The organism is Tenacibaculum litopenaei, from assembly GCF_964514025.1.
GTDB lineage: Bacteria > Bacteroidota > Bacteroidia > Flavobacteriales > Flavobacteriaceae > Polaribacter > Polaribacter litopenaei.
Window position 1 is genome coordinate 1 of record NZ_CAZEQT010000004.1, and the last position, 57,671, is coordinate 57,671.

Below are 57,671 nucleotides of genomic sequence, written 5' to 3' on the forward strand. Positions count from 1 at the left end.
GCTTTACCAAATGCGGGAACTAACGGAACACTTACCATCTGTGCAGGAAGCACGGTAACATCGGCGCAGTTATTTGCAGCCTTAGGAGGAAGTCCAGCTACAGGAGGTACTTGGTCACCAGCATTAGGCGGCGCAAATACCTATACGTATACCGTAGCAGCAACCGCACCATGTACCACAGCAGCAACAGCTCAGGTAGTGGTAAGCGAACAAGCTTTACCAAATGCAGGAACTAACGGAACACTTACCATCTGTGCAGGAAGCACGGTAACATCGGCGCAGTTATTTGCATCCTTAGGTGGAAGCCCAGCTACAGGCGGTACTTGGTCACCAGCTTTAGGTGGAGCGAATACCTATACTTATACGGTAGCAGCAACCGCACCATGTACCGTAGCAGCAACGGCTCAGGTAGTGGTGACTGATAAATCATGTATAGCACCGGTAGCAGTTGATGATACGGAGGTGGGTATTGTAGGTACCCCTGTATCAATTAATGTTACAACTAACGATTTTGATCCAGATGGTACTATTGCTGTTAATTCTGTAAATCTTGTAACAGCCGGCGCAATAGATACAAATGGAGATGGCTTTAATGATACTTTAGTTGTTCCTGGTGAAGGAACATGGACAGTATCGACAACGGGTATTTTGACTTTTACTCCTGAAGCAGGATTTACGGGAAGCCCAACAGCTATTAACTACACTATTGAAGATAATGAAGGTAATGTATCAAATGTAGCAACTGTAACCGTAAATATGCAAGTAGATACGGATGGAGATGGTATTGTAGACAGTATAGATGTAGATGACGATAATGATGGGATTCCAGATATAGCAGAAGGAACTGGAGATACAGACGGTGATGGTGTTCCTGATTATTTAGATTTAGATAGTGACAACGACGGTATACTGGATGTAGATGAAGGTGGAAATGGAGCATTAGACACGAATGGCGATGGAGTAATTGATGCTAATGACACTGGATATACAGATACAAATGGTGATGGTCAGGCCGATGGTTCGGTAGATACTAATGAAGAGCCAGATACTGACGGTGATGGTGTTCCTGATTACAAAGATCTCGATAGTGATAATGATGGAATTAATGATGTTATTGAAGATGAAAATATTGATGCTAACAATGACGGAATAGCAGATGGTGTTGATAGTGATGGAGATGGAATTGTTGATAGTGTTGATGCAGACGATACTAATTTTGGAGAAGGAGCAAATGGTGAGCCAGACAATACAGATAGCGATGGTGATGGTGTTCCTGATTATCAAGATTTAGATAGTGATGATGACGGTATTAATGATGTTGTTGAAGGAGGTAATTCGGATGCTGATGGTAATGGTCATGTAGATGGTCCGGATACCGATGGAGATGGTATTTTGGATGTTGTTGATGAAGATGCTTCCAATTTCGGTGATACAGGGAACTCTGATTCAAATGATACAGATCCTACTGATGCTACGAGTGGAGGTTCAGGGCCTGTTGGAGATTCAGGAACTGATGCTGATGGTGATGGTATTGCTGATAGTGAAGATGGATTGAATGGATTTGGTGATGCTGGAACGGATACAGATGGAGATGGCATTGTTGATAGTGTAGATGTAGATGACGACAATGATGGTATACCAGATACTGATGAAGGAACAGGAGATACTGATGGTGATGGAATTCCTGATTACTTAGATTTAGATAGTGATAATGATGGAATACTCGATGTTGATGAAGGAGGTAATGGAGCATTAGATACGAATGGTGATGGTGTGATTGACGCTAATGATACCGGGTATACAGACACAAATGGTGATGGTCAGGCAGATGGTTCGGTAGACGCTAATGAAGAACCAGATACTGACGGTGACGGTGTACCTGATTACAAAGATTTAGATAGTGATAACGACGGTATTAATGACGTTATTGAAGACGAAAATACTGACGCTAATAACGACGGTGTTGCCGATGGTGTTGATAGCGATGGAGATGGAATTGTTGACAGTGTTGATGCTGATGATTCTAATTTTGGTGAGGGAGCAAATGGCGAGCCGGATAATACGGATAGTGATGGAGATGGCGTTCCTGATTATCAAGATTTAGATAGTGATGATGACGGTGTTAATGACGTTGTTGAAGGAGGTAATTCGGATGTAGATGGAAATGGACATGTTGACGGTCCAGATTCTGATGGGGACGGAATTTTAGATGAAGTAGATGAAGATGCTGCTAATTTTGGAGATTCAGGAAATTCTGATTCGAATGATTCCGATCCAACAGATCCGACTAGTGGAGGAACTGGTACCGTTGGAGATTCTGGTTCTGATGCGGATGGCGATGGAATTGCAGACAGTGAAGATGAATTAGATGGATTTGGTGATGCTGTCGATTTGGATACTTGTGTTATCGTATACAACGAATTTAGCCCGAATGGCGATGGTGTGAACGATACTTTGCAGATTGATTGTATAGAGCATTTCCCTGAAAATTCTATTGAAATATTTAATAGATGGGGGAACACCGTGTACAAAGGTCGAGGGTACAACAATAAAGATGTTGTTTTTGCTGGATTATCTGAAGGTAGAGCGAGTATTAATGTGGATAGTAAATTACCAGTTGGAACATATTTTTATATCTTAGACCTAGGAAATGGAACCCCAGTTAAGAAGGGATGGATTTATTTAAATAGATAAACCGCATAAAAAACCAAATATGAAATTGTTATCTCCTTGGATATTGATTTTGTGCATAGGTGTCAGTACGTTGGCCTATGCACAACAAGATCCTCAATTTACCCAATATATGTATAATACGATGATTGTGAATCCGGCCTATGCGGGCTCGAGAGGACACGGAGTATTTACGGCATTGGCACGAACTCAGTGGGTGGGCTTTGAAGGTGCACCAGAAACACAAACCCTTAGTTATGATACTCCCTTAGGAGTTTCTGGATTAGGATTAGGGATCAATGTAATGAATGATAAGATTGGTCCATCACACGAAATTTATTTCGATGCAAATATGTCATATGCCATAGAAACTGGCTATGACGGTAACTTAGCATTTGGATTGCGATTGGGAGGAAGAGTGCTCAATATTGATTGGTCCAAAGGACGTTTAGTCGATGATGAAACCTTGTTTGACAATAATATCAACGGCCGATTTTTACCCACAGTAGGGGCGGGAATTTATTATTACACTCCAGAATGGTATCTGGGAATATCAGTTCCTAATTTTTTGAGATCAGAACACTACGATCAAAATTTAGAAGCTAAAACCTTAACAGCGGTGGAGCGCATGCACTTTTTTATGATTGCGGGCTATGTGTTTCAGTTAGGGGAAGATGTTAAATTAAAGCCAGCAGCCCTTGTAAAAGCAGTATCTGGAGCTCCCGTTTCAATTGATTTGTCAGCTAATGTATTGTTTAGCGACAGATATAGAGCTGGATTGGGTTGGAGATGGGGCGATTCTATTAGTGCCTTGCTTGGTATTCAGGTGTCGAATGCTCTTATGATTGGATATGCTTATGATTTAACCACATCCAATTACAATGTAATTAATTCAGGTACTCATGAAGTTTTTGTTCGTTATGAACTCGTTCAGGAGTATAAATATAGATCACCAAGATTTTTCTAAAGTTATTTTAATGAAATTAAAAAAACACTTTTTATTGTTTTTAGGTATCGTATCTGGTGTCGCTAGTGCCCAAAGTAGGAGAGTGGCGGATAGGTATTTTGAAGAGTTTTCATACGTCAATGCAGCAGAGTTATACGAGGCTATAGTTACTGAAAAAAAAGATAGTTCATATCATGTTTTAAGTAGGCTAGCAGATTCTTATTACAACAACTCTAACATAGAAAATGCGGTGCAGTGGTACGCGTTAATGGCAGAAAAGTATCCAGAGCAGTTAAGTGATCAGAATCTTTTTAGGTATGCGCAAAGTTTACGAGGAGTAGGTAAGTATAAAAAGTCGGATTCCCTTTTCCTTGCATTGGCTTCCAAAGAAGGAGCTTTACAGAGAGATTTAGTAGTTAAGGATGAAGATTATTTACTCGATTTGACGAATACCGAAGACAAGAGAATTGGTGTACGCAATTTAGCACTGAATACCCCGTATTCTGACTATGGAGGTTTTATTCTTAATGGAAAGGTGTATTTTGCCTCGGCATCACCGCAGTCAGATAAAAAACAGCGTTTGTACAAGTGGAATAAACAGCCATTTTTAAATATATACAGTGCCGATGAGCGTATTGAGGCCCTCGAAAATGAACGAGATACAGTTTTGGAAATGTATAATAAAATCAAGTTTGAACATCCTATTAGTACGGAGTACCACGAAGGGAAACCCGTTTTTACTAAAGATGGTAAAACGATTTATTTTACGAGAAACAACTTCGATGGTAAACGTGTAAGTAAGGATAAAAAATATACGGTGAACCTTAAAATTTACAGTGCTCAGATGATGAATGGTTTGTGGATTAATGTAAAGGAATTGCCTTTTAATAGTGATGAGTATTCCGTTGGGCATCCTGCATTAAGCCCCGATGAGAAGTTTCTGTATTTTGTTTCCAATATGCCAGGAGGCTACGGAGGGTCCGATTTGTATAGAGTCGCTATAGATGAACAGGGTAATTTTAGTACTCCTGTTAATTTAGGGCCTACTATCAATACTCCTGATGGTGAAAAGTTTCCTTTTGTCGGAGCTGATAATACCCTTTACTTTTCATCGAATGGTCACGTTGGATTAGGACTGATGGATGTTTTTCAGTCTAAAATTGTCAAAGATACTTTGTATTCAAAAGTGATGAACCTAGGAGCGCCATTTAATAGTAAGAAAGATGATTTTGCATTCTATATAGATGATAAAGGAAAAAAGGGCTTTTTCTCATCAAACAGACCCAGAGGAAAAGGAGATGATGATATTTATAGTTTTTACATTTATGAAGATGTGTGTACGCAAACCATTAAAGGGACTGTTGTTGATAATACATCAGGAGCGCACATTTCAGATGCTGTAGTTAAACTATACGATACTTCGGGGAATTTGGTTTTAGAAACTATTTCAGACGCTCTAGGAAGCTATGCATTTGAAAGTATGCCTTGTGAGATGCAATTTGTTATTAAGGCGAGTAAATTTGATCATAGACCCGATCAAGTAGCTATCCAGACAACTAAAGAGTCGAAGAAAGAGGTGGTCTCTAAGTTGCAATTGACACCACTGATTGTAGGAAATCAGATTGTTATTAATCCAATTTATTTTGACTTTAATCAAGCTGTCATCAGGAGCGATGCGGAGTACGAATTGGAGAATATTGTAACGGTAATGAAAAATCACCCTGAAATTGTCATTAAAATTGAAGCTCATACGGACAGTAGAGGTAACGATGCATACAACAAACGACTTTCTGATAAGCGAGCCAAAGCAACGAGAGACTACTTGTATTCTAGAGGTATCGATAGATCGAGAATTGCAAGTGCCATTGGCTATGGTGAAGAGCAGTTATTAAATAATTGTAATAACAAAAACCAATCAAAATGTACCGAAAAGGAACATCAGGTAAATCGTAGATCCTATTTTTATATTGTGCGTGGTAAGGAGTTCATTAAAGTAAAACAGCAGGCCGAGAAAATTAAAGTTAGAAGAAGGTTGAGTAAGAAAAATAGCTATTTACTTTTCTTGAAAAATAATTTTAAAGGAGGCAAGTACAAAAATGAAAAGTGCTTTACTAAAGATAAAGAGAAATGTGGAACGGATGCCTTAGACCATTAGGCAATTCATTAAGTTATAAAAGAGAAAACTCCGATAATTTGTTAATTATCGGAGTTTTTTAAATTAAATCATAGTTTCTTTCTCTCAGTTCCTTACGAGAGCCATACAAGAATATAGCTCTGGTTTATTGGCCGTGAATTCTGTCAGCCAAATGGTCAATTCACTTATTTCATGAGGTAAAAGCCTTGTTAATGCTTTCTTCAATTCCTTACAAAACAAGTCTGAATTAAAACTAACTTTTTTCAAGATAGTTTTAGTGTAATCATACATAGCTCTTGCCATATTGGGGATATTGGTTATATAATTAGTAATCGTAATTTACGAAAAAATATTATCTCCGGCGTGTTAAAATTAGTCTAAAAAAAAAAGCCAGTCGTTAAACTGGCTTTTCTCTTATAGGTTGTTTAATTTATCAACCAAGCTTTTTGCTTTTTCTTCAAGTTCTTTACTGATTCCTTTGAAGTGAAGCTTTTTGTTTTCGATGTTTTTGGCATTTACCTTATCCAATAACGCATCAAAAGTAGCGAAAGCCTCTTCAATAATAGCTTCAGATTTGCTAACGTCTTCATTTGGGTTCTCTATTGCCCAAACGTCACATTCTCCGACAATATCTCCTAATGTATAGTTAATATCTTTCTTTAAGTTTTTAATACTTGCCATAATAAAAATTTTTGCAAATTTAAGTGTTTTTATTCTGATTACTACTATATTTTGCGTAGTATTCCTGTTGTTTTTATAAACGCATATTTACAGTAATGCTGTGATTTCAGTAATGTTATTAAGCGTAGGATATTGAACATCTGCTGGCGTTTTTTTCACTTCTTCAAATTGCCAAGTCGTGTGGAAAGGAACATGGATGGCCGAACCACCGATACTTAAGATGGGTAATACATCTGATTTTAATGAATTCCCTATCATTAAAAAGGCTTCTGGAGCAATGTCTAAGTGATTTAGGAGCTTTTGATAGTCGTTTTCCTTTTTCTCGCTCATTACTTCAATGTGATGGAAGTAGTGGAGTAGTCCTGATTTTGCCAGTTTCTTTTCTTGGTCCAACAAATCTCCTTTAGTAGCTACAATGAGTTTGTATTGGTCTTTAAGTGCTTCTAGCACGGTGATGACACCTTCTAATAATACCACTGGTTTTTCTAGCATATCTTTACCTATTTCTAAGATCTGATTTAGGATTTTAGGCGGTAATTGTTGGTTTGATAGTTCAAGTGCACATTCTATCATCGATAGGGTAAAACCTTTAATCCCGTAACCGTAGAGTGGTAAATTACGAATTTCTGCTTTGAACAGCTCTTGGTGTATTTTGTTTTCTGTTTCATAAGCAGAAAGTAAAGAAGCAAATTGATTTTCTGCTTCTCGAAAGTAAGTTTCATTCACCCATAAAGTATCATCTGCATCGAAGGCGATAACTTTAATTTTTTCTTTATTAATCATGTTGCTGAATGTAATGTTGCGCTTTTTCTAAATCTTCAGGTGTATCGATTCCAATACTTTCTACTTCGGTTTCAATCATCTTAATTTTTTTTCCTGCTTCCAAATAGCGTATGCATTCTATTTTTTCCGCTGCTTCTAACGGCGTCATTGGAGTGTGATAAAAATTGAGTAGTGCTTCTTTTCTAAAGGCGTATACTCCTTTGTGTTTGTAGTACTTGGTGTTTAACTCCTTTGCTCTAGGGTAAGGGATTACGCTACGTGAGAAGTAGATAGCAAAGCCATTGGAATCCGTGATTACCTTAACATTGTTTGGATTTTCAATAGCTTCAATGTCCGTTATTTGTACTTTTAAGGATGCCAAATCGATTTGACGTTCTGGATCCTCATGAAAAACATCAATTAATTTACGAAGTGATACTGTATCAATAAATGGTTCATCACCTTGTACGTTGACAACAATATCTACGTTTAAATCAGTAACTGCTTCTGCAATTCTGTCAGATCCGCATTCGTGTTCTTTGGTACTCATTATAACGTCGCCATTGACAGTTTCTATGGCTGTTTTGATCACTTCTGAATCAGTAACTACGTATACCTTATCAAATAACTTAGCTTGCAGTGCTGCCTCGTAGGTACGTACAATTACGGGTTTCCCACCAAGGTCTTTCATTAATTTTCCTGGAAATCTACTGGCATTATAGCGGGCCGGAATCATTGCAATTATGTTCATGGGTATGAAATTATTCGTTATTCAAATATACTAGTTTAATTCTGCATTTAAGGCATAAAAAAAACCAGGAGTGATGACTCCTGGTTTTTCAATCCATTAAAAAATGAATGTCTTAATCGTTTAATCGGAAGTTAATAGGTAACGTATACTGAACGTTTGCTGCTTGTCCTCCGTGTTTTCCAGGGATGAACTTAGGTAACTTCGCTACCATTCTCTTCGCTTCTTGTTCTAATAATTGTCCGTTACGCGGTCCTCTCATTTTGATGTTTTTAACTTCACCTTCTTTGGTGATAACGAAAGTAACCCAAACTTTTCCTTCTATATTTTCTCTTGCAGCTGCTGCAGGGTAGTTAAAGTTACGTTGGATATGACTAATCATACGCTCATTGAAACAGTTTAACTTTTCAAAATCTGAAGCATTTTCACATGCTGTAAATTGAGGAATAGTCTGTACTTTGTTAAACTTCACTACATCTGTTATGATTGCTTCTTTCACTGCAGGAGCAGCTTTTCTTACAATTCTTCTAGGTGCCGCTGATGCCTTTTTAGTTGCTTTCTTTCCAGTTGATCCTGGAACTTTAAAGTAAATTGGAATACCGTACTTTACTTTTACAACTTTTCCGTGGTGCTTTCCAGGATTGAATTTAGGTAAGCTGGTTACTAAACGTCTAGCTTCCTTTTCTAATAATTCTCCTCCTTTAGGACCTCTCATTCTGATATCTTCAACATCTCCTAATTCGTTGATGGTGAATTGTACCAAAACTCTACCTTCGATCCCTTTACTTAAAGCCTCTTGTGGATAGCTAAAGTTTTTCATGATGTGTTTTGACATGCTTTCCTCAAAACACTTCGCTTGTTTGATTAAAGGTTGGTTCTCACATTTTGAGAACAATGGAATTTCTTCTACTAAGTTGAATGGAATTTTTTGCAACGTATTTGCAGACTCTTCTAATTCTAGTTTACCTACGAGTAAAGATGTTTTCTTTACATCAGCAACTTGATGAGAACTAGTCGATCCTCCTAGCGCGACCGCTGATTTGTTTTTGCGAACAACTCTCCTTCTGGTCGATACTTCAATTGATACCTGCTTTTTAGCATTACCATTGGCATCTTTCACTTCCTCAACAGCACATTTAGTGATACTGTTTGGATCAGCAATACCCTCTTCCGGAGTAGCGCAGTGTTCCTGTGCTATTGCTGTAAATGAAAACAGCATAGCTAAAATTAACAAGGGGAATCTCATCATAATCTTGCTTAATTTAGGGGTTAATAATTTAGTTTACATTGTAAACGTACTAAAAACAATTTTGATAAACAAAAAAAAATAACAGATAATTTACATTAATTACAAAAAATTAATAGCTGCTTTTAATTTTTCCGTTTTTCGTCGTTTTTAATACGAATCTTCATTTATTTAGACGCAAAAATATATAAAAAGTTACAATTAAAACAAGTATTTATCTAAAAATAAGCTGTTTATCCGGTTTTGGAACCTCGTTTATGATAGGGAAAACAAGACAGCCCCCAGTTATAATGGGGGCTGTCGGTATATTGATTAAAAATATTTTTTTTTAAATATTTTTTGGAAGTTTAAAGATAATTGGAAGTGCGTATTTAACTAGCACCTTTTTTCCGTCGTGAGTTCCTGGAATGAATTTCGGTAACTTTGAAATTAGTCGCTCAGCTTCTGCTTTTAAAATGTCGCTGTTTTCAGGACCTTTTTTCTTTATATCTATAACATTTCCGTCTTTGTCAATGGTAAATTGAACAAGAATTTTACCTTCTTGCTTTTTAGTCAAGGCCTCTTTGGGGTAACTAAAGTTGTTAGCGATGTGTTTTGCCATTTGTTTTTCAAAACATTTGTTTTGTTTAACCAATGGAGAATTCTCACATTTAGAAAATAATGGAATTTGATCAACTAAGTAAAACGGAATTTTTCTCAAAACAGCCAACTTGTTAGTGGCGTTTTTTACTTTGTCTACTTCCGCTTGTTGCGTATCTAGTTTCGATACTTGGTTAACGTCATTTGAACTTAAAGATGTTCCATTGACTACTTTTTTTCGTTTGATCCTCGTGCGTAGCTTTTTACCTTCTATTTGGTTCAAAGCATCTTCTACGTCCTTTACAGAACATTTGGTAATAGAGTTTGGATCATCAACTGTTTCGGCTTCACAAGTTTCTTGAGCAAACACGCTTGTCAGTGCGAAAAATAAGGCCACCGTTAAAGAAAGGGGACGTCTCATAACAGATTAAATTTTAAAGGGTTTGGTTCAAAGTTGCGAAAATATAATTAAATAGTCAAGCGAATGTTATTCTAATGTTAAGTTAATAGGGAAAACGTAGGTAACTTGTACCGGGAGTCCATTTATTTTCCCAGGTTGGATTTCGGGAAGTTTTGCTAGGGTCTTTTTAATTTCTCGTTCGAGTAAGCTGCTCTTTTTACTGCTTAGTATTTCGATGTTCGTCGCCTTTCCTGTAATGCTAATATCGAATTTGATAAGGACCTTTCCAGAAATTTCATCTTCGGCAATGCTTTCTGGATCGAAGTACTTTGCAAAGTGTTTTTGAAGTTGATTTTTAAAACACTTTGATTTCAATTTTTTCGATTCATGTGCACAGGTTGCCGGAAACTTCGGTAGCTCATCCGCAAGATTAAAGAGGATGGTGGTCGTTTTTAGTTTATTGGAAACGGTGTTGTAGTTCACGATGGTCTTGTCTACAGACGAATCCAAATTCATATCCGAATTTAGGGCTTTCGGATTGGTTTTAAATCGTTTGGTGATTCGTTGACGAGTGGCGCGTTTGCGAGCAATTTTTCGAGTGTTTTTTGCGCTGTTCTTTGTGTCTTTATTCTCAGTAATATCACATTTGTTGAGTGATATGCTGTTGGGATCCACTGATGTTTCATCAGGATTGTTACAAACTTTTTGCGCCATCAGCGCAGTTGTTGTAAAAACGAGTGCTAATAAGGTTGTAATTTGTGCTTTCATATTTCCGAGGGTTTACCGTTGTAAAGTTCTTTCTTTTTATCAGCTTAGCCCTTAAGGAAATGTCATGAGTGCATTAATTGTAGTTTGAGTTAATGTTAGGAAGGTTAATTTAATGTAAGTAAAAAGGGCTTCCAAATGGAAGCCCTTTGTGATTATTTTACGTTCATTAATTCAACGTCAAAAATAAGAGTTGCATTTGGAGGAATTACACCACCAGCACCTCTTGCTCCATAGGCTAGGTCAGAAGGGATCACAAAACGAGCTTTATCTCCAACTTGTAACAATTGGATTCCTTCGTCCCATCCTGCAATAACTTGTCCAACACCAACAGCGAAATCAATTGGTTGCTTGCGTTTGTATGACGAGTCAAATACAGTTCCGTCTAAAAGTTGTCCTTTGTAGTGTACAGAAACCATAGCACCCTTAGTAGCTTGCTTACCTTCACCTTTTTGTAATACTTTATAGCGAAGACCACTTGGAGTCTCATCGTATCCAGCAGCTACTTGATCAAGTAGTTCTTGTTGTTTTGCTTTTTCTTCAGCAAGGCGCTTTTCACGAGCTCCTTCGAAGCTGCGAAATGCTTCAACAGCATTAAAGGCTTCAGCTTCTGATCCTACGCGAATAATTTCAAGGTTCATTTCATCATCTTGCTCCACAGCATCAACAACGCTTTGACCTTCAACGACACTTCCGAATACCGTGTGCTTACCGTCTAACCACGGAGTAGCTACATGGGTAATAAAGAATTGAGAACCGTTCGTTCCAGGACCAGCATTGGCCATAGAAAGTTTTCCAGGAGCATCGTGCTTAAGTTCTGGATGAATTTCATCGTCGAATTGGTATCCTGGACTTCCAGTTCCTGTTCCTTGTGGGCATCCACCTTGGATCATAAAGTCAGCGATAACTCGGTGAAATTTTAATCCGTTATAATAAGGAGTACCTTGTGGTTTTGCAGAGTTTTCTAAATTTCCTTCTGCTAAGGCAACGAAGTTACCAACAGTACCTGGAGTTTTTTCGTATTCTAAATTCACTAAGATATCTCCTTTAGGAGTGGTGAATTTTGCATAGATTCCGTTATTCATTTGTTTTAATTTTTCTATTGATCATTAATTAGTAGATGTTAAACTCCCAAAGTTGAAGTTACATCCTATATTTATATTCGTAGCATTAACATTTCCGAATGGAGCAATAAATTGTCCAACAGAACTCGTGATACTAATCGTATTATTTACGTTGACATTGATTCCGGCTACCAATCGAGCAACAATGCCTTCATCGGTATCAACACCGGCCCCTCCTGCAGCACCTCCCGTGGCATCTATAAAGAACTCTAGGTGATTGGATAGAAAAGAGGGACTTTTAACTCCCATACCAACCAAACCATGAGCATAACCGCCTGACCTTCCGTCATAGGCAAATCCAGCTTCTCCAATGAGGTATAGGTTTTTGGTTAGGTCGTAATTTACTTGGAAGGCTAGAAGTTGTAAATCGACTTCTTTGAGGCCTTTACTATCGTCTGTTTTGGCAACGCCTAAATACGTTTGGTTTTCGAGGCTTAAGCTGATGCCTTGTATTCTGTAATTTGATCGGTCGGTTTGATTTGACTTTTGGGTACCACCGCTGAAGTTAGTGTATTTTATACCGAATCCAAAGGTATAGGCTTCCAGGGTGCCACCAATTGCCCTGTAATAACCACCGTGAGTACTCAGGCGGAATCGCTGTGAGAGCTTTAAGTCAATACCGGCTGAAGGGTAGAGCATCAAACCTCCTTCAGGAGCGACACGTCCACCAGCGGCACCGACGGCAAATTTGGTAAACACGTCGACATAGGTCGACTGTATAGGGTGGTAGCCCATACCAAAAAATAGGTCCATAAAGCCGGCACGTAATCCTTTGTATATGGCATCGGTGTGCACAAACAAAAAGCTCTTTTCATCGAGGTATTTTTGGTATTCAAATCCTAAAACATACAAGGTTTCACGCAAAGGTGTTCCGTTATCCTTTTGTGATGATCCTATTGGTTTAAAGAAATCAAAACGCAATTGCTGTGCGTTTTTTACAACGGGCTGCTGCCACAGTTGGTCTTTTTCCAATTGTTTGAGCTCGAATTTTTGTTGGCTGTGACGGTAATCGGTAAATCTTAGAAGACTAGGTATTTCTACAAACACAGAAACGGCATTACTTTTAATAGCACCCGAATAGAAATCGAAGTGACTGTATTGCACACCGACTGCATAGTGCTTTTGTTGTAACTGTAACCCTATATTCGGATTGATATATCCTCCGTCATTTACCAAATAACGATACCCACCGCCACCACCAAAATGAAAGTTGGCATCGAGGTATAGTGATTTGTAAAGTTTCTTGTTAATTCCCAGCGTAGCTCCCAAGGTGAAAAGGCCTCCTTGGTCACCGGTAATGGCTGCATACATACCTGCACCACCATACAGCCAATCGTTAAAAGGTATAAAGTAATGCAAGCCCATAAGCCCCATGGTTTTATCCAGTGAAGGATAGGTTGCTTGAGGCATCGAAACCGGAATGAAATTCAATCGCACTTTATTGTTCAACTGTTTTCGCTGTGGAACATCGGTTGACTGTGCGTGTGCAGCAGTTCCCAATAGTAATCCAGTCACTAAGGTTAGCGGCAGTTGCACATTAAGGATGAATTTTCGGTATGTAGCTCGGATTCTGCGAAACATTATTTTTGGGTGTTATTCAAATTCACTAGTGGTATGTAATTTTACCGTAGGGTATTTACTTTGTGTCATTTGCATAGTAAAGGCAGAATCGGCTAAAAATACGAGCCTACCAGCTTTGTCTTTTGCTAAATAACGTTGTTTAACGCGTTTGAACTCTTTGAATTCTTCATTTTTTTCATCTTCTGCTTGTACCCAACAGGCCTTGTGAACAGCGATATTCTCGTAGGTACATTTGGCCCCGTATTCGTGTTCAAGACGGTATTGAATAACCTCGTATTGAAGGGCTCCAACGGTACCGATAATACGTCGTCCATTCATTTCAAGGGTAAATAATTGGGCAACTCCTTCATCCATTAGCTGGTCTAAACCTTTGTACAATTGCTTTGACTTTAAAGGGTCGGCGTTGTTCACATATCTAAAGTGCTCTGGAGAGAAACTTGGAATCCCCTTGAAGTTCAATTGCTCTCCTTCTGTTAAGGTATCTCCAATTTTGAAATTTCCCGTATCGTGTAAACCTACAATATCACCTGGGAAAGATTCTTCTACAATTTCTTTCTTTTCAGCAAAGAAGGCATTGGGACTTGAGAATTTTACTTTTTTACCATTTCGAACATGTAAATACGGAGTGTTTCTCTTAAAAACTCCGGATACAATTTTAACAAAAGCGAGGCGATCTCTGTGCTTTGGATCCATATTGGCATGAATCTTAAATACAAAACCTGTCATTTTGTTTTCTTTAGAATCTACAAGTCTGTTGTCTGACATTTTAGGTTGTGGATTCGGAGCGATATCGATAAAGCAATCTAAGAGTTCCTTGACACCGAAGTTGTTCAGAGCCGAACCAAAGAAAACGGGTTGTAGGTCTCCTGAATTATAAGCTTCTTGATCAAACGCAGGGTAAACTTCGTATACGAGATCGAGTTCTTCTCTTAAGGTATCAGCGGAGTCTTGTCCTACTATTTCATCCAATTCAGGATTGGTAATATCCGTAAACTCTACGCCTTCTGATATTGTTTGTTTGTTATCTCCTGAGAAAATATTGAGTTTTTTACCCCAGATATCATAAATACCTTTAAAATCGTATCCCATACCTATTGGGAAACTCATCGGAGTTACTTTTAGCTTGAGTTTTTGTTCTACTTCATCGAGGAGGTCAAAAGCGTCTTTTCCTTCGCGGTCAAGTTTGTTGATAAATACGATCATAGGAATTTTTCGCATTCTACAAACCTCTACTAATTTTTCGGTTTGCTCCTCAACTCCTTTTGCCACGTCAATAACGACAATTACACTGTCAACAGCCGTGAGTGTTCGGAAAGTATCTTCCGCAAAGTCTTTATGCCCAGGGGTATCGAGTATGTTGATTTTTCGGTCTTTGTAAATAAAGGCTAATACCGAAGTAGCAACCGAAATTCCACGTTGTCTTTCGATTTCCATGAAATCGGAGGTTGCTCCTTTTTTAATTTTATTGTTTTTAACAGCACCGGCCTCCTGAATTGCCCCACCAAATAATAGCAATTTTTCAGTAAGCGTAGTCTTACCTGCATCGGGATGGGAAATAATTCCAAAGGTTCTTCTCTTTTGGATTTCTTCTAAAAAACTCATCTATAAATTTTAAGGTGGCAAAGTTAAACTTTTATGTGTTGAGGCGCAATTATATAACAGGTTTTTTAACTGCTTTAAAGAGATGGAGTTGCCTCGATTAGCAGGGTGGATTGTCTAAGAGATGCGCTTTTTATTTACAAAAAAACAAAAGCAATTTCAACGAGGAGTAAGTACAGTGTGGATTCTATTTTGTAAGTTTGTTTTTTGGTAAATAGTACACATGAAAGAACAAGTAATTTTAGTAGATGAACAGGACAATCCAATTGGATTGATGGAAAAAATAGAGGCCCATGAAAAGGCGTTATTACACCGTGCTTTTTCTGTTTTTGTATTCAATAGTAAAGGAGAATTGATGTTGCAGCAACGCGCAAAAGAAAAGTATCACTCTCCGTTATTATGGACAAATACTTGTTGTTCGCATCAGCGTTCTGGTGAGAGTAATATTGCTGCAGGAAAGCGACGATTACACGAAGAAATGGGATTTTCTTGTGAGTTAGAGGAAGTGTTCAGTTTTATCTATAAAGCTCCTTTTGACAATGGGCTTACGGAACACGAGCTCGATCATGTGATGGTCGGTTTTTATGAGGAAGATCCAGTAGTAAATCCAGAAGAAGTTGCTAGTTTTAAATGGATGGACTTGGAAGCAGTGAAAACAGACATCGAAAAGAACCCTGATCAATACACAGCTTGGTTTAAAATCATCTTTCAAGAATCGTATCGAGAATTATCTAAATTTTTAGCCTAAATGCCAAGAGTTACTGTACATAGAAAAGCGCATTTTAATGCAGCTCACCGATTGTTTAATCCGAATTGGGATGACGCCAAAAACAAAGAAGTATTTGGAAAGTGCAGCAATCCACATTACCATGGACACAATTACGAGTTAATAGTATCTTTAACAGGAGAGATTGATCCTGTTACGGGGTATGTATACGATTTAGGTGTCTTAAAAGACTTGATAAAATCAGAGGTGGAAGAAGCTTTTGATCATAAAAATTTAAATATTGAAGTACCAGAATTCAAGAATTTAAATCCTTCTGTTGAGAATATTGCTGTGGTTATCTACGAGAAATTAAGAGTTCGTATTGAAAACGAGTTAGACTTGTCAGTTACTGTTTACGAAACACCGAGAAATTTTGTGACCTACTCAGGGAACTAATTTTTTTCTTATCTTTAAGTATAAAGACTTTATTATCATGATTATAGAACAACCCTTTTTTAAATTTACCCCCATTTTAAAAGAGAAGATTTGGGGCGGAGATAAATTAATAAAACTATTACATAAATCCTCTGATAAATCGAATATCGGAGAGAGTTGGGAGATTTCTGACGTAGAAGGAGATACTTCTGTAGTTAGCAATGGTCCATGCCAGGGTATGTCATTAAAAGAACTCATTTCCAATGAGAAAGGTCGCTTTGTAGGAGAGCGTGTTTACAGCGCTTTTGGTGATAAGTTTCCCTTGTTAATTAAATACATCGATGCAAAAGAAGCCTTGAGTATCCAATTACATCCACATGATGATTTGGCGATGCAACGTCACAATTCATTTGGGAAAACAGAGATGTGGTATGTGATGCAGGCAGATGAACAGGCAAATTTGATTGTAGGATTTAAGAAGGATACCGATAAAGAGGAGTATCTCAAGCATTTGAATAATAAATCGCTAACGGAAATTTTAAATATAGATACCGTTGCTAATGGAGATGTTTATTTTATCCCTACGGGAAGAGTACACGCTATCGGAGCGGGCGTAATGTTAGCCGAAATTCAGCAAACTTCTGATGTTACTTATCGAATTTACGATTGGGATCGTCAGGATAGCGAAGGAAATTATCGTGAACTGCATACTGAAGAAGCTATTGATGCTATTGATTACAAAGCACAAGACAGCTATACAACAGCATACCAAAAGGTAACCAATAGTAGTAGTGAAATGGTGAGTTGTCCGTATTTTACTACCAATATTTTGCCAATTGAAGGAAGTGTAAGTTACGGAAAACGAGGGTTGGATAGCTTTGTGATATACATGTGTGTGAAAGGGGAGGTAAGGTTTGAAAGTAACGGAGTTGAGGCGACTATTAAGATGGGAGAAACCCTGTTAATACCAGCCTATGTACAGTCGTACACATTACATTCACTTGAGGAGACTTCTGAGCTCTTGGAAGTGTATTTACCAGAAAATTAGCGGTCTAATTTTCTGGTTGATCTCAACTTTCGTATGAGACTTCTATTGAATTCGTGTTCAGCTACTTCAAGAGCTAGTATTTTCTTGTAGGGAATGATGGTAGCCACTTTCTCAAAAAAATCATTTTTAATTTTAGCCTTTTTATTACTGATGTCGCGAATGCGTAAAATGACTTTTTTGGCTTCTTCTTCACTGAGTTTTTCAATTCCGCCTTTTTTGAGTATTTGCTTTTTGATTTTATAGCGTTCTTCTTTGTGTAGCGCTAACATTTCTAAGCTATACGCGTTGTATATTGGCCAAAACTTTTCGGCTTCTTGGGTGCTGAGACTAAGCTTGTCTGTGATATAGGCTATTTTGTACGAATGAATTTTTTCGTGGTGTTTGGTACGATACACCTTTTGCCCAAACGATAGGGTAGAGGTACAAAGGCACAAAACGGCAAGGTAAAAGCTTAGGGTTTTCATATTATTCAATTTCATTTGCTAGGGTTTCACTACTGAGATTATTTAAATAGGCTTCCACATCTTCATCTTCCAAACTGACAGTATTTAAAATATCGCTGTCAAATGTAAGTGAAGCCTCGTCAATAACCAAAGCGAATTCACTGTCATTATTATCTAAATAACCATAATCATACCAATCTTCAATTTCTTCGGTGCTAAAACTCGAAAGGTTGTTGGGCTCTACGATGGTAAAATAGGTATAAGCCATAAAGAGAAGCAAAGAAGCGGCAACTGCAGTCGGAATCATCTGTATTACGCGACGGTAATACGACGTTTTACGATGCTGCGGTTCTCGGCTTATAGTGGCCTCAAAAATGCGTTCTTCAGCGTCGTTAAAATAGTTTTCGGGTATTTTAAAGCCTTTGTTTTTAGCTGTGTTTGGAATTTCTTCACGAGCAAACAAACGCTCTTCAAAAGCGTCAAAATAGCCTTCAGGGGCCTTAAAGCTCGAAGCTTTGCCAGTGTTCTCTTTGAGGAACGCGATACTATTTTTTAAATCTTCACTCATAATCCTTAGACTGTTGGTTGCACTAATGGTTTAATGTTGGTTTTTAATAAAGGCTTCTATTTTTTTTACCGCATGGTGATACGATGCCTTTAAGCCGCCGATACTAACGTTCAAAATAGCTGATATTTCTTGGTATTTGAGATTGTCAAAATACTTCATGTTAAATACCAGTTGTTGTTGCTGGGGTAGTTGGGCTATGGCTTTCTGAAGGATGATTTCTATTTCAGATCCTTCAAACCAATAATCACTATCTAGGTTAGAGGTGAGTTGTTGCTGGTAATCGCTGATGTCCAGATTTTGTTCTTTTGCTTTTTTACTTAAAAAACTCAAGGCCTCGTTGGTTGCAATACGGTACATCCACGAGTATATTTTACTGTCTCCTTTAAACGAGTCAATATTTTTATACACCTTGATGAACGTGTTTTGCAACACATCATCAGCGTCGTCATGAGATAATACAATTTTTCGTATGTGCCAATATAAGCGTTCTTTGTATTCGCTCACGAGACTTCTAAAGGCAAGTTCCTTGGTAGAAGTGTTTTGTAATTGGTGTATTAATAGCGTTTCGTCTGCCAACTAGATAGATTTTAGTTGTTAGACACTAAAGTTACAAAAAGGTTTAATCAGATGTCAAAAAATTATTTTGACATCCTTCTAGAAAAACCAAATAAGCGTTTTGCTTTAATCGTTTCAGAAACTCCTTTCGGAAGCATTTCTTCCCAACCTTCTTCGTTGTCTTTGATCATTTGAAGAACTTTACGAGAGAAAATGTGTAAGATGTCTCCGTTAAAACCTTTGATATCTACGAGTTTACCGTTGAGTTTAAAGAATTTGTACAATTCTTTAATTCTAGGGTGCACTTTTAAGTTTTGACTGGTGATGAATTCTTCAGTTTCTTGATCCTTGTAAGGATACATATACACCTTTAAATCGCGGTAGAATAATTTACCGAAGGCTTCCAAAATACCTCCACTTAAATCGCGGTAGTATTTTTCGTCGAAAATCTGGATTAAGTTGTTGACACCCATAGCTAAGGCCATGCGCTCTCTTGTAAATTCACTGAAGTATTCAACGAGTTTAAAGTATTCTTGGTAGTTGGTGATCATTACATTCTGTCCGAGTGAACACAGTAATTCTGCACGGTCTAAGAAATCACGTTCGTTAATTTTACCTTCTGCTTTTAGGTTGCTCAAGGTGATTTCGAATATGATTTGAGTTTTTTCAGGGTCTACTTTTTTCTCTGCCAAGAAAAGTTCTTTTGACTTCTCAAACATGTCCATGTTTACCTTAGTAACAGGCCTGAAACTTCCTCGAAGTGCCAAGATATTACGTTTGTACAAGACTTGTGCAGGGAGAAGGTTGTTTCCGTCTGGACCGAACATTACAGCATTGGTCATTTCATTCTTCACCAACTGTAAACTCATCAAACGGTTATCTACGTACATAAATCGAGGTCCTGAGAAGTTGATCATGTCAATTTCAAGGCGGTCTTTGTCAATATTGTCGTAGAAAGACTTTAACAACTCTTTAGGGTTGTCGTTTAGGTAGAAAGCACCGTAAATTAAGTTTACCCCTAAAATCCCTAAGGTTTCTTGTTGTAATCGAGCATCCGTTTCTTTAAAACGCAAGTGGAGTACAATCTCGTTGTAGTCTTCTAGAGGGTCTAACTGAAAGCGGATACCTACCCATCCGTGACCTTTGAACTTCTTTGTAAAGTTAATGGTAGCCACGGTATTGGCATAACTAAAAAATAATTTATCTGGGTGTTTTTGACGGTCTAAACGTTCCTCAATAAGGTCCATTTCATGGCGAAGCATCTTTTTTAATCGCGCTTCGGTAACATAACGTCCGTCATTTTCTACACCGTAAATGGCGTCAGAAAAATCTTTATCATACGCACTCATTGCTTTTGCAATAGTTCCTGAGGCTCCTCCAGCTCTAAAGAAATTACGAACAGTTTCTTGCCCAGCACCAATCTCGGCAAAAGTACCGTAGATGTGAGCGTTCAAATTTATTTTTAAAGCTTTTGATTTGGTTGTTGGAACCGTGTTGATCTTTTGATCTCCCTTTAACGTAATTGCCATTTTATTCTTTTTAGTTACGTGGGGCAAATGTACTGAAATTTGAAAGTACCAGTCAATTTTTATTGTATTTTTGTGTAACAGATGAACAAAAAACAACAATTAAAATTAACCTTTTTAGGAACAGGTACTTCTACAGGGGTGCCGATGATTTCAAGTACCCATCCAGTAGCGTTTTCTGAAGATCCCAGAGACAAGCGACTGCGATCTTCTGTTAAATTCTCATGGGGAGACCATACCTATATTATCGATTGTGGTCCCGATTTTAGGCAACAAATGATTCGTGAAAAGATCCATGCTATCGATGGTATATTGTTTACCCACGAGCATGCTGATCACATTGCTGGCTTAGACGAAATTCGCCCGTATTGTTTTCGAATGGGATCCGTGCCGATTTACCTAAGCGAGCGCGTATTAAACGTTTTGCAAAAGCGATACGATTATATTTTCGCAACGGAGAATCGCTATCCGAGTGCTCCCAGTGTTGCACCTACAATTATCAGTCATCAAAGTAGCTTTGTTTTGAGTGGAGTGATGGTTACACCCATTGAGGTGATGCATGGAAAACTACCTATATTAGGATACCGCTTTCACAACATGGCTTATTTGACAGATATCAAGTACCTAGAACCCTCGGAAAAAGAAAAATTGAAAGGACTTGAGGTATTAGTAATAACAGGATTGCGAAAAGAACCGCATGCCACCCATTTAAACATCGAAGAAGCCTTGGCACTGGTCGACGAATTGAAACCGCGTTTTACCTATTTGACCCACATTAGTGAGCTGCTTGGCTTTCATGAAGAAGTGTCGAAAGAATTACCGGAAAATGTGTTCCTTGCGTACGATGGATTAGAGGTGACCACAGAACTATAGAAGACCTTGATAAATACATAAATAAAATTGAAACAGAGAACGGTAAATTCTGCTTCTTTCCTCGTATTTTTACCGTGTTAATTAAGAAAAAATAACAATGAAAATAATTATATCTCCAGCAAAATCCTTGGATTTTGAAACCAAAGCAACAACAGACCAGTATACACAGCCCAGATTTCTTGAAGATTCAGCGAAATTGAATAAAAAACTCAAAACGCTTTCGAGAAATAAATTGGGAGAATTGATGAAGATCTCGGACGAGTTGGCACAGTTAAATTACGATAGAAATCAGGTGTGGAGTCCACCGTTTGATTTGTCTAATGCCAAACAGGCCTTGTTTTCATTTACAGGTGAGGTATTCAGAGGAATTGATGTGATGAGTTTAGATGAAAAGCATCACGAATCAGTACAAGGAACACTTCGAATTTTATCGGGATTATACGGTTTGTTAAAGCCTTTAGATTTGATTCAGCCATATCGTTTAGAAATGGGAACCAAGTTGAAAGTTGGAAGGACAGAAAATTTGTACAAATTTTGGGGAACCAAATTGGCAGAATCACTGAACGAAGAAATGGAAGATGGAGAGCTTTTGATTAATTTGGCCAGTTCAGAATACTTTAAGGCACTTCCGAAGAAAACGCTAAAAGTACCGATGATCACTCCGGTGTTTAAAGATTTTAAAAATGGTCAGTATAAAACGATCATGACCTATGCTAAGAAGGCGAGAGGCCTAATGGTGCGTTACATCATCGAGAACGAAGTGACAAGCTTGGAAGGATTGAAAAACTTTAACGTGGAGGGCTACGCTTTTGACGCGACAATGTCATCAGAATTAGAACTCGTATTTACCAGGTAATATGCTGTTGCGAAAAAAATTGCTTTGGAAATCGATTTTGGCTGTTTTACTGCTGGGGACCTTATTCATTTTCGGTTGTAACTGGCTCGTTAAAAAGAATGCTACTGGAAAAATGTACGACTCCGTTACGGAAGTACCCGCACGAAAGGTGGGGCTTTTATTGGGGACGGTAAAGTATTTAAAGAACGGACAGGTAAATCTGTACTACAGCTATCGCCTCGAAGCTGCCGTTGCCTTGTTTAAGGCAGGTAAAATCTCTTATATTTTAGTAAGTGGTGATAATGGTAGTAAAAGGTATGATGAGCCTACGGCTTTTAAAGAGGATTTAGTAAAGCGAGGCGTTCCAGAATCTAGAATTGTTTTGGATTATGCGGGCTTTCGAACCTTGGATTCCGTGGTACGAGCAAAAGAGGTTTTTGGACAAGACGAATTGATTGTGATATCACAAAAATTTCATAATGAAAGAGCGTTGTATTTGGCCGAAAATAAAGGGATAGCAGCAGTGGCTTTTAATGCAAAAGGAGTATCTGGACGCTATGGGTTAAAGGTAACCGTACGCGAGTATTTCGCTAGGGTTAAATTGTTTTTAGATATCTTGTTCGGTGTAGGACCGAAATTCCTTGGACCCAAAGTGACAATTTAACCCTAGTGTTTTATTGTTAGCAATCTGCCAGACCTACAGTCACTGCCAATCCACCTTCAGAGGTTTCTTTGTAGTTTCTGTTCATGTCTTTGGCAGTTTCCCACATGGTATCAATTACTTTGTCGAGGGGTACTAAAGATGATTTTGGATCTGTTTCTAGGGCGAGTTCAGCTGCGTTGATAGCCTTGATAGCGCCCATTGCGTTTCGTTCGATACAAGGCACCTGAACGAGTCCTCCAATAGGGTCACAGGTGAGTCCTAGGTGGTGTTCCATGGCAATTTCAGCAGCGACTAAGCATTGTGAAGGGCTACCTCCGAGCAGTTCTGTTAATCCGGCAGCAGCCATAGCTGAAGAAACTCCGATTTCTGCTTGGCATCCACCCATCGCGGCTGAAATGGTGGCATTTTTCTTAAAGATACTTCCAATTTCACCAGCCACTAATAAGAATTTTTTGATCTGTTCAAAATCAGCTTCGTGATTTTCAATAACTAAGTAGTACATCAATACTGCAGGGATTACACCAGCACTTCCGTTGGTTGGAGCGGTTACCACACGACCTAAAGCAGCGTTAACCTCGTTAACAGCTAGCGCAAAACAGCTCACCCATTTTAGGATTTCTCTAAACTTTACCTCTGTACTACGAATGGCTTTTATCCATTCGTGTTGATTGTTGTAAGTGGCCCCTTTAATTAATTTTTTGTGGGTCTCAAAAGCTCTTCTTTTTACATTGAGACCTCCGGGAAGCGTTCCTTCGGTGTGACATCCGATATACATGCATTCGAGCATAGTTTCCCACACGCGGTTTAACTCACTGTCAATAGTGGCTTGATCGGCCAACTCCAATTCATTTAAAAATACTATTTCAGAGATGAGCTTGTTCTCTTTTGAACAGTACGCTTCTAATTCTGTAGCACGGTTAATAGGAAACGGGAAATTTTTCTTATTAATTTCCTTATCGTCATTACTCGCTGCTGATTCTTGAATGACAAAGCCACCTCCTATAGAATAGTAGGTTTCTGATGAAAGTTCTTCTCCAGTGCTGTCAAAAGCATAAAAACGAAGTCCATTGGAATGAAAAGGCAAGAAATCTCTGTTAAAAACAACTAAATCGGCATTACAGTGCAGCGTTTTTTCTCCATTAAAATTCAGGGTATTACTCGTATTAATGGCTTGAATAATACGTTCGATATCCGAGATAGGAATGTATTCCGGATCGGTTCCGCTCAATCCTAAGAGTACCGCCAAATCCGTGGCATGCCCTTTTCCAGTAAGAGATAATGACCCGTACAAGTCCACTTTTACGAGGCTTACTCGATCAAAAATACCGTTTGTTTTAAGCTTGGAAATCCATTGTTGTGCGGCTCTCCAAGGGCCTAAAGTATGTGAGCTTGAAGGTCCCACACCGATTTTCAGCATGTCAAATACACTGATAAATTGTGACATAAATTTAGGTTGTTTGTTGAGGGCTAAAATAAAAAAAATCCCGTAGCATACACCACGGGATTTTTCATTTAGTTTATTGGTGATTTACATACCGTAGATAGCTTCTTTACTAAACTTCTCGGTTAACATATAATACACGACCGCACGGTATTTGTTTCGCTCTGATTTACCGATGCGTTCCATTACTTCTTGAATTGCTTCGTCCAATTTAGGTCCGTCTTCTAATCCTAACTTCTTAATTAAAAAATTGTTTTTAACGGTCAATAACTCTTTGGCATCCGATCCAGAAACTGTTTCGGCATCTTTTTTGTAAATTGATGGACCTAATCCTTTGGTGACAGCTGTTAAAAGGTCACTTTTAAACGCGAGGTTTCTGTCGTTCATAAACTTAGAGTACAACGCAACTTTTTCGTCAAATTTGCTCATGATTTTTTGTTTAAAGATTAATTTGTTTGATTCAATTTTTTAATACTTTCAAATATAGAAAAATTATTGAATCTCTCAAATCAGCCCCTGAAATCTCTCAGTTTTTAGGAGAAAATTGTTAATTACTTTGTTAACAATAAAAGTAGCTAAATGTTTTTAGGCATCATTGTTGTTGTAAATTTATGTGTATTTCAAATCCGTAGCCTATGCCAGTGTCAAAATTTGAATCCATGTTGAAAACGAATAGCGTCTATTTTTTCGATGCTACAGAGTTTGAGTATATTATAGAGCACTATTTGAATATAGGAAAGCATTCCTTAGCGAAGAAAGCCGTTAAATTAGGGCTCGAACAACACCCCACTTCCATACAGTTAAAGCTGATGCAAGTGGAGCTTTTAGTGTTCGATGGTGACCTGCCAGAAGCCATCAAGTTATTAACAGATATCGAAGCAGTGGAACCTCACAACGATGAGGTGTTTATTCAAAAAGCAACAATTTTATCAAAAAAGAAACAACATAAAGAGGCCATTGAAGTTTTAAAAGCCTCGTTAGAATTTATCGAGTCCCCAGAAGATGTTTGGTCTATGTTGGGGATGGAATATCTGTATTTAGACGACTATGAAAATGCGCGTCTGAATTTTGCAAAATGTATTGAAGTGGACTTCGAAGACTATTCATCTCTTTACAATATTGTGTATTGTTTTGATATGGAGGAAAAAAATGAAGACGCTATTAAGTTTTTAAATGCCTATTTGGATAAAAATCCCTACTGTGAGGTAGCTTGGCATCAGTTAGGACGTCAGTATTTTGAGTTGGGTATGTTTGAAGAAGCCTTGCGAGCGTTTGATTTTGCCGTAATTATAGACGATAGTTTTATTGGAGGGTATTTGGAAAAAGCCAAAACCTTGGAAGAATTAAAAAATTATCAGGAAGCCATCGATAATTACTTGATTACTCTTGAACTCGATGACCCGACGGCCTTTGCGTACATCCGAATCGGAGAATGCTATCAGAAATTGGATAATATAGCTACGGCTATGCACTTTTATAAAAAGGCAGTACATGAAGATCCTTTATTAGACAGAGGGTGGATGATGCTTACCAATGCCTGTTATCTAAGTAATAATTATCCGAAGGCGTTGTACTACATAAATAAAGCCATTCAAATAGATGAAACCAATGCTTTGTATTGGAGGAGGTACGGAGACATCAACTTGAAGTTGAATTTTTATGAAGAGGCGGTAAAGGCATTTAATCGCTGCATTAGCTTAGGTGATAAGGAAATTGAAATTTACGTAGCGCTAGCTGATATTTTACTTTTCTTAGGGGATTTTAGTGAAGCGTTGACAGTGTTGATTAGAGCCAAGAAAATATATCGTGAATTTGCCGAAATTGAATACCGTTTGTGCGGATTGTTTATGATTTTGGACAAGGAAGAATACAGTTTGACACACTTGAAAAACGGTCTTGCTATTGATTTTGACTATCATTTTATAGTAAAAGAACTGTACCCATCAGTATATGACAACCAGCGCGTACAAGAATTGATAAGCGCAGCAAAAGATATGGTCAACTAGCGGGAGCACTCCTAGTAGTAACCCCAAAAAAATAAGGTTTCGAAATCCTATACTTCACCTAGTGGAGTTAGGATTTTTTTTATGCCTAGACTTTTCAAATGTTATGTTAAAATTAACAAAAAACACCCCGTTTTATTGAAAAAAAAACGTAGCTTTTCCAGCTCTTAAAAGAGTGAAAACGCAGTGTTTTCGGGGTGTTTTATCGAAAACGATTTCGTTTTTTTTGAGAAAATCAACGTAAAAAATAACTAGATTTGACACAGAAATTATGGCAAATAAAATAAAGAAAATAGCAGTAATGACCTCAGGAGGAGACGCTCCTGGAATGAATGCAGCAATCAGATCAGTGGTGCGTACCTGTGCGTATTACAGAACAGAATGTGTGGGAATATACCGTGGGTATCAAGGGTTGATAGAAGGTGATTTTACGAATATGACTGCCAGAAGTGTGAATAACATTATTCACAAAGGAGGGACGGTACTGAAATCGGCGAGATCCAAAGAATTTATGACGCCAGAAGGACGTGAAAAAGCCTATCAGAATTTAATTGAACACAATATCGATGCCTTAGTGGTTATTGGTGGAGATGGTTCGTTTACAGGAGGTGTTGTTTTTAATCAAGAATTCAAGTTTCCAGTAGTCGGAATTCCAGGGACCATCGATAATGATATTTATGGAACTTCACATACGTTAGGGTATGATACAGCACTGAATACAGCCATGGAGGCAATCGATAAGATTAGAGATACAGCCTCATCTCATAACCGTCTGTTTTTTGTGGAGGTTATGGGACGCGACGCCGGGTTTATAGCCTTAAATGCCGGAGTAGGTGCAGGAGCTGAAGAAATTTTGATTCCAGAAGAAGATTTAGGAGTAGATAGAATGCTCGAATCTTTAAAGAAGAGTAAGCGCTCTGGAAAGTCATCGAGTATAGTGGTGGTGGCTGAAGGAGATCGTTCGGGGAAAAATGTATATGAATTAGCCAATTACGTGGAAGAAAATCTTGAGGAATACGAAGTGCGTGTTTCTGTGTTAGGACACATGCAACGCGGAGGTTCGCCTACGTGTTTCGATAGAGTACTTGCGAGTAGATTAGGTGTAAAAGCTGTAGAATTGCTCATTGACGGGAAAACCAATTTAATGGTGGGCTTACAAAACAATGAAGTAGTGGCTACAGATTTAGAAAAAGCAATTAAAGGAATTAACAATATTGATTTAGAACTCTTACGAGTTTCTGACATCATGACGACTTAAAAAATAGAATAGATATGATTAAAATTGGGATTAACGGATTTGGTAGAATTGGACGATTGGCATTTAGATCTGCAGTGAAAAGAGCTAATGTGCAAGTGGTTGCTATCAATGATTTATTGGATGTAGACTATTTAGCATACATGCTAAAGTTCGATTCTGTACACGGAGCTTTTGAGGGTACAGTAGAAGTAAAGGGAGATAAATTGGTAGTCAATGGAAATGAAATTCGTGTAACTGCTGAACGTAATCCTGAGGAAATCAAATGGAATGAAGTAGGTGCTGATTACGTATTGGAATGTACTGGATTCTTTACAGCCAAAGACAAAGCGAGTTTACACCTTGCCGGAGGAGCTAAAAAAGTGGTGATCTCTGCGCCATCAAAAGATGCGTCTATGTTTGTGATGGGCGTGAACCACCAAGAGTTGAAAGCTGAGGATACTATTTTTTCAAATGCTTCTTGTACAACCAACTGTTTGGCTCCGTTAGCGAAGGTGTTGAATGATAATTTCGGTATCAAAGAAGGGTTAATGACGACAGTACACGCGAGTACAGCAACACAGCGTACCGTTGACGGTCCGTCAATGAAAGATTGGAGAGGCGGTAGAGCTGCTTTACACAATATCATTCCTTCTTCTACGGGAGCAGCAAAGGCGGTAGGAAAGGTAATACCTGAGTTGAACGGAAAGTTAACGGGAATGGCATTTCGCGTACCGACCATGGATGTTTCTGTGGTAGACTTAACCGTACAGTTAGAAAAACCAGCGAGCTATGAGGCTATCAAAGCAGCGATAAAATCGGCTTCTGAAGGAGCGATGAAAGGAATTTTAGGGTACACTGAAGAATTAGTGGTTTCACAAGATTTTGTGGGAGATACAAGAACTTCTATTTTCGATGCGAATGCCGGAATCGCCTTGTCAGATAACTTTGTAAAGTTAGTTTCTTGGTATGATAATGAAATGGGATATTCAACTAAAATAGTTGATTTAGTGGAGCACGCTGCTTCTTTATAACTGAGAATATAAAATATTTGAAAAACTGGTAGGAAATTACATTCTACCGGTTTTTTTTGTTTCTATATGGTTTATATTTGTATGTCCAAATAGTGTAGTAGGCTACTTCGTATGTGACAGGAGTCTAGTACATGAAATTAAAATTAGGATAATGATTAAAATTGGGATTAATGGATTTGGACGAATAGGTAGGATTGCCTTTCGTTCTGCGATACAGAGAGAAGGAGTGCAGGTGGTAGCTATAAATGACCTCCTAGATGTAGATTATTTAGCGTATTTGCTAAAGTATGATTCTGTACACGGTCGATTTAATGGAACTGTAGAGGTACAGGACGGAAATTTGATTGTTAACGGAAATACTATCAGAGTCACAGCAGAGAGAAATCCAGAGGCCATAAATTGGGCAAGTGAAGCTGTGGACTACGTTATTGAGTCTACAGGTTTTTTTACGGATAAGGACAAGGCGGCTTTGCACTTGAAAGCAGGAGCTAAAAAGGTGATTATTTCAGCGCCTTCAAAAGATGCTAATATGTACGTAATGGGGGTAAATCATCAGGATTTAAAAGCAGATGAAACTGTTTTTTCAAATGCCTCTTGTACAACCAACTGTTTGGCCCCATTGACAAAAGTGATTCACGATGCTTTTGGCTTAAAGGAAGGATTGATGACTACCGTGCACGCAGCCACGTCGACTCAAAATGTGGTTGATGGCCCAAACAAAAAATGGAGACGAGGAAGAACTGTGGTAAACAATATTATTCCTACGAGTACAGGAGCTGCCAAAGCGGTAATTAAAGTAATGCCGGAACTGGAAGGACGCCTAACGGGAATGGCTGTAAGAGTACCTGTACCCGATGTATCGTTAGTGGATTTGACGTTTAGAACCGAAAAAGCGACCTCTTTAAAAGAAATATTGAGTGTCTTAAAGTCGGCGTCTGAAGGTGAATTAAAAGGAATACTCGGGTATACTGAAGACGAAGTGGTATCACAAGACTTTGTATCGGAACCCCGAACTTCTGTTATTGATGCGGATGCGTGTTTAGAGTTAAATGAAAACTTTTTTAAAGTGATATCATGGTATGATAATGAATTTGGTTATGCGACAAAAATTATTGATTTAATGCTGCATGCCGCAAGCTTATCATAGTATGAGTTAAATAAATAAAAACGAACCCGCTTTACGCGGGTTTTTTTAGCGAATTATGGAGATAGCAATTATTGCCCACGATGGGAAAAAAACAAAGATGATCGCCTTTTTGGAGGAGCATCAAGAGGTGTTAAAGCAAAAGCGAATTAAATTGATCGGAACCGGAACTACGAGTACCAGAGCTCGTGAAGCTGGATTTGAGGTGGAGGCATTACTTTCTGGTCCTTATGGAGGGGATGCTCAAATAGCGAGCCGCGTAGCGGAAGGTAGCTGTGCTATGGTGTTGTTTTTTCGAGATCCTCATGAAAAGCATCCGCACGAGCCTGATATCTCAATGTTACTGCGATTGTGTGATGTACACAATGTACCTTTAGCAACGAATCCTGCGACGGCAGAGTTGTTGATTAGGTCTATATAAAAAAACGTCCTGATGCGATTTGCAGCAGGACGTTTCTTTTTTAATTAAAAATCGGATTACTTAATGGCAATCATACTGATTTCTACATTGACAAATTTCGGTAAGTTGGCTACCTCTACAGTTTCTCTAGCTGGAGCTGTTGCCTCGTCGAAATAGGTTCCGTAAACTGCGTTGATATTCGAGAAGTTGTTCATATCTGAAATGAAAATACTCGTTTTTACAACGTTTTCAAAGGTCATTTCAGCGGCAGCCAATACTTCCTTCATATTTTCCATTACCTGCTTAGTTTCGTCCTCAATAGTCCCTGTTACGAGCTCGCCGGTTTCAGGATCGAGTGCAATTTGACCAGAAGTGTACAAAGTATTCCCGCTCAAGACAGCTTGGTTGTATGGGCCTATGGGTTGAGGTGCTTTGTCTGTTGTGATTATTTTTTTCATGTCGTGTTTGTTTGATTCGTTTTTAAATAGGGTAGTGCTTAGAACAATACTCTGTCGGGTGGTCTGTTTTTGTCCCACTTTAAATCGCTTAATACAGACGATTTTACACCGATAAAGAAATAGTAGGCCGATTGTACTCCGAACGGCGTCCAGTTAAAGTTAAAACGCCAACTATCTAAGTCTCTAGAGAAGTTTAATCTCGTAAAAGTAAACGCGTTGTTTTTAATGTCGTATCCAGAAGAAAATCCTACTTTCCATTTTGGGGATAACTCCACATCGCCGCTGAACATCATGGTGTGATTACCAATACCACTGGTAAGTCCGGTGTTGGTGTAATTCATAATGTAAATTAAGTTAAGGGTCCAGGGAATTTTAGCATTGTAGAGCTTCTCTACTTTCGTTTCATTACTGTTTCTGTTACTCCCGAGTCCGGTAGCAAAACCGTTTGTCGTATTCATGTTTTGTCCGAATACGTCTGGGGTATTTTGTGCACCGTTTCCACTTTGAGTATCTTTTTTCTTGTTTTTATCTTCGTCTTTCTCCTTTTCAAAATCCTTGCTCGAAATAGAGTAGTTTGCGGATACTCCTACATTGGTAACACGGAAGATTCCAGAGTTAAATTGATTAATGCGCTGTCCTTTGCTATTAATTCGGTACGGATCGAGTGTTGCATTGACGTTAAGCGCAAGTTTGTCGCTAAACAAGCGGGTTCCTGCACTGGCACTTACTGGGCTCCAGCGCAAACTGTCGGCAGCAAAATTGTACGAGGTGCTAAAGTTTAAGTTATTTAGGATGGTTATTTTTTTATCCTCTTCTTCACTATCGGGATCCTTGGGGGCTACTTTGGCTTCCAATACGTTGTTTAAGGCAATACCTACAATATTCGATACTCCTGGTCCTGGCGTTCCGTAGATTCCTCCGTCAAAAGGGGAATAGGTAAGTAGGTCCGTATTGGGATCGTTGGTTGTCGGAACCGTCAAGTTATGAGCATCTGCAAAATTAGGACGATAATTATATGAAATAGAAGGTCGAATGGTATGGCGTATTGCTTTTAGTCGTCCTTTTTTGAAGTTAAAAGTACCGTATATGTTTGTCGATAAAGACATACCTACGCTGTATTCGTTAAAGCGAGTAAAACCGCTGATGGTATCATTGACCACAGCACCGGTATTTCCGTTAACAGGGTTCGTAGCTGTAGGGTCAAAGCGCTTGTTGATTTTTCTAAAATACCAAACATCCTTATACGTAGCCGTAGGGGCAAGGGTAAAGTGTTTTAGCACCTTAATATTGGTGTTTGCATTCAGATTGTGTTGGATACCTGCATTGGCCTCTCTAAACATTTTAGGTTTAAAAAAGTCGGCATCCGTTGTATTGATACGGTACTCACCACTCATACTGTAGTTAAGTCCCATTTTTTGTAAAGGATTTTTCTTTACACCGTTCTTTCCAGCAAAGGGATAGATGCGATCCATGTTCAGCTGTAAGGATGGAAGCGTCATGGTAATCGCATTATTATTGGTGTTTTGCGAGTGTGTAGCAGTAACGTTCATATTGAACGGAGTCCCGACAAATTTCTTGTAATAAGAAATTGAGGAACTCAAGGTGTTGGTCAATCGCTGTGAGTTATTAAACTCGTTTAACGATTGATTGTAGTACTGGCTACTTCCTAAATTAACCGAGGCAGAAAATCGTGAATTTGGACTCGATTTAGAATCTTGACTGTGGTTCCATCGGATATTGAAATTCGATGACTTGCTGTAGTCGCTAAGCCCTCGAATACCTTGAATAATATTTTCAAAGCGAATGCTAAAGCTACCACTAAACTTATAACGAACGTAATAATTTGAATCACCGCGCAGTCCCCAACTTCCGTTCGTGTAAATGTCTCCGAGCATAGTCAGATCAAAATAATCACTCAATGCGAAGTAGTACCCTCCGTTTTGTAAGAAAAATCCTTGGCTATTACTATCTCCCCAAGTTGGAATGATAAAACCAGAGGTTCTTTTATCGGTGAGCGGAAAATAGGCAAAAGGCAAGAATAAAGGAGTGGGTACATCGGCTAATACCAAATGACTGGCTCCTACAATTATTTTTTTACCAGGAACTAATTTTGCCTTATTGGTGGCAATATAGTAATCTGGAATTTTCTTTTGCGAAGTGGTAAAACGCAGTTTACGCATATATATAGTCGAATCATTGACGCGTTTGGTCTTCTCTCCGTAGGTAATAATTCCGTTTTGATCGGTTTTTACATTGTAGATGAGAGCCTTTTTGGTTTTGAAATTAAAAAGAATGGAATCTTGCTCGCTCTCTTGCCCTCCTTGTTTAAATTGGGGACGTTGGTGGTAGCCCAAACTGTCTTTAATTCCTTTCGCATAAAGCGTGTTGTTTTTGTAGTCGATAATAATGATACCGGCTTTTAAATCGATATCTGTATACGTAACATGTGCCTTATTGTACAACGTCACCGTTTGGTCTTTTGCATTTTGAATGGTATAATCTTGGGCATCATGAGTAATTTTACCATCAATGACCTCTTTTGGTTTCGCAATACTGTCCTTCTTTATGGAATCAAAAGGTTGTTCTAAAAGCGCATCTTTTTTTGCATTAAAAATGGTATCTTTAGGTGTAGCAGTTTTTTTTGTAGCAACGGGTTTGACCGGATCAATGCCTTTTTTACCTATTTCTTGCGCATTTATTACATGAAAGCTAAAGAGGCAGAATGCTAAAAGTATGTAAGTGAGATTTGTTCGCAATATTATAAATACTATTTTTGTGTTAAATTAAATTTATGGCTTACTATTTGTGTTCACAAATTTTAAAGACCAAAATTACTTAAAATTTATTGATGAAAATCTTAAAATTCAGCAAATATACCATCAAAAGCCTAACAATTCTTTTTTTTATGGCAGGGCTTGTGTTTGGCCTTAGCAACCAGGCGTTTGCACAAAAGAAATATGTCGTTGTTCTTGATGCTGGGCACGGGGGAAAGGATCCTGGGAATTTAGGAAATGGATACAAGGAAAAAAAGATAGCCCTTCGCGTTGCCTTAGATGTAGGAAAGGAATTATTGACGGCGAAAGATGTCGAAGTAGTGTACACTCGAAAAAGAGATGTTTTTGTCGAGCTGCACAACAGGGCTAAGATAGCCAATGATAAAAAAGCAGATTTGTTCGTTTCTATTCACTGTGATTCCTACAGCAAAGAACGTGCTCATGGAGCGGGTACTTTTGTTCTTGGACTAAGGGGGAATAGCAAGAATTTGGAAATTGCAAAAAGGGAGAATGCCGTAATTTTACTAGAGGACAATTACAAGCAAAACTACGATTACGATCCAAATTCTCCAGAATCGCTGATAGGATTGTCATTGATGCAAGAAACAAATTTGGACAATAGCTTACTAATCGCTGGATTAATACAAACCAATTTTTCGAACTTGAGGCGATTTGATAGAAAAGTAAAACAAGATAATTTTTTGGTGTTACGAGAAACGATCATGCCTAGTGTTTTGGTTGAATTAGGGTTTTTGACCAACAGACCTGAAGGGAGGTTCTTGAATTCCAGAAGAGGGCAGATTAAAATGGCAAAGGCCATTGCGGAAGCAATTAAAAAATACATTCGCCAACTTAAACTAAATAGTGTGAATTCTGGTTTTACTGTGGTGAAGACTAAGAAGAAGACGGAGGTCATAAAGAAAAAAACGCCGATTAAAAAGAAGACGATTCCTGCGAAAACCAAAGTCGCTGAAACGAAAATTAAAAAAACTCCTACAAAAGTAAGCCCACCAGTCAAAAAGAAAGTGGTGGCGGCTACAACCAAAAAGACTTCAAGTACTAAGAAAGCGCCAGTGGCTAAAGTGAAAACTTCGGTCGAGAAGAAGAAAGATAACAAGGTTGTTTTCCGCGTTCAAATTGCTGCTTCAAAAGCGAAATTAAGTACGTCCAATTTTAACTTTAAAGGATTGCGAGGAGTCGATTCAAAATATATTGAAGGCTATTATAAGTATTTTTACGGGAAAACTTCTGATTTTCAAGAGGTAAAGCGATTACAGGCTAAGGCACGTGAGGCTGGGCACACCGGTGCCTTTGTGGTAGCTTTTAAAGGAAATGTGAAGATTTCAGTGAAAGAAGCATTAAAAACCTTATAATTTAGACATATTCTAGACAGTTTCTACCAAAAATTATTAGTATTTTCGCTACTATAATTTTTTTGCATGTCTAAGGAGTTAAAAACAGGAATTTTTGCGGTAGTCGCAATAGCAATATTTGTATGGGGATATAACTTTTTAAAAGGTCAAGATATCTTCAATCCAAGTGATCGATATTTTTTTGTAGAATACGATAATATCAGTGGCCTCAACGAGGCGAGTGTGGTAACCATCAACGGGTTAAAAGTAGGGAAGATAGCTCAGATAAACTTTAATCCTAACCCGGATAAAAAGGGAAAGCTACTCGTGAAATTTATCGTTCAGAACAAAATTAAATTTTCAAAAAACAGTGTCGCAAAAGTGGCTTCTGCCGGTTTTATGGGAGGTCAGAATTTGGCGATAATCCCTGTTTATGACGGCGAAGAAGCTGTTTCAGGAGATTATTTAAGAGGTGTTGTTGAATCTGATTTTATGGCTAAAATCAGCGATAATATCAGTCCGAAATTGGAGCATACCCTAGTGGGAGTTGACAGTTTGGTACACGCCTTAAATCAAGTTCTCAATCAAGATACAAGAGAGAGTTTAAAAAAGAGTATAAAAGGTTTAGAATACACCATCGGTGACGTTCGTAAAACCTTACATACGGTTAACGGAACGCTTTCAAATAGCAAAGGGAACATTGAAGCTACCATGGCCAATGCCAAAAAAATGACGGAAAATTTTGCAAAAGTCTCGGATGATTTAGCGAAAGCAAACTTGGGAGCAACTGTGAAAAAGTTGGAAGCTACTTTGACAAATGTCAATGGCTTATTGGCAGATATGAAGTCAGGGAAAGGGACGCTTGGAAAGTTGATGAAAGACGACGCAATGTACACGAACTTGACCAATGCAAGTAAAGAAATGGAAGAGTTACTTCGCGAAATGAAGTTAAATCCGAAGCGTTTTGTACATTTCTCACTTTTTGGAAAAAAGCCAAAACCTTACAATGCTGAAAAGAGCGCGAAAAATGTTACGAACCAATAGATGAGTTGGATTAAGAGTATACCATTTGACGAGGCTACTGGAAAATTAAAAAAGTTATACCAAAAAGTAACAGGGCCAAAGAACAATGTGGACAACATTATGAAAGTTCACAGTTTGCGACCTCATACCATGGAGGGGCACATGGCACTGTATAAAAATGTTTTGCACCACAGTGCAAACACATTCCCAAAGTGGTATTTAGAAGCTTTGGGCGTGTTTGTAAGTATGCTTAATTCATGTGAATACTGTGTTTCACATCATTTGGCGGGCTTAAAGAGATTGATAGGAGAAGAAAAAGGAGGTGAAATTTTTAAGGCGTTACAAAATGATACGGTAGCAACGCAGTTCGACAAAAAGCGCTCGGCGGGATTTGAGTATGCAAAACTACTTACCTTAACACCTACACAGTTAACAAATACGCACATAGAAGTGCTCAGAAATAACCAACTTTCAGACGGTGAAATTCTCGAAATTAACCAAGTGGTTAGCTATTTTAATTACGCTAACAGAACGGTACTTGGATTGGGAGTGGTTACCGAAGGAGACATCCTCGGATTGTCGCCGAACAGTGCTGAAAATTCAGATTGGAATCATCAATAACTAACAAATAATACATGGAAAATTACGTACCAAACATCTTTTTTGCAATTATTTTAATAGCAGGTATAGGATATTTTGTAATGAATGTTCGAAAGCTTATTAGAAATATCAAATTAGGAAAAGACATTGATAGAACCGATCGAAAACCCGAACGCTGGAAAAATATGGCTAAGATAGCCTTAGGTCAGTACAAAATGGTACGCCGTCCAGTGTCTGGAATTTTACATATCATCGTGTATGTAGGGTTTATCTTGATCAATATAGAAATGCTCGAAATCGTAATTGACGGATTGTTTGGAACCCATCGTGTTTTCTATCCAATTTTAGGAAAAGGGTTTTACGGTTTCCTTATCGGAACGTTTGAAGTGTTGGCTTTTGCGGTACTCGTAGCGGTAATTGTTTTTTGGTTCCGAAGAAATGTGGAAAAGGTGAAGCGTTTTTGGAATAAGGAAATGCAAGGGTGGCCTAAGAATGACGGGAATATCATTTTGTACTTTGAAATGGTATTAATGTCGTTGTTTTTAGTAATGAATGCCACTGATGTAAGCTTTCAAGAGGCAGAAGCAGGAAATATCATTTCTCAGTTTGTGGCTCCGTGGTTTTCTGATTACAGTCACGATCAATTACACCTGATTGAGCAAGCCGCTTGGTGGTTACACATTGTAGGGATTTTAATTTTCTTAAATTACCTGTACTATTCGAAGCACCTACATATTTTATTAGCCTTCCCGAATACTTTTTATGCGAACTTAAAGCCTAAAGGACAATTTACCAATGTGGAGGCGGTAACGAAAGAAGTACAAATGATGATGGATCCTGATGCAGATCCGTATGCTATGCCAGAAGAAGGAGAGGAAGAAGGAGAGCCTGAAAAATTTGGAGCCTCAGAGGTGACCGATTTAAATTGGGTACAGCTGATGAATGCGTATACCTGTACAGAATGTGGTCGATGTACCTCTTCTTGTCCTGCAAACCTTACAGGGAAAGAATTATCACCACGTGCGATTATGATGAAAACTCGTGATCGTTTAGAAGAAGTAGGAAACAATATGGATGCTAATAACGGAACCTTCAAACCTGATGGTAAGCAGTTGTTAGACGATTATATTACAAGAGAAGAATTATGGGCGTGTACTAGTTGTAATGCTTGTGTTCAAGAATGTCCAATCGGAATTGACCCATTGTCAATTATTATGGAAATGAGACGTTATTTGGTAATGGAAGAATCGGCAGCTCCTCAAGAGCTCAACATGATGATGACCAATATCGAGAATAACGGAGCACCTTGGCAATACAGTCAAATGGACAGATTGAATTGGAAAGATGAATAGAACGTCATCTGAAAAAAAGCAAACAACAAGTAAGAATCACATCAACAATTAAACGATAAAGAATTATGAACGTACCAACAATGGCAGATATGATGGCTCAAGGAAAGCAACCTGAAGTTTTATTTTGGGTTGGGGCCGCAGGAAGTTACGACGATAGAGCAAAAAAGATTACCAAGGCATTTGTGAAAATTTTACATCAAGCTGGAGTTGATTTTGCGGTATTAGGTACTGAAGAAAGTTCGACAGGAGATGCAGCAAAGCGCGCTGGAAATGAGTTTTTATTCCAGATGCAAGCCATGACGAACATTGAAATATTAAATGCATACGAAGTAAAAACCATCGTGACCTGTGATCCTCATTCTTTTAATACACTAAAAAATGAGTACCCTGGTTTAGGTGGAAACTACGAGGTATATCACCATACGCAATACATCAGTAAGTTAATTAAAGAAGGAAGACTCGAAGTAGGGAATGACGTATTGAGAAATAAAAGATTAACTTTTCACGATCCGTGTTATTTAGGAAGAGCGAATGACGTGTATGAAACTCCGAGAGAATTGATTAGAAGATTGGGAGTTAAAATGACGGAAATGAAGCGTCATAAGTCTACGGCGTTGTGTTGTGGTGCTGGAGGAGCGCAAATGTTTAAAGAGCCAGAAAAAGGAAATATGGACATCAATATTCTCCGTACTGAAGACGCTCTAGAAACCAAACCACAGATCATTGCAACCGGTTGTCCTTATTGTAATACGATGATGACTGACGGTGTGAAATTTAAGGAAAAAGAGGACCAAATAGAGGTAAAAGACATCGCTGAACTGATTGCCGAGGCGAATCAGCTATAGGGAATTATAAAGTTTTCATAAAAGAGCATTTCATTTGAAATGCTCTTTTTTTTGGTATGTATTTTGTGCTGATTAAGTAAACTAATTTATATAAGAATGAAGAGATATTTAGGACTACTTGTATTATTATTTACCATAGGATGTAATGACATTGCTGTAACCAGTTTCGAGGGAGATGATTTCGGAAGCTATAAAATGACGGTATCGTCTGATGATGGCAATGCCAAAGGAAAGGTACGTACTGCCTTCGCGGAATCGGGAAATTTTAAGTTTGATGATACGGTAGCAGGTATTCGATTGCCTTATAGTAAAACCTATACAGCGGCCATTAATGTAACCGCTACAGCTTTTACTTCGTATACAGATGAAACAGTGGGGACTTTTGCACCCTATACGGTGAAACTTCAGATTTTTAGATCCAATATTTTAGAAGGGGAAAAGCTTGTTTTGGTCGGCCATCGTGGTGCTGAGGTATCTTTTGACCTCAGTATGAATAAATAGGGACTCTCATACCTGAATCGGCCTCAGACAGGTAGATCGTTTATAAAAGAATAACTTAAACCAAAGACGTTGAGGTCTTTGGTTTTTTTGTTAGGGGTGTTTTTCAAAGTTATCACACATTCTAAGAGAAGACAGTATAATCCTCTAACCCCTGAGAAGGGAATATAAATAGTTGCCAATAGCGCCTTTGACTATGTGTACATTTACAAAGGCTATTTAGAGGGTGGGGCGTTAATATATGGGATGCTAAATCGTGTTAGCGAACGAGCCAGCTGGCGGGTTGGCATGGATTGTCCTATACCGATGCGAACAAGGATGGAGTAATAACAGCTGGTCCCGAGATTGTTGAAGAAATCGACGAAGGAGATTCACTGAATACCAAGATAAATAAAGAGCGGTGAGGTAAAATAACTATTATCAATTTGAGTTAAAACATAAAGGATATAATAACGTGATTAGTGGAACAGCGCATAGATGGAAGTATCAAGGTTAAGAGTTAACAGAGGATTTAGGATACAATATGTATGAATTTAAATGGAGACATTAATGATGCCTCAATTGGTATATTTGTGACGGTTGACCCTAAAGCAGAAGATTATAATTATCAATCTACCTATACATACGCTGTTAACAATCCTATATATTTTGTGATTAGAAAAGGAGAAAGCCCAGAGGCTTATCCTATTGAAAGAATAACCAAACAAAAAACTGGGAAAACTGCTACACAAAGAGTTCTGGGTTATAGTGGAGGAAAAACTACTCAAGTTGATTTATACAAAGTTGTTGTAACGGATACTGAGGATTCTAGTTTTAGAATGGGGTTCTCTCTTACTAGAGATGCTTGGACAGTGGAAAAGGGAAATTCTGTTGCAAGCAATGTAGCTTTTGAACTAAAGGATAGAAAAGTAATGAAAGGTGGTTACCCTAGAGGAAATGGTACAGAGGCTTTAAAATTAACTCAAAAAGGTTCTGAGGAGGCTAATGAAACTTCTGTTAAAGTGGATATAGAAATAAGAAAGATGTGGCAGCTGATGAAATGATACATGTTGGAGGTAATTATAATAAAAAAAGGTACCAATAGGGTATCTGCGTCAGAAGGGGGTTTTGGTGTTTGTAATAATTATTCAAGTACAAACCGATCAAATAGTGAATCAAATTGAGTGTTGAAAACAATACAAAAACAAGCTAATAAAAGTAAAAGAAACCTAGGTTATATAAGAGTAATAATAGAAAAAAGAATAGGAAATGAGTATCCAAAGAACAAAAAGATTAAATTTTATTTTAATGATTATAATTACATCAATTGTGTTATTAAATTGTAAAAAACCAGAAGAAAATAAAACTTTAGAAATTTTTACTGGTTATGAAATAACTAATGATAACTATGTTTATTCAGAAGAGTCAATTTTTAAAACTAAAGATAAAACTTATAGTTTAAGAAATAAAGTGTTTTACAATACTCATGGAGAAGTTGATAAACTTTTAGTCTATGAACCAGAAGATATAGTAGAGTTTACTAAAGAAGAAATTATAAAAGATAAACTTTTACTAGAAACTTTAGATTTACCTTACAAACTAACATGGTCATATAAAGAAGGAGTTTTAGTTATTAATGATGAAAGGATTAGGATAGAAAAAATAACAGATAATATTTTGTTAAACAACGATAAAAATAGAGTTGTTTTTTACAAAATTCATTAAGGATTAAGGTAATGATACAGATTAGCTGATGTATAAATTTCAATAATTAACATGTTGAAAGATATAGTTTTAAAGTGTGGGTAATAGTTAAAAAAGATGAGCTGTAAACTTATCTGTAAGCTTCTCAAAAAAACATTTTTTTTTGTAAGTACAATTTTAGTTCATAATAAAAGAATCAATTAAATGTTATCTTATTTATATTACAGTTATTATAAATTTACTCTTGTAACTCCATCTAAAAAGGAGATGCCAGAATTTCTTGCTAACACAACTCTAACATTGATTTTAAGTTTAAATGTTTTTATCTATTTAAAGAATCAATGATCTTTTTTTGCTCACTCTTTTCTAAATAATAAAATGTACTTTGCTGTTACCTTTTTATTATTTGAGATTTTAGGTTATGTTTCTTTTGTTAGAAAAGGAAAGTATTTAGCTATTACAGAAAAGTTTGATAAGGAATCTAATAAAGCAAAGTATATTAAAATGGGGCTAGTCATAATTTACACAATAACCAGTTTTATTTTGCCTCTTACTATAAGTGAGTAAACCCGATTGCGCCAATAAAATTTTCGGATTTAAGGATGGTACTCATTCACATGATGATTTTGGATAAAAACAAAGGGTTACCAACATCGAGCACAATCACCTAAATCTACCGATCCGAGTACACTTTGGAAGCGGAAAATCAGCTTTAGGTATCATTGATTATGTTTACGATGCTGCTGGTGGAAAAATTCAGAAGTAGTTAAATGATCAAGGAACGCTTACCAAGCACTCCTATGCAGGTGATTATGGCTACAAAAACAATGAATTTGAGTTTGGAACTCAACCTGAAGGTGATATAACATCAAAAGGGATTTTTTCATCTTATATAGATTTAGAACACGAAGGTGATTACGCAAATAGACATCAGACTCTGACTGAAGATCAACGGAAGGATCAACAAAATAAAGATCCTAATGATACAGAGAGTATAAGTGAAGTATTAGCTTTTAAAGCAGAATCCAAAATGGCAAAACAACTAGGAGTGTTAAAGACTGGAAATTCCACAAGGGTTAACTATGATGATGCTACCCCAGTAAAGACGATCAAACCAAGTAGAACTGAACTTAATGTTACTGAAACTAGTAAGTAATTGAAAAAGCAAATAGAAGCAAATAAGGATGAATATTGGATAGTTTATACAGTTAGGTTGTTAAAAAGGATTCAATTAGCAGGGAAAAAAGTGAAAACACATAAAAATAAATTATGAAATTAATAACCTTAATAAAAGTCTTATTACTAATTTTCTATATGACGTCTTGGAAAGTTCAAGAGAATAAAACCATATCTTCACGAATATATTTTGTTCCTAATAATTATTCAACATATAATTATGGTAAAGCTACATATAGAAAAGAATATAAAGATTATGGTAGATATTTTGATATGAAAAATCAAAAAACAATAAAGAAAATAAAAAATATTTTATCAAATCTTAAAAAATCAAATGGAGGTCGAAACGGTAAAAGAATAAAAGTTATACTAAAAGAGGGTGAAAGAATAGATAGTATATATTTGTCATATTTACCTAGTGCAAAAATCGAGTATAATGGTAATACCTGTACAGGAAATCCAAAGTTATTTAATTTAATTGTGAATGAAATTAAAGATAACTACAGGAAGGGGAATTATATTTGTGAGGGAAAAGAATGTTCAAAAAATCCAGATAAAAATAATGTAAAGTTTTTGGAAATGATGTCTGATAATAAATCAAATTAATTTTTAGATAAAGTAATACGGCAGTAAATAAACAATGAAAGAATATATAGAAAAATTTATGAATAACATTGACTTAGAAAAATTACAATATAAATCTCTAGGTTTATATGAAGAATTGCTTAGTAATGAAGAAACTATAGTTGATTTAGAAGAGGACTTACCAGAAGGAGTAAAGATGAATGATATTAAGATTGAATATGAGGATTTAATTATTCATTTTAAAGATGGAGAGATTAGCAGAGTGTTCCTGAATTATAAACTAAACTTAAAAGAAGAACAAATAGGATATTATAAAACGGAGTATTCAATTTTTGAAGACCTTTTTATAGACGATTATTTAGTATTCTATTAACCCAGCTCCCGATAGATTCCTTACTAGTGGCGGTTATGAGTATGTAAATAGAAATTAAATTTTAAAAATAATAAATGTAAAGCCACTTTATAGGAGATTATAATGTGGTTTTTTGTGCTTGAAAGAGAAGCTTACACAGAAGCAGTAAAAAAGAGGATATATTTAGTTGATAATCTAAGAAAAATATTAGATATGCCACAAGGAGCGGCTGGTGAAATTGAAGGTAATAAAACATAGAGAAGATGACTATACTATCGAAGTATCAGATAAAAAATGTAGCGATATAGCGATAGGTAGTGTTATTAGCCTATATTATGTAAAGAATTTTAGTTCTTACTATGTGCCTTATCGTAATGATGAGTTAGTTTTATTAATATTCTTTAGTTTATTGTTTTTATTTCCCTTTTATAAATTTGTCTTTAATTTTTTTATAAAAATGTTTGAAAAATTATCTAGGTTTTAGTTCTTAGGGATAATAAAAATACTAGTGGTGGATTGTTGAACTCATTACCCGAACTACCTAAAAGAAGTGAAATAGCTATGATTATTAATGCATCGTATAAAGGAAAGCAAGAATAACTAATTATGAAATTCTTATATATCTTAATAATAATTTTGTGTACTACTAGTGTTAGTAGTATTTATTCTCAAGATTCTAACAATTATTTTGTTTTTACTTTTTATGTAACTCAAAACAAAGGAGAACATAAAACTTCTAAGTATTATTGGATAATTGAAAAAGATTCTCTATTTAACACAAGTAAACAATTATCACCGTTGTATATTGAAGATTTTTCTGCATCAGATATTGTAGATTGTCAAAATAAAGAGGAGACATCTCCTTTTGTAGTTTTTAAGGGAGAAAAATTTGACTTCAGTAAAAAGTATTTAGAAATGCAAAAATCTTTACCAAAGATTATTGAGTTAAATAGAAGAAAGGTTTTTACGATTAATAAAAAGTTTGTTGGTGGCTATAAGGAAAAAATAAGGGTTTATATTACTCTTGTAAATGGAGTTTTTTGTAACAGTAAAATGAATGTGGAAACAGCACAAATGATAAACTTTTATGGCAATGTTTATTTACCAATTAAGAATATAACTAGTGCAAGTTTTAGTGATTTTGAAAAATTGAATTTATATAATATACAATCAAAAATTAATTTATCCATCGTAAACAATATACCATGGAAATAGCCCCGATAGTACATAGTATGTCGGAGTAAGGCCTCTGCTAGAATCCTTTCTAGTGATGGTTATGAGTATACAAATAGAGATTGTATAAATCATGAAGATAAATCCACAGTAGTGATGTTGTGGTTTTGTTGTTTTAATGTTTTATAACTTGTATTACTTAACAAGAATAAAAATACTTTTAAATACTATTATTTTCATTTTGTTTTCGATACAAAACGAAATAAAAAATCAAGTCCAAATAAGGAAATTACTGCGTACCGCTCTCGTTTTCGAAACATTATGCTTTTGTGCTATCACACAGCAATTTCACTTCTTGGCTTGCTAAAGCAGGTACAGCAAATCAATAACCATGAAGCGGAGACCTTAGTAGCCAATGTTTATGATGAAGAGAATAAGCTTAGCAGGGTAACGGATAGCGCAAATAAAACTTTCGGATTTAAGGATGGTACTCATTCACATGATGATTTTGGATAAAAACAAAGGGTTACCAACATCGAGCACAATCACCTAAATCTACCGATCCGAGTACACTTAGGAAGCGGAAAATCAGCTTTAGGTATCATTGATTATGTTTACGATGCTACTGGGGTGAAGTTAGCCAAGACAGTAACCGGAAGTTTATCGAGTCCGGTAACTACGGAATACGCCGGGAACTATATTTACAACAAGGTTTCGGGTCGTGGAGCATCGGTGAACTTAGCATTCTTTAACCACCCAGAGGGATATGTAAGTAATGATAGTGGAAGTTTAAACTATGTATACCAATACAAAGACCACCTAGGAAATGTTCGTTTATCTTATATAGATGATAATAAGGATGGTAATATCACTCAAAACGAAATCGTAGAAGAATCTAATTATTATCCTTTTGGTTTAAAGCATAAAGGGTATAATGGGAATGTTTCTTCTTTGGGGAATTCTGTAGCGCAGAAGTTTGGGTATAATGGAAAAGAGTTAAATGATGAATTAGGAATAGAGTGGCATGATTTTGGTGCAAGGAATTATGATGCTGCATTAGGACGTTGGATGAATCTTGACCCTCTTGCTGAGAAAATGCGTAGGCATAGTCCATACAATTATGCGTTTGATAATCCTTTATGGTATATCGACCCTGATGGGATGAAACCTTTTGATTGGAGAGACAAGAATGGTAATCTAGTATATGATGCTAAAAAAAGAGAGTATACCAAACACGCAACAGACGACCACAAAAGGTTTGGAAACTCGTTATTAAAAACTTCTGCTGGAAGAAAGCAATTTAACAAGTTGGTAAATTCGAGTATTCCTATTACAACAGAAATATCTTCTGGTAAAGGGCCATCTACAGGGACTTCATATGTAACTGGGCAAACCAGACAAACCAAAGATGGGAATACTGGAAAAGTAAAAAAGGCTCATATTGTAATATTTGAAGGGAGAATAAACGATTTTATGGCTACTATTGATAAATTTTACAAAGCTGGACAAGAAAGCAAACTAAGTGAGCAAACTCAACTATATCACGAAAACACAGAAACAAATGATGAAAGAGTTGCAGCCATAGCTGGACACGAAATTGAGCACGCCACTAGTGAGGCTAATCAGAAATTAACTGGTGCTGCTGCTGAAGTTGAACCAGAAGCTGTGGAAACAGAGATTTTAAAACAAACACCAGGTTCAAAACCTATTAAAATAACGCCTATGCCAATAAAGATAGAGCCTGTTAAAATAGAAGTTCCTAAAATAAAAAATTAAAAATGAAGCACTTAGCGTTAATTATTGTTTTAGGTGTTTGTGTTAATTGTAAAGCACAAAGCATACCTAATTCTTTTAAGTCAGAAATGATAGATTTTTACATCTCTTCCAATGAGATAGAGAAAACCGAAAAAGAGAGTTTAATAAATGGTTTTGATGAATCATTTACAATTAGAGAGTTAGGGAGTGAAAATTCCACATCTGTAATTAAAAATGGTATTTACACTTTAACGCCTAATATTAGCCATACTACAACAATACTATTAGCTCATAATGTGAATGGATATAAAATTTTATCAAGTAGCAGTAAATATGAAACTTTAAGTAAAGTGTTAAGTTTTTTAAAAGAGAATAGTACTATAGATAAATTAAAAGCTTTAGAAGCTGTCGAAGACATTATGAAATTATTGAAAGACAACGAACAGCTAACAAATCTTAATGTACTAGAATTTAAAGAAAATTAGATTTTCAAAGTAAAGAAAACCACCCGAAGGTGGTTTTTTTATGCGTAAGCTTTTTTGGTTTTAAAATCCCTTAAAGCCATATCAATCATATTAAAAATAAAGGTTCTATTCTCGTCAGAGAGTTCAGAGATAAGCTCCAAACGTTTAAGAGCTTCCTTATCCAGTTGCAGTTTGCTTTTACCGATTAGGTAATCTACAGATACTTCCAAAGCGTCAGCAATTTTTACAACCACGTCAATAGACGGTTTAATGTCACCACGCTCATAGCGACCAACGACATCACCAGACGTACCAATTAAATTACCCAAAGAAGCTTGGGAAAGCTTTTTCTTCTTGCGTAGCAACATCATATTATCTCCAAAATCCATAATGATAAGTATTGAAAATGATTGTAAAATCAGTGTTTAAGCAAAATTAAATGATTTATAAATCATAAACAATAATTAAAAAGCTTGTTTATGTAAGATTGATAATGAAGATGGCAGGTTTTTAGTGCTAACCTATGCTGAAGGTGAAATCATAGCATACACCCTAAGTATCGTTAAATACAACAAGAAAAAATTTAGTAGATCCTCAGTAAACATTGCATGTGGTGAGTATAGTTTTTCAAAAGTTGTCAAGCAAGATGCTCTAAATATACCCGAGCTTATGCTTGAATTAGATGAAGGAAATGGCCTATTACCTTCAGAATTTCTAATTTTTACAGAAATTGATAAAAATCAAAGGCTATCCTCTATACTAGTAAGCGGTATACCAGAATATATTGAAAATCATATTTTAATTAATACTAGTAAGTAGCCTACGGGATTAGGATAATGTGTCAGATTTGTACTTATGATAACTAAGGTTTTATTTGGTTTGTAAGTCAGTAGGTTAGGTGTGGGGCTGCTCTAAATACATCAGTGTTTATTTAGGTAATAGTTTTAAGTTTAACAGTTTTAATAAGTTGCTGTGCTATCTGAACTCTTCGCATTAAATCGGAAACATTAGTATTAGAAATTTTAGAGAAAAAAAACAGAAAAAGAGTAAAGTAATTTTAATAATTTCACTGTTATCAATATTTGTGATCGCTATCTTCTTAATCAAATCGAACAATCTGTTTTCCTTGGAAACTGTATTTTCCTGAACTTGTTTGGGGATTATCACGCCTTTTTTAGCTTGAGATTCTGTGCTGAGCCCAGGGCGAACTAAAAATCACAAGGGGACACTTTTTTCGGAGTGCATTCGTATTTCTAAAATCTGTCAAATTTGTGTCGACTTCTTTTAAGAGGGATCGAGTTTTGTTAATAAGGAAGTTTATAGGCTTCCTTTTTTAGGTCCAAATACTGTATCTTTGATCCCAGTATGAAAATGATGAAATATTACATTCAAGCAGCGCGTTTGCGCACCTTACCACTATCGATTTCTGGAATTATAGTAGGAAGTAGTTTAGGGTTTAAAGAACAATTGGCAACCGGTGCGAATACCAGTGAATTTGGAATTTTTGGATCGGCTATTTTTTGGTTGGCCATAGCTACTACAATTGCCTTTCAGGTATTGTCAAATTTTGCCAATGATTACGGTGATGGTGTGAAAGGTACCGACGCTAATAGAACTGGAGAACAGCGGATGGTAGCCTCAGGAGTAATCTCTTCGAAACAAATGAAAAATGCGGTGGTGATCACGGCTGTGTTGAGTCTACTTTTAGCTTTGGGCTTAATCTACGTGGCTTTCGGAAGCGATAATTTTTTATATACCTTACTGTTCACCGGGCTGGGACTAGCATCCATAGTAGCAGCCATCAAATACACCGTAGGTAAGTCAGCCTATGGGTACAGTGGTTTTGGGGATGTGTTTGTCTTTGCATTTTTCGGTTTGTTAGCAGTATTGGGAAGTTATTTCTTATTTACCAAGAGTTTTGACTTTTTTGTGGTCTTACCCGCCGTAACGATAGGATTATTGAGTACAGCAGTGCTCAACTTAAACAACATGAGAGATCGTGAGAACGATAAAAAGGCAGGAAAAAAAACCTTAGTGGTAAAAATAGGGGCTGAGTTTGCCAAGTATTACCATTACTACTTATTGGTGGCTTCCTTTTTATTTTCTTTTTTGTTTACCGGAATACGCTATAGCTCACCGTTACAATTTCTTTTTATGATCGCATTTATTCCGTTGGGATTGCACTTACATTTTGTGTATAAAAATGAAACTGCATCGCAATTTGATGGCGAGTTGAAGAAGGTTGCTTTGAGTACCTTTTTGTTTGCAGTCCTATTTGCTATAGGACAATTAGTTACTATTTAAAATAATGAAAAAAATGAATATTACATTTTACGGACATGCCTGTTTTGGAATTGAAATAGCGGGTAAACACATCGTAGTTGACCCATTTATTACAGGGAATCCTAAAGCAGCTCATTTAGTACTCGAGGACGTTCAAGCCGATTATATTTTGTTGACACATGCGCATCAAGACCACGTATTGGACGTAGAGGCCTTGGCAGAAAGAACAGGAGCGACGATAGTTTCTAACTATGAAATCGCGATGTATTATACAGCTAAAGGATTGAAAGGACATCCTGTGAATCACGGAGGTAGCTTTAGTACCGATAGATTTACAGCAAAATATGTCAATGCCGTTCATACCTCGTCGTTTGCAGACGGTACCTATGGAGGCGAGCCTGGAGGATTTGTAGTCACTGCTGGAGAAACAAGTGTTTATATCGCTGGAGATACTGCATTAACCATGGATATGAAACTCATCCCGATGACGACTACATTGACAGCGGCAATTTTGCCCATTGGAGATAATTTTACCATGGGAGTGGACGATGCTATTATTGCAAGTAACTTCGTTGAGTGTACTCGTGTAATTGGATGTCATTACGATACCTTTCCTCCGATAGAAATTGATAGTGCTAAAGCAGTAACCGCATTTAGTGCAGCTGGAAAAGAATTAATGTTACCTGCTATAGGTGAAACGCTAAGTATTGGATAAATGAAGACAGTAAAAATAGTTTTAGGAATTGTTATTGCACTATCGGTGGCGTTTTTGGCAACAGGTTTTATCATCAATGAATTGGTGTATACTGCAGAAGTTTCTGTTGAGAAGCCAGTGACTGAGGTTTTTGATCTGTTGAGTACTCCTGAAAATATCAAACAGTGGGCGCCTGAAATCAAAGAGGTGCGCACGGTGAAAAAGACCGAAAATAACGAAGGGAGCAGTTATGATATCGTTGTAGAAAGTCAAGGGCAAGAAATAGTATCTCAGATGCGAATTAAAACCTATGTGCCAAATGAATCACTAGTGCTGATTTACGAGGGTGGAGGCCTGTTTAAAAAAGTGTCGTATCGCTTCTCTTCAAACTCTAATGAAACGACAGTTACTCAGGAGAGCAAGGTGCGTGCAACGAGTTTTATATTGGGTTGCATGCTGCCTTTTGTTCAGTCGAAACTGCAAGTACAAGACGAGCAATATTTAAATGCCTTTAAGGAGTATTCAGAAAAGTAATAGAGCAGGATGAAAGCTAGTTATCATAAGTATGATTTGGTGTTTAAACGCCCGAGTGGTACATCGAGAGGAGTATTGAGAACCAAGGAAACTTGGTTTTTAAAATTAGAGGATGAAGGAAATGTCGGATACGGAGAATGTGGTTTGTTTAGAGGATTGAGTATAGATGACACCCCTGATTATGAGTTAAAACTTAAATGGGTTGTGGCCAATATTCACAAAGGAAAAGAGGTCCTACTTGCTGCTCTAAAAGACTATCCTTCCATTCAATTTGGTATTGAACAAGCTTTTCTTGATCTAGCATCGCCTACACCTTTTGAGTTACTTTCACCTGAATTTATCCGAGGAACGAAAGAAATTCCTATTAATGGATTGATTTGGATGGGGGATAAAGCCTTTATGCAGGAGCAAATTCGAGAGAAGCTAGCCAGTGGGTTTACCACCATCAAAATGAAAATTGGAGCGATAGATTTCGATACTGAGATTTCCTTACTAAAAGCGATTCGAGAAGAGTTTTCAGCAGATGCAATTACGTTGAGAGTTGATGCTAATGGGGCCTTTAGTCCTAATGATGCCATGAGTAAATTACAGCGCTTATCCGAATTGGATATCCATTCTATTGAACAGCCTATCAAACAAGGTCAATGGCAAGAAATGGCGGCGTTGTGTGAAAACTCGCCAGTGCCTATTGCCTTGGATGAGGAGCTTATCGGGATCTTTGATTACGAAGCCAAAGTGCGTTGTTTGGAAACAATTCGACCTCAGTTTATTATTTTAAAACCGAGTTTGGTTGGAGGATTTCAAGGTAGTACGGAGTGGATTGAGTTAGCAGCGAAACAAGGAGCTGATAATTGGATAACGAGTGCTTTGGAAAGCAATATTGGGCTGAATGCTATAGCGCAATGGACTGCTACTTTAAACAACCCCTTACCACAAGGTTTAGGAACGGGAAGTTTATTTACAAATAATATCACGAGTCCACTGGTCGTTAAAAGTGGACAATTAACCTATAATCCAGCCTTGCGTTGGGAGTTTAACATGTAATTTGATATGAATTTTATAGAACAAGCATACAAAGGGAGAAACGATTGGTATTGGTATATAATCGTTATTTCCATAGTTGGAATTGCATGGCAATTCCTAGGAGGAATACCTTTTATAATCGCCGCTATGATGCACCTGTCAAATCCGGCAGATTTTGCGGCAGAAGCAGCTACCAATTTTACGAATATAGGAATTGATAAAAACCTCTATCTCTTCTTGATGATCTTTACGTTTATCGTAGGTTTAGCAGCATTGTTATTATGCGTCAGAAGCATTCATCAAAGAAGTATCACTTCTTTAGTAACGAGTAGGACCAAGATTGATTGGAAACGCTTTTGGTTCGCTTTTGTATTGTGGGGATGTATTTCTATAAGTTTTATCCTTATCGGTATTTTTATGAGCCCAGAGGATTATGTTTGGAATTTTAATGCCAAGCCGTTTTTTATCCTCGTAGCCATATCTTTTCTTTTTATTCCGCTACAAACCAGTTTTGAAGAATTACTTTTTAGAGGGTATCTCATGCAGGGATTAGGAATCATGGTGAAAAATCGTTGGTTTCCCTTGATCGTGACCTCTATTATTTTTGGGGTACTTCACATGGCCAATCCTGAAGTGGATAAATTAGGGCCTATAGTGATGGTATTTTACATAGGTACCGGGTTTTTATTTGGTATCGTGACCTTGATGGATGAAGGTACCGAATTGGCATTAGGTTTACATGCAATTAATAATATAGTGGCTGCATTTATGGTAACTACCGATTGGACAGTATTTCAAACCAATGCTTTGTATATTGATACTTCTGAGCCATCAGTAGGAATGGAAATGTTTTTTCCAGTATTTGTTTTGTATCCGACATTGCTGTTTTTGTTTGGAAGAAAATACCAATGGTCAAATTGGAAAGACAAGCTCTTTGGAGCAGTAGAGCCTCCCGTGAAGTCGGATGAATTGAACGAAATAGGAGGCTAATAGTATGAATACTCCACAAATGCATAGCGATTTCTCTTGGAACGATTGTCAATTTTCATCTTTAAATCAGTTGTTGGAATATGCCGAACAATCTGATACAGAGGTTGCTGGTTTTTTGAAGCAATGGTTTGATACTACGCCAACCCTAACAGTGAGAACATCGGGGTCTACAGGAGTTCCCAAACCCATAGCCTTATCCAAAGAAGCAATGAAGGCATCGGCCTTAGCCACGGGAACGTTTTTTGAGTTGCCAGCAAAGACTTCGGCATTAATCTGTTTGTCAGTAAACTATATTGCTGGTAAGATGATGTGGATTCGAGCTTTGGAATTGGGTTGGAAGGTGTATTATACGCCACCGGTAGCCAATCCATTACAAATTTTGGAAAATGCAGTCGACTTTAGCGCCATGGTACCTATGCAGCTCGAGGCCTCTTTGAACGACCTTCACAAGGTCAAAAAACTCATAGTAGGAGGAGGGGCAGTATCCAAGGAATTAAATGAGAAAATTCAAGCTGTTTCTACGGAGGTATACGCTACTTATGGCATGACGGAAACCATTACACATATTGCCGTTAAACCTTTAAATAGGGCGGCTCAGAAGAATGGAGATTCATCAGTTTACAATGCACTTCCAGGGGTTAGCTTTGAATTGGATGACCGCGGTTGTTTGTGTATTAGTGCCCCTCGGATTTCTGACGAAATGGTTGTGACCAATGATGTGGTACAGTTGAATTCGGCTACGGCTTTCGAGTGGAGAGGACGCGTGGATAATGTGATTAACTCAGGAGGGATTAAATTACAACCTGAGCACATTGAAGCATCGCTTGGTGCATACATTCAACAGCGATTCTTTGTCGCGGGAATTCCCGATAAAATACTAGGTGAAAAATTGGTGCTTCTACTCGAAGGCGTATCCTTTACAACGGGGCGAGAAATATTAAAAAACCTCGCTTTGATCACAACGATGAACCGCTATGAAATTCCAAAAGAGGTCTTCGTCTTACCGAAGTTTATAGAAACTGAAACGCATAAAATTCAACGTTCAAAATGCTTGGAAAAAGCTTTGGAGAAGCACTAGTAAAAACGAAGTGTAAATGCGTTGTTATACGCGGCATTAGGTGCTAAATGAAGCATCCCCATTTTCTCGATAAATTGCCCGTTGTGATCTGTGGTATCTGCAATTCCCATCCAAGGTTCAAAACAGATAAATGGCGCACCCGTTACTGGGGACCAAAAGGCCATGTATTGCCATTGATCAAAGGTCATTTCAAGACCGTGCTCATGCAGCTTAGAAGCTAGTTTGAAACTTTTAGATTTGACATTTTCAAAAATTAGAGCATCGTTTTCAAATAAGCGCTGATTTAACGGGATTTTTTTCGGAATACTAACCTTCGTAGGTGTAGGTTTTACGGTGCCTGTAGCCTTGTCTAAATCGTATTTACGAACTACTTCTTCACGTTCAAAACAGAGGTGGTAATCTTCAAATTGAGTACCGGGAACCAAAGGGCAATTAAAAGCAGGATGTGCGCCTATTGAAAATGGCATGGCAGTACTGTTTTTATTTAGGACTTCATAGCTCGTTATGATTTTGTCGTCGTACAACTCATATTCAAGGCGAAGTGAGAATAGAAATGGGTACTTTATCAAACTTTCTTCATTGGCGTCTAAGGCCAAAACTGCTTTATGAGTTTCCTGTTCCACTACCCTAAACTCCATGTCTCGAGCAAAACCATGTTGATTCATTTCATAGGTTTTACCATCAATAACACACTGATTTTCCTTTAGCTTTCCGACGATTGGGAACAATACGGGAGCATGTCTTTTCCAGTAAGTGGGGTTTCCATTCCAGAGGTATTCTAATTGCGTTTTTTTATGGTAAATAGCGCATAACTCCGCACCGTGAGTGTTGATTTGTACTTTTAGGATATCATTTTCAAGGCTTATCATAGACAGTAAGGTGTAATCAGTAAAGTAAAGATACTAAATATTGAGGTATCGCAAATCGGTTTTTGAAGGTCGAGGACTCGATAGGAGGTTTTGTAACCGAAAAATCAAGTTTCGTGACATTTTTTTTATGAGGCAGGAAGAAATTCGAGACCTTAGAAATATCAAAAACTAACTAATCATGAAATTAAACCAACAAACTTGGCTTGGCTCTTTATTGATATTGAGCCTGGTGTTTGCAACCTCGTGCAAAAACAAAAAAGAACAGCCGGTCGCTGCAACCGACCACTACCAGAATGTAAAGACGAACACACAAACGGCTTGCGATACAACCTGGTTTCCTCATGCTTCTACAAAGGCACCTGCTGAGGGACCTAACAGTTTATTTGCCCGTGACACAACTTCGAATATTTTGTTTCATCGTTGGTCATGGCAAAAGTTCTTATGGTTGACCAAGCCGATTCCACAGTCTCAAGGGACCTTACCGCTTTTTTTGGCTGATCCTACTATTTTACAGGTCGATGCTTCAATGGATACGGTAGCAGTCCCAAAGGGTGTTCAATTGGTGTTAACTGATACGGAACAAGCCGGGTTTGAACAGGCCGTTTTACATACGAATAAAGCTTACAGTGCCACAGGAAACTCACAAACAGTCTATTATTCCATTCATATGAACAGCACTATGCTCAACGCAGCGGTAACAGCTATGGACGATCTGGTGGCAGGAAAAATTACTAGTTTAAAGAACAAGGCATTTCCTGTCGGGAGTTTTGAGCTAAAAGTATCATGGGTACCTGTGGAGGCCATTAAGGAGGAAAATCGCAAAAATTACTTTATAACAAAAGCGCATTTTCCGGATGCAACAGGTTTAAATGAAGGTAATGAAGGAGTGTCAGTAGCGATGTTAGGGATGCACGTGGTCGGAATAGTAGAAAATCACCCAGAATTTATTTGGGCAACTTTTGAGCATCGCGATATGGCTCCTAATTTTAGTTGGAATAAAAGATCTGATGGGGAAGTAGAAGGAGCTACAGCTGCTACTGATAAGTTGCTATTTGCGAAAGGAAATATCAATACCATTGACGGAATTAAATGGAATAGAACAACGCAAAGTGGGGTAGTACCTTCAAAAGTATACGATCTTTTTGCCTATGGGGTTCCTCGTGATGTCGGTGGTGAATTTATGGAAACCTCACAAGACGGAAAAACAAATTTTAAGAACATCCAAGATATCAATGCCTGCGTAGCGGATAATTTGACCGATGTTTGGAATAACTATTTCTACAATGGATCTATATGGATCAATACAGATAAAACGTCGAAAGAACGCCAATTGTTTGTGGTTGACTCACTAGGTGGAAATATCAAAAATGCAACTCCAGGTTCTTTTGCAAGAGGGTCTTTAAACTGTGCGAATGTCACCATGGAAACGTTTACACAAACGTTTAAGTCTAGTTTAGGAGACATCAATGCTTCAACGCTTGCGAATTGTTTTTCATGTCACAATTCAGAAAGTTTTCAGGATTCCGATATCCGATCACCCATGTATATTAGTCACGTCTTTAATTCGTATGCCTTGAGCAGGGAGCAAGTAAGTGACAGAGAAATTGAAAAGTTAAAAGTTATTCAGGAGAAAATGCAAATGAAGTAAAAAAGAACAGCCCTTAGCTTAAAAAAACTGAGGGCTGTTTTGAATATTAATATTCTATTTTGTCATCTTTCTCAGACCATTTCTGAAATGGCTCCAATGCGATTTCTCTACCAACTTGTTCGAATGGGATACTTCTCTTTTCATAAGGCAATGGAATTTCTTTATAAATAAATTCATCATCAAACCCGATGTTGGCAGCGTCTACTTGATTACTTCCGTAGAAAACTTTATCCGGACGAGCCCAATAAATAGCACCTAAACACATAGGGCAAGGTTCACAAGAAGTATAAACGATGCAACCGTCTAATTGAAAAGAACCTAAGTTTTTACAAGCATCTCTAATAGCTGTTACCTCTGCGTGCGCAGTAGGATCATTGGTAGAAGTTACTTTGTTGTTTCCACGACCAACAATTTCTCCATCTTTTACAATAATACAACCGAAAGGACCTCCTTCATTATTTTGCATTCCTCTTAAAGCTGCTTTGACAGCTTCACTCATATACGCTTCGTGTTTGTTCATTTTTTTGGGTTTTTATAAATAAAAAAGCCCGTAAAAATACGAGTTTTTTTAGAAATGGATGACTTGTTCTTAGAAAAGTATGAAGAGGTGAGAATAGGTACAAAAAAAAGAGAGTTCGAAAACTCTCTTTTTTAATGGGTTATAAGGTTGGTGCTTATTTTAAGCTTCCAGTCATATCTTCTGGTTTTACCCACTCGTCGTACTGCTCGGCAGTAACATAGCCTAAATTAATAGCTTCTTCTTTTAAGGTAGTACCATTGGCGTGCGCAGTATTTGCTATTTCAGCTGCTTTGTAATAACCGATTTTGGTGTTTAAAGCAGTAACCAACATTAATGAGTTGTTTAAGAGTTCGTTAATTCTGGTGTGGTTAGGTTCAATACCTGCCGCACAGTTCGCTTCGAAAGAAACACAAGCATCTCCGATAAGTTGTGCAGATTGCAATACGTTGGCAGCCATCACAGGTTTAAATACGTTTAATTCGTAGTGTCCTTGTGTTCCTCCAACAGTTACCGCAACATCATTACCCATTACCTGTGCACAAACCATAGTGATAGCCTCTGCTTGCGTTGGGTTTACCTTTCCAGGCATGATAGAAGATCCTGGCTCATTTGCAGGAATGATTAATTCACCAATTCCTGATCGAGGACCTGAAGCCATCAATCGAATGTCATTGGCAATTTTATTCAAAGAAACTGCTAATTGTTTTAAAGCTCCATGAGTTTCTACTAAGGCATCGTGAGCTGCTAATGCTTCGAATTTATTTTCAGCAGTAACAAATGGAAGTTCGGTAAATTCAGCAATGTACTTTGCTACCAAAACATCGTATCCCTTAGGGGTGTTTAATCCAGTTCCCACCGCAGTTCCACCAAGTGCCAATTGTGCTAAGTGTTCTAAGGTGTTTTTTAAGGCTTTTAATCCAAAGTTTAACTGCGCCACATATCCTGAAAATTCTTGTCCCAAGGTAAGTGGAGTAGCATCCATTAAATGGGTACGTCCAATTTTTACAACATCTTTAAATGCTTCTGATTTGGCTTGTAAAGTGTCGCGTAATTGCTCTACACCAGGAATAGTAACCTCTACTATTTTTTTGTAAGCAGCAATGTGCATTCCCGTAGGGAAAGTATCGTTTGACGATTGAGATTTGTTTACATCATCGTTCGGTTGAATCGTTTTTTCACCCTCACCAATTACCTTTCCGGCAATTTCGTGTGCGCGATTAGCGATAACTTCATTAACATTCATGTTTGATTGAGTACCTGAACCCGTTTGCCAAATAACCAATGGAAATTGGTCATCGTGCTTACCAGCTAAAATCTCGTCACATACTTGACCGATTAAATTTTTCTTTTCCTCAGCCAATACTCCTAATTCGCAGTTGGCAAAAGCAGCAGCTTTCTTAAGGTAGGCAAATCCGTATACTACCTCTAAAGGCATCGAACCTGCTGGTCCAATCTTAAAATTATTTCGTGAACGCTCTGTTTGAGCTCCCCAATATTTATCAGCAGGTACTTCTACCTGTCCCATAGTGTCTTTCTCAATTCTGTACTTCATTTTGAATGAATTTAAAATACTAAAAATTAATGATGCTCAAAATTACAAATTCTTAAACGTTTACTTGTTGATTTTTGTCAGATTTTATTGGATGATCAGAAAAATAGTTTTAATTTTGTGGCTCGTAACTTATATTAATAAAATACAGATGTTAGATTTTTCGGAATTCTCAGGTTTAGTTTTATTCATGTTCATTTTTACAGCTGGTTTTTGGCTGTTAATTTTCTTATTAACATTTGTAGTTCC

At 37.4% G+C, this 57,671-nt stretch carries 59 protein-coding genes (1 of these 59 running past the window's edge); 37 read left to right on the forward strand and 22 right to left on the reverse strand.

Going from position 1 to position 57,671, the window contains the following annotated elements; genetic code table 11:
• The 3 genes from ACKTS5_RS06915 to ACKTS5_RS06925 form a co-directional block, all read left to right on the forward strand.
• Positions 1–2,694 (forward strand): T9SS type B sorting domain-containing protein (locus ACKTS5_RS06915; RefSeq protein WP_408043127.1); only part of this gene is annotated, 2,694 nt, incomplete at its 5' end.
• 19 nt (positions 2,695–2,713) lie between these two features.
• Positions 2,714–3,637 carry a PorP/SprF family type IX secretion system membrane protein gene (locus ACKTS5_RS06920; protein ID WP_408043128.1) on the forward strand — a complete coding sequence of 308 codons (924 nt, stop codon included), beginning with the start codon at positions 2,714–2,716 and terminating at the stop codon, positions 3,635–3,637.
• Between the two features lie 10 nt (positions 3,638–3,647).
• Complete coding sequence (locus tag ACKTS5_RS06925; RefSeq protein WP_408043129.1) at positions 3,648–5,771, forward strand: OmpA family protein; 2,124 nt, start codon at positions 3,648–3,650, stop codon at positions 5,769–5,771.
• 84 nt (positions 5,772–5,855) lie between these two features.
• Here the strand turns inward: ACKTS5_RS06925 and ACKTS5_RS06930 are convergent, their stop codons facing one another.
• The 10 genes from ACKTS5_RS06930 to ACKTS5_RS06975 all read right to left on the reverse strand — a co-directional run bounded on the left by ACKTS5_RS06930 (position 5,856) and on the right by ACKTS5_RS06975 (position 15,238).
• Positions 5,856–6,053 carry a hypothetical protein gene (locus ACKTS5_RS06930; protein ID WP_408043130.1) on the reverse strand — a complete coding sequence of 66 codons (198 nt, stop codon included), beginning with the start codon at positions 6,051–6,053 and terminating at the stop codon, positions 5,856–5,858.
• Between the two features lie 111 nt (positions 6,054–6,164).
• On the reverse strand, positions 6,165–6,431 hold the full coding sequence (locus tag ACKTS5_RS06935; protein WP_408043131.1) for a hypothetical protein: 267 nt from the start codon (positions 6,429–6,431) through the stop codon (positions 6,165–6,167).
• 87 nt (positions 6,432–6,518) lie between these two features.
• Positions 6,519–7,214: an HAD family hydrolase gene (locus ACKTS5_RS06940; RefSeq protein WP_408043132.1), complete on the reverse strand. Its 696-nt coding sequence runs from the start codon at positions 7,212–7,214 to the stop codon at positions 6,519–6,521.
• Positions 7,207–7,944 (reverse strand): 3-deoxy-manno-octulosonate cytidylyltransferase, encoded by a 738-nt coding sequence (gene kdsB, locus ACKTS5_RS06945; protein ID WP_408043133.1) that lies wholly within the window; start codon positions 7,942–7,944, stop codon positions 7,207–7,209. Before kdsB ends, ACKTS5_RS06940 begins: the two co-directional genes overlap by 8 nt.
• 112 nt (positions 7,945–8,056) lie before the next feature.
• Positions 8,057–9,190, reverse strand: a complete 1,134-nt coding sequence (locus tag ACKTS5_RS06950; protein ID WP_408043134.1) for an energy transducer TonB — start codon at positions 9,188–9,190, stop codon at positions 8,057–8,059.
• Between the two features lie 325 nt (positions 9,191–9,515).
• Complete coding sequence (locus tag ACKTS5_RS06955) at positions 9,516–10,187, reverse strand: energy transducer TonB (RefSeq protein WP_408043135.1); 672 nt, start codon at positions 10,185–10,187, stop codon at positions 9,516–9,518.
• A 66-nt stretch (positions 10,188–10,253) separates the two neighbouring features.
• Complete coding sequence (locus ACKTS5_RS06960) at positions 10,254–10,934, reverse strand: energy transducer TonB (RefSeq protein WP_408043136.1); 681 nt, start codon at positions 10,932–10,934, stop codon at positions 10,254–10,256.
• A gap of 152 nt (positions 10,935–11,086) precedes the next feature.
• Positions 11,087–12,016, reverse strand: coding sequence for a peptidylprolyl isomerase (locus ACKTS5_RS06965; protein ID WP_408043137.1), 930 nt, complete (start codon positions 12,014–12,016; stop codon positions 11,087–11,089).
• Positions 12,017–12,040: 24 nt separating this feature from the next.
• Positions 12,041–13,636 (reverse strand): hypothetical protein, encoded by a 1,596-nt coding sequence (locus tag ACKTS5_RS06970; RefSeq protein ID WP_408043138.1) that lies wholly within the window; start codon positions 13,634–13,636, stop codon positions 12,041–12,043.
• A gap of 12 nt (positions 13,637–13,648) precedes the next feature.
• The gene (locus ACKTS5_RS06975) at positions 13,649–15,238 is read right to left on the reverse strand and encodes a peptide chain release factor 3 (RefSeq protein ID WP_408043139.1); all 1,590 of its coding nucleotides are present in this window, start codon (positions 15,236–15,238) and stop codon (positions 13,649–13,651) included.
• A gap of 220 nt (positions 15,239–15,458) precedes the next feature.
• On the opposite strand from ACKTS5_RS06975, the gene idi reads away from it, so the two are divergent.
• The 3 genes from idi to ACKTS5_RS06990 are packed head-to-tail and all read left to right on the forward strand — an operon-like array spanning position 15,459 to position 17,424.
• Positions 15,459–15,983 (forward strand): isopentenyl-diphosphate Delta-isomerase, encoded by a 525-nt coding sequence (gene idi / locus ACKTS5_RS06980; protein WP_408043140.1) that lies wholly within the window; start codon positions 15,459–15,461, stop codon positions 15,981–15,983.
• Positions 15,984–16,397, forward strand: a complete 414-nt coding sequence (locus ACKTS5_RS06985) for a 6-pyruvoyl trahydropterin synthase family protein (RefSeq protein WP_408043141.1) — start codon at positions 15,984–15,986, stop codon at positions 16,395–16,397.
• A 37-nt stretch (positions 16,398–16,434) separates the two neighbouring features.
• A complete protein-coding gene (locus tag ACKTS5_RS06990) occupies positions 16,435–17,424 on the forward strand; it encodes a type I phosphomannose isomerase catalytic subunit (RefSeq protein WP_408043142.1) in 990 nt (329 codons plus the stop codon).
• On the opposite strand, the gene ACKTS5_RS06995 is transcribed toward ACKTS5_RS06990, so the two are convergent.
• The 4 genes from ACKTS5_RS06995 to ACKTS5_RS07010 form a co-directional block, all read right to left on the reverse strand.
• Positions 17,421–17,903, reverse strand: a complete 483-nt coding sequence (locus ACKTS5_RS06995) for a hypothetical protein (protein ID WP_408043143.1) — start codon at positions 17,901–17,903, stop codon at positions 17,421–17,423. The two genes, ACKTS5_RS06990 and ACKTS5_RS06995, sit on opposite strands and share 4 nt — an antisense overlap.
• Positions 17,890–18,435, reverse strand: coding sequence for a hypothetical protein (locus ACKTS5_RS07000; protein WP_408043144.1), 546 nt, complete (start codon positions 18,433–18,435; stop codon positions 17,890–17,892). Before ACKTS5_RS07000 ends, ACKTS5_RS06995 begins: the two co-directional genes overlap by 14 nt.
• A 30-nt stretch (positions 18,436–18,465) precedes the next feature.
• Positions 18,466–19,011: an RNA polymerase sigma factor gene (locus ACKTS5_RS07005; RefSeq protein WP_408043145.1), complete on the reverse strand. Its 546-nt coding sequence runs from the start codon at positions 19,009–19,011 to the stop codon at positions 18,466–18,468.
• Positions 19,012–19,073: 62 nt separating this feature from the next.
• The gene (locus tag ACKTS5_RS07010) at positions 19,074–20,519 is read right to left on the reverse strand and encodes a TonB-dependent receptor (protein WP_408043146.1); all 1,446 of its coding nucleotides are present in this window, start codon (positions 20,517–20,519) and stop codon (positions 19,074–19,076) included.
• An 81-nt stretch (positions 20,520–20,600) separates the two neighbouring features.
• Here ACKTS5_RS07010 and ACKTS5_RS07015 point away from each other — a divergent pair, with 81 nt between their 5' ends.
• From ACKTS5_RS07015 to ACKTS5_RS07025, 3 genes are all read left to right on the forward strand, one after another.
• Entirely contained in the window at positions 20,601–21,389 is a 789-nt protein-coding gene (locus ACKTS5_RS07015; protein ID WP_408043147.1) for an MBL fold metallo-hydrolase, read from the forward strand.
• Between the two features lie 97 nt (positions 21,390–21,486).
• Positions 21,487–22,245, forward strand: coding sequence for a peroxide stress protein YaaA (gene yaaA / locus ACKTS5_RS07020; protein ID WP_408043148.1), 759 nt, complete (start codon positions 21,487–21,489; stop codon positions 22,243–22,245).
• A gap of 1 nt (position 22,246) precedes the next feature.
• The gene (locus ACKTS5_RS07025) at positions 22,247–22,888 is read left to right on the forward strand and encodes a SanA/YdcF family protein (protein ID WP_408043149.1); all 642 of its coding nucleotides are present in this window, start codon (positions 22,247–22,249) and stop codon (positions 22,886–22,888) included.
• A gap of 16 nt (positions 22,889–22,904) precedes the next feature.
• On the opposite strand, the gene ACKTS5_RS07030 is transcribed toward ACKTS5_RS07025, so the two are convergent.
• Both ACKTS5_RS07030 and ACKTS5_RS07035 read right to left on the reverse strand, forming a co-directional pair.
• A complete protein-coding gene (locus tag ACKTS5_RS07030; protein WP_408043150.1) occupies positions 22,905–24,332 on the reverse strand; it encodes an L-serine ammonia-lyase in 1,428 nt (475 codons plus the stop codon).
• Between the two features lie 84 nt (positions 24,333–24,416).
• Positions 24,417–24,758, reverse strand: a complete 342-nt coding sequence (locus ACKTS5_RS07035; RefSeq protein ID WP_408043151.1) for a DUF2853 family protein — start codon at positions 24,756–24,758, stop codon at positions 24,417–24,419.
• A gap of 230 nt (positions 24,759–24,988) precedes the next feature.
• Here ACKTS5_RS07035 and ACKTS5_RS07040 point away from each other — a divergent pair, with 230 nt between their 5' ends.
• The 5 genes from ACKTS5_RS07040 to ACKTS5_RS07060 all read left to right on the forward strand — a co-directional run bounded on the left by ACKTS5_RS07040 (position 24,989) and on the right by ACKTS5_RS07060 (position 30,165).
• Positions 24,989–26,335 carry a tetratricopeptide repeat protein gene (locus ACKTS5_RS07040; RefSeq protein WP_408043152.1) on the forward strand — a complete coding sequence of 449 codons (1,347 nt, stop codon included), beginning with the start codon at positions 24,989–24,991 and terminating at the stop codon, positions 26,333–26,335.
• Positions 26,336–26,603: 268 nt separating this feature from the next.
• Positions 26,604–27,590, forward strand: coding sequence for a 6-phosphofructokinase (gene pfkA / locus ACKTS5_RS07045; protein ID WP_408043153.1), 987 nt, complete (start codon positions 26,604–26,606; stop codon positions 27,588–27,590).
• A 14-nt stretch (positions 27,591–27,604) separates the two neighbouring features.
• Entirely contained in the window at positions 27,605–28,600 is a 996-nt protein-coding gene (gap, locus tag ACKTS5_RS07050; RefSeq protein ID WP_408043154.1) for a type I glyceraldehyde-3-phosphate dehydrogenase, read from the forward strand.
• A 151-nt stretch (positions 28,601–28,751) separates the two neighbouring features.
• Positions 28,752–29,747, forward strand: a complete 996-nt coding sequence (gap, locus tag ACKTS5_RS07055) for a type I glyceraldehyde-3-phosphate dehydrogenase (RefSeq protein ID WP_408043155.1) — start codon at positions 28,752–28,754, stop codon at positions 29,745–29,747.
• A gap of 55 nt (positions 29,748–29,802) precedes the next feature.
• Positions 29,803–30,165, forward strand: a complete 363-nt coding sequence (locus tag ACKTS5_RS07060; protein WP_408043156.1) for a methylglyoxal synthase — start codon at positions 29,803–29,805, stop codon at positions 30,163–30,165.
• 56 nt (positions 30,166–30,221) lie between these two features.
• Here the strand turns inward: ACKTS5_RS07060 and ACKTS5_RS07065 are convergent, their stop codons facing one another.
• Both ACKTS5_RS07065 and ACKTS5_RS07070 read right to left on the reverse strand, forming a co-directional pair.
• Positions 30,222–30,602, reverse strand: a complete 381-nt coding sequence (locus tag ACKTS5_RS07065) for a RidA family protein (protein ID WP_408043157.1) — start codon at positions 30,600–30,602, stop codon at positions 30,222–30,224.
• Between the two features lie 38 nt (positions 30,603–30,640).
• Positions 30,641–33,358 carry a putative LPS assembly protein LptD gene (locus ACKTS5_RS07070; protein ID WP_408043158.1) on the reverse strand — a complete coding sequence of 906 codons (2,718 nt, stop codon included), beginning with the start codon at positions 33,356–33,358 and terminating at the stop codon, positions 30,641–30,643.
• A gap of 92 nt (positions 33,359–33,450) precedes the next feature.
• Here ACKTS5_RS07070 and ACKTS5_RS07075 point away from each other — a divergent pair, with 92 nt between their 5' ends.
• The 15 genes from ACKTS5_RS07075 (at position 33,451) to ACKTS5_RS07145 (ending at position 46,255) form a co-directional block, all read left to right on the forward strand.
• Positions 33,451–34,749 (forward strand): N-acetylmuramoyl-L-alanine amidase family protein, encoded by a 1,299-nt coding sequence (locus ACKTS5_RS07075; RefSeq protein ID WP_408043159.1) that lies wholly within the window; start codon positions 33,451–33,453, stop codon positions 34,747–34,749.
• A gap of 66 nt (positions 34,750–34,815) precedes the next feature.
• Positions 34,816–35,772 carry an MlaD family protein gene (locus ACKTS5_RS07080; RefSeq protein WP_408043160.1) on the forward strand — a complete coding sequence of 319 codons (957 nt, stop codon included), beginning with the start codon at positions 34,816–34,818 and terminating at the stop codon, positions 35,770–35,772.
• Entirely contained in the window at positions 35,773–36,372 is a 600-nt protein-coding gene (locus ACKTS5_RS07085) for a carboxymuconolactone decarboxylase family protein (RefSeq protein WP_408043161.1), read from the forward strand. It begins immediately after the preceding gene.
• 14 nt (positions 36,373–36,386) lie between these two features.
• Positions 36,387–37,703 (forward strand): 4Fe-4S dicluster domain-containing protein, encoded by a 1,317-nt coding sequence (locus ACKTS5_RS07090; protein WP_408043162.1) that lies wholly within the window; start codon positions 36,387–36,389, stop codon positions 37,701–37,703.
• Positions 37,704–37,768: 65 nt separating this feature from the next.
• Positions 37,769–38,548, forward strand: coding sequence for a (Fe-S)-binding protein (locus ACKTS5_RS07095; protein ID WP_408043163.1), 780 nt, complete (start codon positions 37,769–37,771; stop codon positions 38,546–38,548).
• Positions 38,549–38,644: 96 nt separating this feature from the next.
• Positions 38,645–39,049 (forward strand): hypothetical protein, encoded by a 405-nt coding sequence (locus tag ACKTS5_RS07100; protein WP_408043164.1) that lies wholly within the window; start codon positions 38,645–38,647, stop codon positions 39,047–39,049.
• A 524-nt stretch (positions 39,050–39,573) separates the two neighbouring features.
• Complete coding sequence (locus ACKTS5_RS07105; protein ID WP_408043165.1) at positions 39,574–40,089, forward strand: RHS repeat-associated core domain-containing protein; 516 nt, start codon at positions 39,574–39,576, stop codon at positions 40,087–40,089.
• A 205-nt stretch (positions 40,090–40,294) separates the two neighbouring features.
• Positions 40,295–40,750, forward strand: coding sequence for a hypothetical protein (locus ACKTS5_RS07110; RefSeq protein WP_408043166.1), 456 nt, complete (start codon positions 40,295–40,297; stop codon positions 40,748–40,750).
• Positions 40,751–41,998: 1,248 nt separating this feature from the next.
• Positions 41,999–42,511 (forward strand): hypothetical protein, encoded by a 513-nt coding sequence (locus tag ACKTS5_RS07115; protein WP_408043167.1) that lies wholly within the window; start codon positions 41,999–42,001, stop codon positions 42,509–42,511.
• A gap of 34 nt (positions 42,512–42,545) precedes the next feature.
• Positions 42,546–42,863 (forward strand): hypothetical protein, encoded by a 318-nt coding sequence (locus ACKTS5_RS07120; protein ID WP_408043168.1) that lies wholly within the window; start codon positions 42,546–42,548, stop codon positions 42,861–42,863.
• A 114-nt stretch (positions 42,864–42,977) separates the two neighbouring features.
• Positions 42,978–43,100 (forward strand): hypothetical protein, encoded by a 123-nt coding sequence (locus tag ACKTS5_RS07125; RefSeq protein WP_408043169.1) that lies wholly within the window; start codon positions 42,978–42,980, stop codon positions 43,098–43,100.
• Between the two features lie 348 nt (positions 43,101–43,448).
• Positions 43,449–44,057, forward strand: a complete 609-nt coding sequence (locus ACKTS5_RS07130) for a hypothetical protein (protein ID WP_408043170.1) — start codon at positions 43,449–43,451, stop codon at positions 44,055–44,057.
• 285 nt (positions 44,058–44,342) lie between these two features.
• Entirely contained in the window at positions 44,343–44,531 is a 189-nt protein-coding gene (locus ACKTS5_RS07135; RefSeq protein ID WP_408043171.1) for a hypothetical protein, read from the forward strand.
• Positions 44,532–44,645: 114 nt separating this feature from the next.
• Complete coding sequence (locus tag ACKTS5_RS07140; RefSeq protein ID WP_408043172.1) at positions 44,646–45,791, forward strand: RHS repeat domain-containing protein; 1,146 nt, start codon at positions 44,646–44,648, stop codon at positions 45,789–45,791.
• Positions 45,792–45,793: 2 nt separating this feature from the next.
• Positions 45,794–46,255 (forward strand): hypothetical protein, encoded by a 462-nt coding sequence (locus ACKTS5_RS07145; RefSeq protein WP_408043173.1) that lies wholly within the window; start codon positions 45,794–45,796, stop codon positions 46,253–46,255.
• 38 nt (positions 46,256–46,293) lie between these two features.
• Here ACKTS5_RS07145 and ACKTS5_RS07150 read toward each other — a convergent pair whose 3' ends face one another.
• The gene (locus ACKTS5_RS07150; protein WP_408043174.1) at positions 46,294–46,623 is read right to left on the reverse strand and encodes a helix-turn-helix domain-containing protein; all 330 of its coding nucleotides are present in this window, start codon (positions 46,621–46,623) and stop codon (positions 46,294–46,296) included.
• 976 nt (positions 46,624–47,599) lie between these two features.
• On the opposite strand from ACKTS5_RS07150, the gene menA reads away from it, so the two are divergent.
• From menA to ACKTS5_RS07180, 6 genes are read left to right on the forward strand one after another with little or no spacing between them, the layout of a single operon-like run.
• Positions 47,600–48,538: a 1,4-dihydroxy-2-naphthoate octaprenyltransferase gene (gene menA, locus ACKTS5_RS07155; RefSeq protein WP_408043175.1), complete on the forward strand. Its 939-nt coding sequence runs from the start codon at positions 47,600–47,602 to the stop codon at positions 48,536–48,538.
• A gap of 13 nt (positions 48,539–48,551) precedes the next feature.
• The gene (locus ACKTS5_RS07160) at positions 48,552–49,232 is read left to right on the forward strand and encodes a metal-dependent hydrolase (protein ID WP_408043176.1); all 681 of its coding nucleotides are present in this window, start codon (positions 48,552–48,554) and stop codon (positions 49,230–49,232) included.
• Positions 49,233–49,745: an SRPBCC family protein gene (locus ACKTS5_RS07165; protein ID WP_408043177.1), complete on the forward strand. Its 513-nt coding sequence runs from the start codon at positions 49,233–49,235 to the stop codon at positions 49,743–49,745.
• 9 nt (positions 49,746–49,754) lie between these two features.
• Positions 49,755–50,789 (forward strand): o-succinylbenzoate synthase, encoded by a 1,035-nt coding sequence (gene menC, locus ACKTS5_RS07170; RefSeq protein ID WP_408043178.1) that lies wholly within the window; start codon positions 49,755–49,757, stop codon positions 50,787–50,789.
• Between the two features lie 6 nt (positions 50,790–50,795).
• On the forward strand, positions 50,796–51,758 hold the full coding sequence (locus ACKTS5_RS07175; RefSeq protein WP_408043179.1) for a CPBP family intramembrane glutamic endopeptidase: 963 nt from the start codon (positions 50,796–50,798) through the stop codon (positions 51,756–51,758).
• Positions 51,759–51,762: 4 nt separating this feature from the next.
• Positions 51,763–52,836 carry an AMP-binding protein gene (locus tag ACKTS5_RS07180; protein ID WP_408043180.1) on the forward strand — a complete coding sequence of 358 codons (1,074 nt, stop codon included), beginning with the start codon at positions 51,763–51,765 and terminating at the stop codon, positions 52,834–52,836.
• Here ACKTS5_RS07180 and ACKTS5_RS07185 read toward each other — a convergent pair.
• Positions 52,833–53,705, reverse strand: a complete 873-nt coding sequence (locus ACKTS5_RS07185) for an aldose 1-epimerase family protein (protein WP_408043181.1) — start codon at positions 53,703–53,705, stop codon at positions 52,833–52,835. The two genes, ACKTS5_RS07180 and ACKTS5_RS07185, sit on opposite strands and share 4 nt — an antisense overlap.
• A 178-nt stretch (positions 53,706–53,883) precedes the next feature.
• Here ACKTS5_RS07185 and ACKTS5_RS07190 point away from each other — a divergent pair, with 178 nt between their 5' ends.
• Positions 53,884–55,353, forward strand: coding sequence for a hypothetical protein (locus ACKTS5_RS07190; protein ID WP_408043182.1), 1,470 nt, complete (start codon positions 53,884–53,886; stop codon positions 55,351–55,353).
• Positions 55,354–55,399: 46 nt separating this feature from the next.
• Here the strand turns inward: ACKTS5_RS07190 and ACKTS5_RS07195 are convergent, their stop codons facing one another.
• Positions 55,400–55,873: a nucleoside deaminase gene (locus tag ACKTS5_RS07195; RefSeq protein WP_408043183.1), complete on the reverse strand. Its 474-nt coding sequence runs from the start codon at positions 55,871–55,873 to the stop codon at positions 55,400–55,402.
• Between the two features lie 154 nt (positions 55,874–56,027).
• The gene (fumC, locus tag ACKTS5_RS07200) at positions 56,028–57,425 is read right to left on the reverse strand and encodes a class II fumarate hydratase (RefSeq protein ID WP_408043184.1); all 1,398 of its coding nucleotides are present in this window, start codon (positions 57,423–57,425) and stop codon (positions 56,028–56,030) included.
• Between the two features lie 148 nt (positions 57,426–57,573).
• On the opposite strand from fumC, the gene ACKTS5_RS07205 reads away from it, so the two are divergent.
• Positions 57,574–57,671 carry the 5' portion of a hypothetical protein gene (locus ACKTS5_RS07205; RefSeq protein WP_408043185.1) on the forward strand. It continues 76 nt past the right edge of the window, so the window shows 98 of its 174 coding nt (coding positions 1–98); its start codon is at positions 57,574–57,576; the stop codon falls past the right edge of the window.

What these genes read in the sequence shown, in the direction of transcription:
- ACKTS5_RS06955 (WP_408043135.1), bottom strand. Translation starts at nt 10,187, where the DNA reads ATGAGACGTCCCCTTTCTTTAACGGTGGCCTTATTTTTCGCACTGACA.
- ACKTS5_RS07025 (WP_408043149.1), top strand. Translation starts at nt 22,247, where the DNA reads ATGCTGTTGCGAAAAAAATTGCTTTGGAAATCGATTTTGGCTGTTTTA.
- ACKTS5_RS07100 (WP_408043164.1), top strand. Translation starts at nt 38,645, where the DNA reads ATGAAGAGATATTTAGGACTACTTGTATTATTATTTACCATAGGATGT.
- ACKTS5_RS07080 (WP_408043160.1), top strand. Translation starts at nt 34,816, where the DNA reads ATGTCTAAGGAGTTAAAAACAGGAATTTTTGCGGTAGTCGCAATAGCA.
- ACKTS5_RS07030 (WP_408043150.1), bottom strand. Translation starts at nt 24,332, where the DNA reads ATGTCACAATTTATCAGTGTATTTGACATGCTGAAAATCGGTGTGGGA.
- ACKTS5_RS07185 (WP_408043181.1), bottom strand. Translation starts at nt 53,705, where the DNA reads ATGATAAGCCTTGAAAATGATATCCTAAAAGTACAAATCAACACTCAC.
- ACKTS5_RS07160 (WP_408043176.1), top strand. Translation starts at nt 48,552, where the DNA reads ATGAATATTACATTTTACGGACATGCCTGTTTTGGAATTGAAATAGCG.
- ACKTS5_RS06930 (WP_408043130.1), bottom strand. Translation starts at nt 6,053, where the DNA reads ATGGCAAGAGCTATGTATGATTACACTAAAACTATCTTGAAAAAAGTT.
- ACKTS5_RS07000 (WP_408043144.1), bottom strand. Translation starts at nt 18,435, where the DNA reads ATGAGTGAAGATTTAAAAAATAGTATCGCGTTCCTCAAAGAGAACACT.
- ACKTS5_RS06925 (WP_408043129.1), top strand. Translation starts at nt 3,648, where the DNA reads ATGAAATTAAAAAAACACTTTTTATTGTTTTTAGGTATCGTATCTGGT.
- ACKTS5_RS06975 (WP_408043139.1), bottom strand. Translation starts at nt 15,238, where the DNA reads ATGAGTTTTTTAGAAGAAATCCAAAAGAGAAGAACCTTTGGAATTATT.
- ACKTS5_RS07075 (WP_408043159.1), top strand. Translation starts at nt 33,451, where the DNA reads ATGAAAATCTTAAAATTCAGCAAATATACCATCAAAAGCCTAACAATT.
- ACKTS5_RS07060 (WP_408043156.1), top strand. Translation starts at nt 29,803, where the DNA reads ATGGAGATAGCAATTATTGCCCACGATGGGAAAAAAACAAAGATGATC.
- ACKTS5_RS06965 (WP_408043137.1), bottom strand. Translation starts at nt 12,016, where the DNA reads ATGAATAACGGAATCTATGCAAAATTCACCACTCCTAAAGGAGATATC.
- ACKTS5_RS07090 (WP_408043162.1), top strand. Translation starts at nt 36,387, where the DNA reads ATGGAAAATTACGTACCAAACATCTTTTTTGCAATTATTTTAATAGCA.
- ACKTS5_RS06935 (WP_408043131.1), bottom strand. Translation starts at nt 6,431, where the DNA reads ATGGCAAGTATTAAAAACTTAAAGAAAGATATTAACTATACATTAGGA.
- menA (WP_408043175.1), top strand. Translation starts at nt 47,600, where the DNA reads ATGAAAATGATGAAATATTACATTCAAGCAGCGCGTTTGCGCACCTTA.
- ACKTS5_RS07150 (WP_408043174.1), bottom strand. Translation starts at nt 46,623, where the DNA reads ATGGATTTTGGAGATAATATGATGTTGCTACGCAAGAAGAAAAAGCTT.
- ACKTS5_RS06960 (WP_408043136.1), bottom strand. Translation starts at nt 10,934, where the DNA reads ATGAAAGCACAAATTACAACCTTATTAGCACTCGTTTTTACAACAACT.
- ACKTS5_RS07115 (WP_408043167.1), top strand. Translation starts at nt 41,999, where the DNA reads ATGAAATTAATAACCTTAATAAAAGTCTTATTACTAATTTTCTATATG.
- ACKTS5_RS07110 (WP_408043166.1), top strand. Translation starts at nt 40,295, where the DNA reads ATGAGTATCCAAAGAACAAAAAGATTAAATTTTATTTTAATGATTATA.
- kdsB (WP_408043133.1), bottom strand. Translation starts at nt 7,944, where the DNA reads ATGAACATAATTGCAATGATTCCGGCCCGCTATAATGCCAGTAGATTT.
- ACKTS5_RS07145 (WP_408043173.1), top strand. Translation starts at nt 45,794, where the DNA reads ATGAAGCACTTAGCGTTAATTATTGTTTTAGGTGTTTGTGTTAATTGT.
- ACKTS5_RS06990 (WP_408043142.1), top strand. Translation starts at nt 16,435, where the DNA reads ATGATTATAGAACAACCCTTTTTTAAATTTACCCCCATTTTAAAAGAG.
- ACKTS5_RS07065 (WP_408043157.1), bottom strand. Translation starts at nt 30,602, where the DNA reads ATGAAAAAAATAATCACAACAGACAAAGCACCTCAACCCATAGGCCCA.
- ACKTS5_RS06920 (WP_408043128.1), top strand. Translation starts at nt 2,714, where the DNA reads ATGAAATTGTTATCTCCTTGGATATTGATTTTGTGCATAGGTGTCAGT.
- ACKTS5_RS07165 (WP_408043177.1), top strand. Translation starts at nt 49,233, where the DNA reads ATGAAGACAGTAAAAATAGTTTTAGGAATTGTTATTGCACTATCGGTG.
- ACKTS5_RS07085 (WP_408043161.1), top strand. Translation starts at nt 35,773, where the DNA reads ATGAGTTGGATTAAGAGTATACCATTTGACGAGGCTACTGGAAAATTA.
- ACKTS5_RS07040 (WP_408043152.1), top strand. Translation starts at nt 24,989, where the DNA reads ATGTTGAAAACGAATAGCGTCTATTTTTTCGATGCTACAGAGTTTGAG.
- ACKTS5_RS06970 (WP_408043138.1), bottom strand. Translation starts at nt 13,636, where the DNA reads ATGTTTCGCAGAATCCGAGCTACATACCGAAAATTCATCCTTAATGTG.
- pfkA (WP_408043153.1), top strand. Translation starts at nt 26,604, where the DNA reads ATGGCAAATAAAATAAAGAAAATAGCAGTAATGACCTCAGGAGGAGAC.
- ACKTS5_RS07105 (WP_408043165.1), top strand. Translation starts at nt 39,574, where the DNA reads ATGAATTTAAATGGAGACATTAATGATGCCTCAATTGGTATATTTGTG.
- menC (WP_408043178.1), top strand. Translation starts at nt 49,755, where the DNA reads ATGAAAGCTAGTTATCATAAGTATGATTTGGTGTTTAAACGCCCGAGT.
- ACKTS5_RS07195 (WP_408043183.1), bottom strand. Translation starts at nt 55,873, where the DNA reads ATGAACAAACACGAAGCGTATATGAGTGAAGCTGTCAAAGCAGCTTTA.
- ACKTS5_RS06950 (WP_408043134.1), bottom strand. Translation starts at nt 9,190, where the DNA reads ATGATGAGATTCCCCTTGTTAATTTTAGCTATGCTGTTTTCATTTACA.
- ACKTS5_RS06995 (WP_408043143.1), bottom strand. Translation starts at nt 17,903, where the DNA reads ATGAAATTGAATAATATGAAAACCCTAAGCTTTTACCTTGCCGTTTTG.
- gap (WP_408043154.1), top strand. Translation starts at nt 27,605, where the DNA reads ATGATTAAAATTGGGATTAACGGATTTGGTAGAATTGGACGATTGGCA.
- idi (WP_408043140.1), top strand. Translation starts at nt 15,459, where the DNA reads ATGAAAGAACAAGTAATTTTAGTAGATGAACAGGACAATCCAATTGGA.
- ACKTS5_RS06940 (WP_408043132.1), bottom strand. Translation starts at nt 7,214, where the DNA reads ATGATTAATAAAGAAAAAATTAAAGTTATCGCCTTCGATGCAGATGAT.
- ACKTS5_RS07015 (WP_408043147.1), top strand. Translation starts at nt 20,601, where the DNA reads ATGAACAAAAAACAACAATTAAAATTAACCTTTTTAGGAACAGGTACT.
- ACKTS5_RS06985 (WP_408043141.1), top strand. Translation starts at nt 15,984, where the DNA reads ATGCCAAGAGTTACTGTACATAGAAAAGCGCATTTTAATGCAGCTCAC.
- ACKTS5_RS07035 (WP_408043151.1), bottom strand. Translation starts at nt 24,758, where the DNA reads ATGAGCAAATTTGACGAAAAAGTTGCGTTGTACTCTAAGTTTATGAAC.
- ACKTS5_RS07120 (WP_408043168.1), top strand. Translation starts at nt 42,546, where the DNA reads ATGAAAGAATATATAGAAAAATTTATGAATAACATTGACTTAGAAAAA.
- yaaA (WP_408043148.1), top strand. Translation starts at nt 21,487, where the DNA reads ATGAAAATAATTATATCTCCAGCAAAATCCTTGGATTTTGAAACCAAA.
- ACKTS5_RS07175 (WP_408043179.1), top strand. Translation starts at nt 50,796, where the DNA reads ATGAATTTTATAGAACAAGCATACAAAGGGAGAAACGATTGGTATTGG.
- ACKTS5_RS07095 (WP_408043163.1), top strand. Translation starts at nt 37,769, where the DNA reads ATGAACGTACCAACAATGGCAGATATGATGGCTCAAGGAAAGCAACCT.
- ACKTS5_RS07190 (WP_408043182.1), top strand. Translation starts at nt 53,884, where the DNA reads ATGAAATTAAACCAACAAACTTGGCTTGGCTCTTTATTGATATTGAGC.
- fumC (WP_408043184.1), bottom strand. Translation starts at nt 57,425, where the DNA reads ATGAAGTACAGAATTGAGAAAGACACTATGGGACAGGTAGAAGTACCT.
- ACKTS5_RS07130 (WP_408043170.1), top strand. Translation starts at nt 43,449, where the DNA reads ATGAAATTCTTATATATCTTAATAATAATTTTGTGTACTACTAGTGTT.
- gap (WP_408043155.1), top strand. Translation starts at nt 28,752, where the DNA reads ATGATTAAAATTGGGATTAATGGATTTGGACGAATAGGTAGGATTGCC.
- ACKTS5_RS07010 (WP_408043146.1), bottom strand. Translation starts at nt 20,519, where the DNA reads ATGGCAATTACGTTAAAGGGAGATCAAAAGATCAACACGGTTCCAACA.
- ACKTS5_RS07180 (WP_408043180.1), top strand. Translation starts at nt 51,763, where the DNA reads ATGAATACTCCACAAATGCATAGCGATTTCTCTTGGAACGATTGTCAA.